We start from the raw sequence: 50,974 nt of genomic DNA, 5'->3' as shown, positions 1-50,974 counted from the left end.
TATGAGAGAGTAGAGAAAGGACATCCAACAATCGTAGATTACTTTTACCACGAAGAAGTAAGAGGAACTGCCAATAGTGGAAAGAGAAATGTAATTCATAATCCTTGATGGAAGAATAAACCGGAAGATAATCTTACAAAAGACAGACAAAGATTTAATGAGTAGAAAGTAAAATCAGAGTATTTTTTTTGATCGCGGTTATTAAAGTTGCCACCAGCAGCATACAGTAGCCCTGAGCTTTCTACCGTACGCAGCAGGTAAACAGCAACTCGCCCTAGAAATGCCACAAACACAGCGCTTAGGACATTGAAAAAGTTCTCAAAGAGATAATCGATCTGCTGTTGCAGAATGTTGTTTCTTTGGAAATATTCAAAGATCTATTACCGGAAGCCCATGTGGCTTCCGGTTTTCTATTTAAGTCGTTCCTATTCGGAAATTAAAAATTTCACTTTACGATTCTATAAGATACTAGAAGATGCTTCAAAGACCCTATTTAGGCGTGTCTGTTTGCTTGTGGTTTGAGTGTTCTTGACTACAAATCTTGTTTTATACTGTTTGAGTCAATGATCGCAGAGTGTCAGATTGACTGCAATTCCAAGATTATTCTATATAAGTCAACCAGCTGCGGTTGAGGATTTGCATGCCGGTATATTATATCGCATACTGTAAATGTATGTAATAAAATGAGAGAACTGGTGGAGTGAATATGCTTTTATACCATTATTATGACAAGAAAATCGGCCCTTTTAAGAATTTATCAGATCTTAGCATAGAAGAAGCCAATAGAATCCTTTTGACTATCAAATCTGAGAAGCCTGAGACCATGTGTGCAAAAAGGCAAGGTAGCTATATTGCAGACAGAAGGCATTTCGAAAAAATATTAAGAAATGAGTTTATGAAAAAGGGCGGAAAGATTGAAAGAGAAATACCACATTATTTGGTGGTGGGAGAATGCCCATGGTTACAGAGCTGGTTCGAGGACTGCGATCATGTAGTGATAGATACGACCAACCTGGATCTAAATACGGTTTCTTTTACCTATGGAGATTCACATCCTACATTCAGCAATCGTGTTAATGATGGAAAAGAATATAGAAAAAAAAGCTATATACATATAATGAGATAATTGAAATAATAAAGAAGTATGGGCTTCCTCAGGATTGGAACCCTGATGGCCTATTTGGCCCTGAACGTTATGTCGAAGCTCATGTATGGAGTGATAGAGGAATAATTAAGAGATAAAAGTATGAGATGATTATTAAAGAAAATGTCGATTGAATGAAAACTATGTATTTGTAGGGTAATGCGTTTTGAAGTGATATTAGAAAAAGATTATGGAGAAAAAACAGAATGATAGAGCTGGTTGATAATATCCTAACCCCTGAAGATTTTGTAAGACTAAGAACTGCTACAGGCTTTGCGGATATTCCTTTAGAACATGCAAGAAAGGCACTGCAAAACGGACTTATAAATGTCTCAGCCATTAAAGATGGTGAACTTATAGGAATGGGAAGACTTGTTGGTGATGGAGCAATGTATTGGTATCTTCAGGAAATAGTAGTTCTTCCGGAGTATCAGCGACAAGGCATAGGAACCATGATTGTTAATCATCTTGTTGACTATGCTGTAAAGAATTCATCAACGGGCAAGTTTACTACCATCGGTGGAGTCTCCGCCAATGGTAAAGAGGGCTTTTACAAGAAACTTGGCTTCGAAGTGATTCCTAATGGCATTAGGAAAATGATTGAGATTTAAGGCGGATACAGAAACGTGATAAGAAAAGCAGAACCAAAAGATATATCTAGAATTGCCGAAATTCTGGTGTTTTCAAAAAGAATGAAGTACAGATCAATATTTCATAATGATGATTACTCTTTTAACGAGCTGCAGGTAGTAAAGGTCGCCAATGAATTCAATGATCCTGAACTTCTCAATAAAGTTTGGGTATATGATGATGGCATAGTTAAGGGAATGATACATCTGGAGGGAAAAGAAATTTCGGAATTATATGTAGATTACTTCTTTTGGAACCAAGGCATAGGAGCCCAATTGATAGAGTTCGCAAAAGAAAAATATGATAGCAGATTCCTATGGACGCTGGAGAAGAACAAAGAAGCTATTCATTTTTACAAGGCACATGGATTTAATCTCAACGGAAAAAGACAATTAGAAGAAGGCACACCTGAATATATCGTGATGCTAGAGCGAGACTGAAACTAGGATTATTTTTTAAAGAAATAACAAAGTTGCCACCAACCGCATACAGTAGCCCTGAGCTTCCGTCAAAGAGCAGAAAATCGTTATTGCTTATGACGAGCACGTGTCAACTGGTTATTTATGCGTTTTTTTTAGTTGTTCACGATATTCTGTAGGTGTTAGTCCATAATTTTTTTTGAATAGATAATAAAAATAAGATATGTTCTGAAAACCGCAAGCTTTGCTTATAATTGCAAATGAATTGTTTGAACAATCCATTTCATGTATCGCATGACGAAGACGGAGTTTGTTGATGTATTCTTTTACGGTCAGTGAAGTATTCTTTTTGATAATGCGATGGATATAGCTTTCTGATACGCCGCAGCATTCAGCAATTTGGCTGACATTTTGCAGAGTGGTATAGTTTGCGTCAATATAGTTTATGATTCTTTGGGCGCTGGATGTTTTGACATCACTAACAAATAAGCTGCTATCAGCGCAGTATTTCTTTTGAAATTTAGAGAGATCTATCAGTATTTGTGCAAGAAGCAAGTAGGATGACTCAGAAGTATGGCTCATAGCCTTATTCCAAGTAAGAAGTTTTTTTCTGTAATCTGCAGGAATGAAGATTATTGGTGTTTTAAAGCATGTTAAGTATGTGGAAACAATGTTTGGCTGAAAATATCTATCCAAATACTGCTTTGAAAAATGAATGCAGAGACCTGAGTAATCAGTATTTCCTTCACTGCGATGAGAAATATTGCTTTCAAATAGACATGCAAATCCTTCTTTCACAAGATGTGTGGTATTGCCAATAGTAACAGTTCTTTCTCCGGAAAGCAGTATATATATTTCATAATGGGTATGGTGATGCGAATAAGGCATAGACCATCCTTTTTTTGTTTCTTCATAGGACATTTCAAAGTTTTCATATACAAATGTTCGTTTATCTGCCATGGTATCTTTCTCCTTGTATTCATTGTATTCATTGTAGCAATGAGTTCAGAATAGCTCAATCAATAAAATAATAGGTTCAGAATAGTGTATTTCATCATGAAAAGTAAAAGACTTATGATATAGCCAGAATATTTAAGATGGAGGCTATTTCGATGCGAAAAGAATTAATTAACGCAGCAGATAAATATCAAATGAATTGGATAGAGGGAGCTACCGAATGGGGAACAGTAAAGATACCATCACAGATTTCAGTTGATGTATGCTGTCAGGATGAAGAGGATATTATTACAGAGAAATATCTTTTTACTAATATCAGTGATAAGCCGCTTTTTACATCTCTTACGGATATTGGTATTTACACACCTTTTAATGATGATTATTGTGGTTCTGATATTTGTACAAAAATGCGTTGCCACACACATATATATTGTGGAGGAGAGATGTCTTATGTAATGGCTCTTCGCATGGGAGGTGAACCCCCTCACTTGGGGTTGGTACTGACAAAAGGCAGTCTTGCCGGATATAGTGTGGAGAGAGACCTTTCTCGTATCAGTAATGACAGGGGCGATTTTATTATGCATCCAACACCTCAGGTACTGAATCCGGGGGAGTCCTTTGAAATCGAATGGAAACTTTTCTGGCATCAGGGGAAAGAGGATTTTTATCAAAAGATTAATCAGATAAATCCCGGATATGTGGATGTACAGGCAGATCAATATGTTGTATTTGAAGGGGAAGATATAAAGATTTATGTGGATGGTGAAGAAAAACTTTATCAGAAATCTGAAAAACAAGGAGTACATACATTTTGCTTTGAAAAAAATGGGGTAAATGCTAAGTGTGCAGTTAATGTATTACCTGCGTTTCAGGAGCTTATAAAAAATCGAGTAACATATATTGCGGAAAAACAACAGCTTCATAAAGAAAATTGTCCTTTGGATGGTGCATATTTAATCTATGATACAAAAGAAAAACATATCTATTACCGGGCAGAGAATGATTACAACGGGGGACGTGAACGTGTCGGAATGGGTGTGCTGATGGCGGCCTATTTGCAAAGATTTTACGATGAAAAACTGATGGATAGTTTGAATCGGTATCTAGCATATGTGGAAAGGGAATTATATGATGATGAACATTCTTTAGTAGCCAATGATTACGGATATGACAATCATTTTCAGAGATTATATAACTATCCGTGGATGAGTTTGCTTTTCATAGAAGTATATCAATTGAAAAAAGATATAGACTACCTATACAAGGCATATAAGGTGATGAAATCATTCTATGAGCAGGGTGGTGATCATTTTTATGCAATTGCAATTCCGTTGGAGAAGCTTATGAAAAATCTATGGGTAGAAAAGATGTATGCGGAATATGAGGAACTACTTCAATATTTTCGTAATCATTGTGATACTTTCATGAAAAATGACATTTTGTATCCTGCTCATGAAGTTAATTATGAGCAAAGCATTGTTGCACCGGCGGCAAATCTATTATTGGAAATGTATTTGCTTACAGGAGAAGAAAAATACAAAGAAGCCGGAAAGCGTCAATTGGAAATTTTAGAGTTGTTTAATGCTCGTCAACCGCATTATCTTCAGTATGAGGTTGCAATTCGTCATTGGGATGGTTATTGGTTCGGTAAAAAGAGGCAGTATGGTGATACGTATCCGCATTACTGGAGTGCTCTTACAGGAAATGCTTATAGATTGTGGTATCGCATTAGCAAGGATGAACAGTATGATAAGATGTCGGAAGCTTCTTTGAGAGGTGTGCTCAGTTTGTTTTTTGCGGATGGCAGTGCCAGCTGTGCGTATGTATTTCCGGTAACAGTAAATGGTGAGCCGGGGCAGCGATATGATGATTACGCGAATGATCAGGATTGGGGAATGTATTTTTATTTGGTTTCGCAGTGCCATTCATTTCAATAGCTACAGGAATGATGAACCAGACAATCAATTAATGAAACGTTGAGAGTGGTTTATATTTCAGTATAAACGGTTAAGCAAATCGCAGCTTGCGGAGGCAATGATGATAATTCCTGTAAACGAACAGAATATAATGGATGCGGCAATTATTCATTCCATATCCTGGAGAGAATCACACAGAGATTTTTGCACTCCGGAATTCATAGAGATCCATTCACCCGAACGACAGCTAAGGTATATACACGATAAGATGGATAAAGGAACCAGGTTCTTTACGCTTGTGGATGAAGCTCCTGTGGGTGTCGTTTCGGTGACAGAAAACCTGATCGAGGATCTTTATGTCCTTCCGGAAAAACAAAATATGGGATATGGAACGGAATTGCTGCAGTTTGCAGTCGGTCAATGTCCGGATACTCCTTCGTTATGGATCCTTGAGAACAATGTTAACGCGGAAAGGCTATATCGCCGTATGGGCTTCACGAAAACCGGAAGGATCAACGCGATTACAGATGAACTCGCAGAGATCGAGATGGCATTGGAACAGACAGATTCAAGTTTGTAGAGATAATGTGTTAGCGCGTTATATCGGAATACAATGTGGGATGACAAAATCTTTAACTTTTTATCTACGAACCGTTTCTGCTCAACAAAAAAAAGGAGAACTGATGAATACAGCTGAGAACATAAATATAATAGGCGCCTTCTGTGGGGTGCGCGATGTCGAGGAACTTACAGAGGAGGCACTTTACAGAAAATACAATATCCATCAGGCTGATGTGATGGCGCTGTTTGGAGGTACCATCCTGTGCGGTGGTGATGTAATGGCTGAGGCGATGAGGGAGAATGTCGCTAAGACATATATAATCGTCGGAGGCTTTGGACATACCACTTCTACCCTGCAGGAAACAATGAAAGCTCTTTTTCCGGATGTTGATGCATACAATATGCAGGAAGCGGAATTATTCAATATCTATCTGATTAGAAAATTCGGACTTAGCGCAGATTATCTGGAAACTGCGTCAACCAACTGTGGTAATAATATCGCTAATCTGCTGGAGCTTCTCGAAAAAAACAATATACCATGCAAGAGCATTATCCTTTCGCAGGATGCGACCATGCAGCGGAGGATGTCTGCCGTGATGAGAAAGTACAGACCGGAGCTTCAGATCATCAATTACGCAACCTACCGGGCGGAGGTGGTCCGGAAAAATGGAGATATTTCTTTTTCATCGGACATAAAAGGCATGTGGGATATGGATCGGTATATCAGCCTTATCATGGGAGAGATTCCGAGGCTTATGGATGATGAAAAAGGTTATGGCCCCAGAGGAAAGGGATATATTGCACATGAGGACATCCCGCCCGATGTACGAAAGGCCTTTGACGAGCTTCTTGAGCAATACGAGGTACGTAAAGCAAATCCGGAATTTTCATCGTAGATACGCACAAATTCAGAAGTGTTGAGTTTTAATTCTCCTTATACTGTACGTCAGTGAAGGAGGATGAGAGATGAATACTGAACAAATCAAAGAAAACAAACTCAAGATGATTCTTGGTTTTTCGATCCCGAGCATTATCGCGATGCTTCTGGAAACGGTTATAACCATGACGGATGGTTATTTCACTGGAAACTATGTGGGGGAGAAAGCCTTGGCGGCTATCAACCTTGGACTTCCGATCTTGTATTTTTACTTAGGGATCGGGCTTTGCGTGGGTGTCGGAGGAACTGTTATATGTGGCCGGCTTCTTGGAGCAGAAGATGGGAAAAGAGCCAACGAAGTGCTTTCACAGACTATCGTTACTTCGCTTGTGGCCTGTGTTGTAATATCTGCGTTTTTGGCAGTTCTTTTCGCGCCAGTTAGGAACCTGCTTGGGGCAGATGCGGCCCTGGCGGGATTTTTTAATGAATACTACAAAGTCATGCTGCTAAACTACCCCTTAATGGTGCTGACAACAGTGCTTGGGATGTTCATAAGGGTGGATGGCAAGCCGCAGGTATGTATGATCATAACCATCACGGGATGCGTGCTTAACGCAGTTTTGGACTATGCGCTGGTTGCCGGCTTAGGTCTTGGCGTGTTTGGAAGTGCTATAGGATCGCTTACAGTCCAGGCGATCACAGCGCTGGTTATGACTGGATATTTCTTATCCAGAGCGTCAGGCTTGTCCTATACCAGATTTGCATTTGACAGGGCACTCAACAAGGAGATCATGTTTAACGGATTTTCCGAATTTATCGGAGAGATGGCCAGTGCGATATCAATGTTTGTCTTCAACTTCGTACTGATGAAGTACGCAGGGCCTGAAGGAGTGGCGGCGTTTACCATCCTTGGTTATGTCGTATATGGATTTAGCATGATCTGCATAGGCTTTGGGCAGGGGCTCACGCCACTTGTAAGTTTCATGTTTGGCGCAAAAGAGTTTGAGACAGCAATAGAATTAAGGAAGATCACAAACAAGATACTCTTTGGAATCGGAGTAGCAATCGCGGCGATTTTCTTACTTATGGGAAGATCATACGCCGGACTCTTTGGATGCAGCGATATCGTGGTGGACATGGTGGTGACAGGATTTAGGTTCTACTTGGCTACTTTCCTGGTTATGGGTTATGATGTAATCAATTCAATGTACTTTACAAGCTGTGGTGATGCCAAGTCTTCGGCTCTGATATCATCACTGAGAGGAATTGTTCTGCTTCTTGCATTTACGTTCATTCTTCCTATGATCTTTGGGATGAAGGGAATATGGATGGCAGGACCAGGGGCGGAGATTTTGACTGCAGTAGTTTCGTTTTGCCTTATAAACAGGCAAAGGCTTGCGCTAGAGGAAGGAAAACCGGCGTGGAAACCAGAGAAAGCTCTACAATAAGGAGCGAAGTGATCAATAAGGCAATCACATATATCTTTGACCACATAGATGATGACATTACTGTTGATGATGTGGCAAGACATTGCGCTTATTCCAGATACCACCTCACCCGTATGTTCAAGGAAGATACGGATGAGGCGCTGTATCAGTTCATCAAAAGGATTCGCCTTGAGAGAAGCGCATGGCGCCTGAAGGTTGAAAAAGAGAAGAGCATTACGCAGATTGGCGAGGATTATGGATATTCCTCGTCTAATTTTGCTATTGCCTTCAAAAAGCATCTTGGAGTATCGCCGGCAAGCTTTCGGAAAAACAGTGAGCAGATGGTAGAAGAAAGCTCTTTTTCTCATGGACTTACGTTGGACGATCTGGATAAGGCAGAAAAGCAGATCACCGTGGAATACCTAGCGGATTTTACTGTTATTTATGAAAGGAAGCGGGGGAATTATCACGATCTTCCTAATGCGTGGTGCGAGTTCATTGATAAGTATCGGCATCTGGCAGATGAGAGTACAACGTATATAGAATGCACCATAGATGATCCCTCTATAACCGATGAGAATAACTGCATGTATGAGCTTTGTCAGACTGTTTCTGCTGACAACCCTCTGGTAAAAGAGAATCCGGATATCCTTACTCATTCAGTTGATGGCGGAAAATACGCAGTTTATCATTTTAAGGGATTTCCAAAGTTTCTCTATATGGTGTACCAGGAGATATTCTGCCGATGGCTTTCAAGGACCGGTAACGAGCTTGATGAGAGGCCTATCTTTGATGTGTATAGGGATATAATGGAAGATGGATACATGGAGATAGATATCTGTTTTCCGCTGAAATCAGGAACATGACATACTGTTCTCAGCTTGGATGATATTGTAACTATGTCACAGTGATGGAGTTTAATGAAAAAGCACTCTCACTTCCAACAGAGTGAGAAATCAAGAAATATAATATCAGTGATTTTTAGGTCGTTATCCGTGTAGATGACGACCTTATTTTTATTGTGTGATAGGCTTGTTTATGCAGATGATACGAATCGTGTCATACATGTCACCAAGCGTTTCTTTAGTTTTTTCATGATTCTTGTTACGGTTCATATAGCTGATTATGTTCAGGCAGGAAGACTGAAGTGTATGCTCTACTGGGCTGTTTCTGATGATTGTGGCAAAGGGAATTGTGATCTACAAAATGAGATAAATCATGTGTTTCAGGAGGGATTATGTCAAAGCATTTAGTAAGGAATACAGTTTTAGCAACAGTTACGGTTCTTTTGTTCTACTTTGCCCAGGGGGCTGCGGTGGTCATGGGACAGCTTGAGGGTCTTAAGGCTATTACAGCACAGGCGGCTATTATATGGAGCTGTGCATTAGTAGCAATTGCATTTTTTCTTGTCAAGGATCACAGTCTTAGAGGGCTTGGCTTTCAGAAGCCCGTGAGTGGTATGGCTACAAGGTTTTTGTATTACGTTCCACTTATAATTGTGGCCCTGGCTGCTTTTGCCGGTGGAATCATGTCTGATGACAGCGGACTGTTTATTCCTAATCTTATATTTACACTGGGGATAGGACTGACAGAGGAACTATACTTCAGGGGCATCATTTGCAATATGTGGAAAGAAAAGGAGACAAAGGCCATCATTATTTCATCAGTTCTTTTTGGAATGAGTCATCTGCTGAATGTAATGGGTGGGGCTGGACTTGCAGAAACACTTTTGCAGATGGCGTTTGCATTTACCTACGGAGTTGTAATGGCTTTTGTGATCCTCAGGACAAAGAGTATCTGGCCATGCATTTTGCTACATGCATTTCATGATTTCTGCGGTTTCATCACGAATGAAGCTGTTTGATTGATGACAGAGGGAAGGGAGTCTTATGTTTGAAACAGGTCATGGAGAAGCATGTAGCGTTAATGGAGTCAGCTATAAAATTAAGAAGCTCCTTGGCAAGGGAAAGGGAGGATATTCATACCTGGCAGTAAAGGATGGTAAGGAGTATGTCTTAAAACAGATACACCACGAGCCTTGTGCATATTACCAGTTTGGTGACAAGATCCAGTCTGAAATAAATGATTACAGAAGACTGACGGCGATTGGAATCAGAATGCCCAAAATGATTGATGCTGACATTGATAAAGAACGCATTGTGAAGGAATACATAGACGGTGAGACTATCTATGAGCTTGTTGCCAGAGATCAGATGGACCCTGATTATATAAGACAGGTAAAAGCAATGTGTGAACTCCTATATCCTGCAAAGACCAATATTGATTATTTCCCGACGAATTTTGTTGTTCATGATGGAGAGCTTTTCTATATTGATTATGAGTGCAATGATTATATGGAAGAGTGGAACTTCGAGAACTGGGGAATAAAATACTGGTCAAAAACTCCGGAGTTTTTGGAATACTATAAGGAGCATATGTAGATTGAAAAAACATCTGTTGACATGAAGTATTCTGAGGTATAATATATATCAAAATGATATATCTAATTGATATATGCGAAGGAGTGTTCAATGAAGCGTCAGACAATAAGAAGAACGATTATTTTCATATCATTCCTGCTGTTTCCAATAACAGCGTGGTACTTTTCACCATACCTGATAATCATGGCAGCATCAGAACATATCATGAACGGAAGCTTTATAGTCTTTATGAGCTTGCTTATTTTTTCGGTGTTCTTTGGACGTGCCTTTTGCGGATATCTCTGTCCTGCAGGAGGGCTACAGGAATGTGTAGCAAGATGCAATGATAAGTCCGCGAAGCAGGGCTGGAGGAATAAGATTAAATACGTTATCTGGATACTGTGGATCTCCGCTATAGTTGTGACTTTCATCCTCGGGAAAAACCATGTAACCATAGATCCGTTTTTCATGACAGATCACGGTATTTCAGTGACAGAAATACATAACTATATTATCTATTACGGAGTACTTCTGATATTGGTTCTTCCGTCACTGATACATGGAAGGAGAGCAACATGCCATTATCTTTGCTGGATGGCGCCATTTATGGTGATTGGGAGCTGCATAGGTCGTTTTCTTCATGTCCCCCAGCTTCATGTTGAAGCATCTGCAGCGGACTGTATTTCATGTAACAGGTGTTCAAGGGCTTGTCCAATGGGGCTTGACGTCGCACATATGGCAAAGGAAGGCAGCAATTCAAAGTGCACCGAGTGCATATTGTGCGGAGCTTGTGTTGATGAATGTCCGAAAAAAGTTCTAAAATACTGTTGGAGGTGGAAATAATGGCCAAAGACAGAAAGATAGACATGGTGATTCTGGGCTTGTTATCCCATGATGATCTGACCGGATATGATATAAAAAAACAGATCGACGGAAGTATAAGGTTCTTCTGGAAGGGAAGCTTTGGTAGCATTTATCCCGCTCTTGCGGAACTGGAAAAACAGGGCAGCGTAAGGCGTCTTAAGGGTAATGACAGTGGCGGCCGGGAGAAGATCATTTATAGCATTACCGGTCAGGGAAAAGAGATACTCAGAGCATGGGTAAGAGACGAGAAGGCAAGCAACGATCTTAAATATGAGACTTTGATGAAACTGTTTTTCGGAGGGGTTGAAAGTAAAGAGACAGCACTTAGGAATATAGAAGTCTTTGAAGAACAGATAAAGGCTGACCTTAAGGTATTACAGGTATATAAGGCTAATATTGAAAAAGCACTTGATGAAGAAGATCATGTTTATTTCTATCTTACGATACTGTTTGGAATAGAAACCTATGAGGCATATTTGAAATGGTGCAACAAAGCAAGAAAGGTACTGGCATGAAAAGGATTATAATTTATTTCTCATTAGAAGGTAACACAGAGTATATAGCAGATGAACTGGCAAAGGTACTTCCAGCAGATAAATTAAAACTTGTTCCAAAGAAAGCGTATTCGACCAGTGGATTCTCAAAGTTTTTCTGGGGTGGGAAGAGTGCTGTTATGGCAGAAAAGCCCGAGCTTGAGGCATACGATCTGGACGTGTCAGCTTATGATGAGATTATTTTTGGATTTCCTGTTTGGGCAGGAACGTTCACGCCTCCGCTTCGGACGTTTATTTTGGAGAATAAAGAGAACTTGAAAAATAAGACTATAGCTGCATTTGCCTGCCAAAGCGGTTCCGGGGCAGAGAGAGCTTTTTCTAAGCTAAAGGACTGCATTGGAATCACCAGCTTTGCCGCGACTGCGATTTTCATTGATCCGAAAGATAAACCTTCAGAAGATAATACGCATAGACTCAGCGAGTTTTGTCAGATGCTATAGCAGAATTATAAGTAGTGTAAAACAGACCTATATCCGTGTAAAGGTAGGTCTGTTTTTGGTTTTAAGATAATATGAAATCAGGAGAAATAAGGAGTAGGAATAATGTATTTCAAGAAATATGCAGATAATGATTATGAGGCAGTATGTGATTTTCTTATAGAACTAAATGCTCGGGATACAAGCCATATTAATTGGAACTGGGCGAGATTTGAATGGATGTATGAGCATCCAGAATTCAATAAGGAATTGATTGAGTCCATTGGGCTTTGGCTTGATGATGGTAACGTTGTTGGTGCAGCAATCTATGATATGTATTTCGGTGAGGGATTTTGTGGAGTCTTATCTGATTATAAGCAGTTATATCCTGAAATATTAGATTATGCCTGCACCAATCTCATGGATGATTCTGGATTTTCCCTTGCAGTCTGCGATGACAACACAGATGAAATAGATTTGGTCTTAAACAAGGGCTTTATCAGGAATGAGCAAACAGAAAATATCATGGAGCTGGACCTGGAAAGGGAATTTGGAGCTCCTTTGCCAGAGGGCCTTAAGTTTGTGAACCCGAATCCTGTTAAGGATATTTATGAGCTATCATGGCTTTTTTGGCAAGGTTTTGATCACGGAGAAGATAAACAAAAGTTTGAAAAAGAAGAGATCGCTACCCCAAGGGCGCGTAGGCACTTTAACAGGGACCTCTGTGTGGCTGCATGCAATGAGGAGGGAGAACTCATTTCAATATGCGGTCTATGGTATAACCCCAAGACGGACTACGTGTATGTAGAGCCTGTCTGTACTATCCCAAGCTATAGGGGAAGAGGAGTAGCTAAGGCTGCAATTCATGAAGCGCTGAGTAGGGCAAAGAGGTTAGGTGCTAAGAGAGCTTTTGTAATATCAGACATGGATTTTTATTCCAGACTCGGTTTCAGAAATAAATACCACTACAGTTTTTATCAAAAACAAGGGGATTGATGACAGGGAAAAATCATACGATGATACGCAGGAAAGACGCGAACTGGAAAAGACAGCGGATATGCTATTCTCGCGGAATTAGTGAATGCAGTGTAAAACAGGCCTAATGCGGTGTACGCTAAGGCCTGTTTTTCTTTGCGTGTTAGAGTAGGCATATGAAGAAATGACTGTTTTCGCAGAGAAAGGAAGGAACAAAATGAGAAGTTATCTGGAAACAAAAAATCTGACTAAACAATACGGTTCCTTTGAGGCTGTTAAGGATATGAATATTCACATTGACAGAGGTGAGATTTACGGTCTCATTGGTCCCAACGGAGCAGGAAAAACAACACTTATGAAGATGCTGGTCGGATTCGCAACTCCGACCAGTGGAGAGATTGAAGTTGCTGCAGGCGATAATTACCTTACAAAGGTCGGATGTCTTATTGAGAGTCCGGGAATATACGGGTATCTCAATGCTTTTGACAACATGAAACTTAGAGCAATTTCAATGGGATTACATGACCAGAAAGAGATACTGGACATTCTTGATTTTGTAGGATTGTCAAGAGAACCCAAAAAGAAGGCGGGAAAGTTTTCCCTGGGCATGAAGCAGAGGCTTGGAATTGGCATGGCTCTACTGGGAAGCCCTGAGTTTCTCATACTGGATGAACCCATTAATGGACTTGACCCCCAGGGAATAATCGAGATGAGAGAGCTTATAAAGAGGCTTAATGAAGAAAAGAACATGACGATTATGATATCAAGCCATATACTTGGAGAACTTCAGAAGGTTGCGACGGTATTTGGCATCATTTCAGAAGGAAAGCTTTTAACAGAGGTAACTGCTGAGGAGTTAAAGAACAGCTATATTGGCGAGGCTGATTCTCTCGAAGAATTCTATTTGGATATTATCAGGAAAGGACAGAAGGCATGCTAAATCTTATAAAAATGAACCTATACAGATTATTTAAAACAAGAGTTTTTTATGTGATGCTTTTAACCACTGTAATTTTGACCGGACTTCTGGCAGGAATGGAAACCGAGTCTGCTTCAACCTTCGGAGAGTTCTATGCAAGCTTTGCATCTTCCGGATACGTTCTGATCATGGTAGGTGTATTCGCAATTGTTTTTTCGGAAGAAGAGAGAAAGAGCGGATTTTTGAAAAACCTTCTGACGACCCGCAGCGGGAAGAAGAACATTTTTTTTGCTAAGATCCCGGTGGTGTTTCTGTACTCCCTTTTTATGTTTCTGGGGGAACTTGTTGCATCATGGTTTGGAAGTCTTTTCTGGGCACCGAGTATTTACTTTGGCCGTATTGGTTCACTTATAAGCTTCATAACATTCGAAGTGATGCTTCATACAGTATTTGGCATCGCTATGATGGCTCTTTATGAAATTACCAGAAATACCATCATACCAACCATTATTACTATCTTTGGTTCAGCAAATCTTCACGGAATGCTTATTAGTTTTCTTGAAACAAAGCTCGTGTCCAGGATCCCGGCCCTTGCGGGCTTTATGGATAAATATGGTCTTTCAAGGAACTTTATTGTGACTAAGACTGAAGACCTTGGAATTAGCGGAGTATCTGTTTCCTATGTGAATATAATCGTGGTTATTGTGATAGGGCTGATATTATACTCTGTCATGGGAATGTTCATATTCACAAAGATAGATACGATATAAGGGGAAAAAATTGAGACGAAAACAAATACTAAAAAGAATAAGCTGCCAATTATCATAATTACAGCCTTTATAGTGACTGTAATCGAACCGGAGTCTATCAGGGAAAAGCTTTATGAAATCGCCTGTGATATGGCGAAAAAATATGAAAGGAAGGGAAAGAAACATGGTAAACAAAGGTGGATATGGAATCTGTTCCAAAACCATGATGATGCTGTATCCGTTGATGGAGGCTGTTCGAAGCGGAACGGAGAGAGTAGGAGGAGAGGGCTATGGAGTATATCAGGGTTACAAAAGAGAATCTGGAAGAGGAGCATATCTGCTGCGCCATATCCAACAATAAAGATGTACAGGTATCTTCAAAGAAGGCGTGGCTTGCGGACAGATTTGATGAGGGGCTTGTATTCTTAAAAAGTGTGGAGCGTGGGAAATGCTTCATAGAATATATTCCGGCAGAGCATGCATGGAATCCAATCGAAGCACCTGGGTATATGTATATAGACTGCCTATGGGTTTCCGGTTCTTTCAAAGGTCATGGATATTCAAGTGACCTACTTTCCGAATGCATCAAAGACAGCAAGGAGAAGGGAAAGAAAGGACTTTGCATTCTTGCTGCAGCAAAGAAAAAGCCGTTTCTGGCTGATCCGAAATTCCTGAAATATAAAGGCTTTGAAGTGTGTGATGAAGCGGATAACGGCATACAGTTATGGTATCTGCCATTTGAGAAAGGGGCCAAGAAGCCGATGTTCAAAGAGTGTGCTAAGCATCCGCACATAGATGAGGAAGGATATGTTCTTTACTATACGAACCAGTGTCCGTTCAATGCGAAGTATGTACCTGTGCTGGAAGAGACAGCCAAGAACAATGGCATTCCATTCAGAGCTATGAAGATCGAGAGTAGGAATGATGCTCAGAATGCACCGACGCCGATCACAACTTATTCGCTATTCTGTGATGGGAAGTATATTACGAATGAACAGATGAATGACAAGAAGTTCTTAAAACTGGCACAGTAGGGGGATGGATTGTGGGGAATAAAACAGGCCAAAATCAGTGTAAAACAGACCTGTATCAGTGTATCTGATGGTCTATTTTTATTTGACGGTATAGTTAGTATAGAAATTTGGATTATAGGCTGTAAGAACCTAGCGAAGTACTTTTGAGCTTGGTTCGCGCGTCTTCCGGCGAGCGAATGCGAGAGCGGAAGTTCATTATGAGGAGTTATAAGAAATGGATAATAAATCAAACAATTACGATATTCCCAAGAGAGACGGAAGTGTGTGGCCAGAAGATATCTGCCCTGCATACACCCCAAGAGAGGATGCAATTCCAAGCTTGAAAGGCTGCTGGTACTGTAAATATGCGGATTTTCATCTGAAGGAAGAAAGAGCTCTTGAAGTGGGGATCTGCAAATGGCCAAAAACAATAATTGATTAGTATGAATGATTTAAGGATGTTGCAATGAGAATAGGGATAATTCAAGCGAGCTCTCAGGCTGGAAAAAATGAGCTGATTTTTAATACTGTAAAAAAATATGCCCCTAAAGATGCAGAGGTCATCAACTTTGGATGTACTTTAGAAGAACAGGAAAAGTATTCATATATAGACGTTTCGGTTCTTGTTGGTATATTACTTGCAAGTGGAGCAGTTGATTTTGTTGTTACTGGTTGTTCATCCGGACAGGGAATGATGCTGGCGTGTAACAGTATGCCTGGAGTAATTTGTGGATATGCTCCTACTCCAAAGGACGCTTATCTGTTTGCACAGATCAATAATGGTAATGCTATTTCACTTCCATTGGGCGAAGATTATACCTGGGCAGGCGTTGAAAACTTTGATAAAACAATAAAAGCGCTCTTTTCTGAACCGTTTGGGCAGGGATATCCAAAGAGCGAAGCGGAAAGGAAGCTGAAAGACACTGAGGAACTCAAGGAAATAAGAAGAAAGTCGCAGATTCAGTTTGAAGATTTTTTTACTTTTTTGGACACGTCAATAATTGAGAAAATTAATAAAAAGAATGATGTGATCAAGTTTGTGAAAGAACGTGGGAAATTAGGGGAAGCTTTATATGAGATGCGTAAAACCTTCAGGAAGTGTAAGAATGTTGATTAGTTAAGGAGAGACTACAATGAATGAGAATAAGAAATCCCTTGTGATTTACGTTCATGGCAAGGGTGGAAATGCAAATGAAATTGAAAACTACCATAAGTTTTTCTCAGGGCATGAGTTTTATGGGTTTGACTACAAGGCTGATAATCCATGGGATGCAAAGAAAGAATTTAAAGCGAAAATAGAGGAATTGGCAAATTGCTATGAGAATATTACATTAATCGCCAATAGCATAGGTGCATACTTTTCCATGGTTGCAAATTGTGATGAATACATTAGTCATGCATATTTTGTATCTCCAATAGTTGATATGGAAAAACTGATTTTAAACATGATTGCCTGGGCTGGCACAACAGAAACAGAACTTCAGGAAAAGAAAATTATTCCTGTAGATTTTGGTGATGATTTGTCTTGGGAATATTTGCAGTATGCAAGGTCGAATCCTGTTAAATGGAATGTGTCGACAGACATTTTATATGGTAGCCTTGATAATTTGCAGGAGTTGGATACTATAACAACATTTGCTAATAGGATTAATGCAACGCTTACTGTTATGGAGGGCGGAGAGCATTGGTTTCATACGGACGAGCAAATTCATTTTTTGAATGATTGGATGCAATCTCGCAGAGGGTAAAAATGCTCAGATTAAGAAAACCACTATCTCAAAATGAGATAGTGGTTCAACATGTATGTTCAGAAAAATAAGTGTAAAACAAGATTAGATAAAGAGACTTTTGAACAATGGATAGAATAAGTGGCAGGCTGATCGTGTATTTTGAAGACCCATTCTGGGTGGGCATATTCGAGAGGGTTATAGATAAAAAACTATCAGCAGCTAAAGTGACTTTTGGTGCTGAACCTAAGGACATAGAGGTGCTGGAACTTATTAATCGGAACTATTATTATCTGCATTTTAGTCCGGAGATTGAAACAACTGTAAAGGAAACTAAGAAAAATCCCAAGAGGGCACAGCGCGATGCGAAAAAGCAGACACTGGAGACCGGCATAGGTACAAAATCGCAACAGGCTCTCAAATTACAACAGGAGCAGAATAAATTGGAACGGAAATTCAGAAGCCGTGAACAAAAGGAAGCAGAGAATCAACGTTTGTTTGAATTAAAACAGATGAAGAAAAGAGAAAAACATAAAGGGCGTTGACGGGAATTTTGTCGTAATCAAAGAAGGTGAAAAATCCTAAGTTTGCATCAAAGTAAATGGATTAATAGAGCAAAATCCGTGTAAAAAGACTCCAAATAAGTGCGAGGAGTCTTTTTTATTTTGAAAAGTGTATAGTAACTAAACAGTATAGCAGCTATACAAAAAGGAGGAAAAATGAATAGTAAAATTGATTTTATTAATGGAGAAACAAATAAGTCACTTATCAAGATGTTTGCGCCACTTATGGTTGGGATGATCATGCTAATGATCTATAACATGGTGGATGGTCTGTGGGTTGGAAACCTGCTTGGAGAGCTGGGGATGTCGGCACTAACCGCTGGAACGGCGATTGTTTTATTTTTAAATTCCATTTCAATGGGTGTTGGTAATGGTATTTCAGTTATGATAGCTAATCTTGTAGGAGCAGACGACAGGAAACATATTCCGGGGGCAGTAGCGACCGTTATAGCAATGTCCACCTTTTTTTCAGTTGTACTTTTCATCTTAGGCGAAGTACTTGTTGATCCGATACTGGCTCTTATGGGAACACCGGAAATTATTTTCTCTGATGCTGCAACATATCTGAAAATTTACTTGTTGGGAAATGCAGCGTTATTTATTTACATGGTGTTTACATCAATCTTTAGGGCATTTGGGGATCCAATGTTTCAGATGAAAGGTATGATGCTCACAGCAGTGTTTAATGCAGTTGCTGATCCTTTTGCAATAAAAGTTTATGGATTAGCCGGTGCAGCAATTGTTACAGTGGCTTCTGAAGTTCTATGCCTGGTTTATGCCATTATTTATCACAAAAAGAAAAAGATGTTTTCTATGGATTTAAAAAAGATCAATATGAATGATGCCATAACCATGGTCTGTTTATCTGTGCCAACTACAGTACAGTCAATCATGCCGCCGCTTAGTTCTGCTTTTATGATTTCTTTCATCTCTTCATTTGGAATGAACACTATAGCAGGCTTTGGAGTCGCCAGAAATCTTGAACTTATAATGTTTATGCCTACTACAGGAATGTGTATGGCAGTGACATCCATAGTGGGACAATGTGTTGGAGCAAAAAGGCATGACAGGGCAATGGATTATCTGAAATCAAGCATGATCATAGGAGGCTCTCTCATTGCAATTACAAGCGTGCTAGTGATTCTTTTTTCAGGGCAGCTCACAGCAGTTTTTGGACAGGGGGTTGAAGTCGCACAGGTAGTATCAAGGTTCTTTTCTATAATCAGTATTGGCTATGTTCTGTACATGCTCACAAGTTGTATGCAGGGATATATTACGGGAGTTGGTAAGCCGGGAATGGCGATGGTTCTTTTGATTCTTTATTACATTATGTTCAGAATTCCAAATGCCTATATTTTTAAACAGCTCTTTGGCTTAAACGGAGTATGGTTTGCATTTTTGATAAGCCATATTTTATCTGTGATAGTGGCTTTTGCAATGGTATCCTATATACAAAAGACATATTCAGCAGAGTATCGTATTTGTCACAAATTAGGAGCGTAAGATATGAAACACTACAAGGAACTTGCCTGGTTAATGGAGCGAATCATCCATAAATACATGCAGTATGAAAAAAAGCCTCAGGTTTACTGCAAGGATATAATCCTTACTCAGCCTGAGATCCATACAATAGCCATAGTTGGTGATAGTGAGGGGATCAACATCACACAGCTTGCCAAGGTGCGCGGAATTACTAAGGGCGCTGTATCACAGATGGTCAACAAGCTCGTGGACAGGGATCTTATGGAGAAGAGAGTGTCTCCCGATTCAGATGCTGCGATTTGCCTGTATCTTACTAAAAAAGGTAAAGCGGCAAGGGATGATCACCGCAAGATGCATGAAAACATGGGAACTATGTATGAAGCTATGCTTGACCAAATACCTGAAAGTACTTTGGATAGCATGAGGCAGTTCCTTGAAGCTTTTGACAAGGCGCTTGATGATCTGGATAAATCAGTGTAAAAAGCAAAATAATTAGTGTAATTCATGTTTTATTTTCTCCAAAGGGTATAGTTACTATACAGTTTATGTTTTACACATTTGGAGGATATTGAATGAAAACTTTGTATTTCAGCTCAACTGGAAATTGCTTGTATGTTGCCAAGTGCTTGGGAGGAGAGTGTTTATCTATTCCCAAGCTGATCAAACAGGGAATCTATGAGATAAAAGATGATGTTGTGGGTATAGTATTTCCGGTTTACGGGCTTTGTATACCACCATATATTGAGGAGTTTTTGCAGCAACTGAAGGTGGAGTGCAACTATCTTTTCGCCATAGCAACTTATGGATGTTTTGCCGGATCTGTTTGCAACGAGTTAAACAATATTACTCTGGCAAACGGAAGGAAATTTGACTATGTTAATTCAATTCAAATGGCGGAGAATTGCATTACCTTTGCCGATATGGAAAAACAGGAAGGCGATAATAAAAAGCAGCAGGGTGTAATTGACCAGATAATGGGTGATATAGTTGAAAAGAAAAGGTACGTTAAAAGAAATTCGCTTTTCAGCAAACTAATTACGCGTGATCACAAGAAAAAATATGAGTTTCCTACAGGAATTGGTATTACAGAAGAAGTTACTGTAAACGAAGCTTGTACGGGATGCGGTACGTGCTCAAGACTTTGCCCAATGGGAAATATACATATTGAAAATGGTCGCCCACTCTTTTCAAAGAATTGTATAAGCTGCGGAGCTTGTATTCAGAACTGCCCTAAGAATGCTATCCACCATAATAGAGAGAAGAGTTCCGCCAGATATAGGAATCCACATATAGAAATTGGTGAGCTTTTAATTTCTTAACGATGAAAAATGGAGAAAAAATATGAGTAATTATACAATTAGATTAGAAGAAAAGAAAGATTATAGAGAAGTTGAAAATTTAGTAAGGGAATCATTTTGGAACGTTTATCGTCCTGGATGCAGTGAACACTATGTAATTCATGTGCTCAGAGATGATCCGGCATTTATTCCTGAACTTGACTTTGTTATGGAGCAGGATGGGAAGCTGATCGGACAGAACATGTTCATGAAAACTTTCATTGAGGCTGATGATGGAAGGACTATTGATGTGCTTACCATGGGTCCTATTGGAATTACACCTGAACTTAAGAGAAAAGGCTATGGAAAGGCAATTCTGGATTATTCTCTGGAAAAGGCTGCAGATATGGGATTTGGAGCAGTTCTTTTTGAGGGAAATATCGGATTCTATAGTCACTGCGGATTTGATTATGCAAGCAAGTTTGGAATCAGATACCATGATCTTACGGAGGGCGCAGATGCCTCATTTTTCCTATGTAGAGAACTGATTTCGGGATATCTTGATGGCGTCACAGGGGTATATCAGACCCCTAAGGGATACTATGTCGAAGATGTAGCTGTTGAGGAGTTTGATAAGAACTTTCCGCCAAAAGAGAAGCAAAAACTTCCAGGACAAATCTTTGAGTAACGTAAGTGTAAAACAGATCTGGATCAGTGTATCTGAGGGGACTGGGTTTAGGAAAAAATATCATTATTCATTTCACTGGAGGAATGAACATGGAGTATATTCAAGTGACAAAGGATAATTTGGAGAAGGAACATATTTGCTGTGCTATTTCTGGCAATAAGGATGTCCAAGTATCATCGAAGAAAGCCTGGCTTGCAGACAGATTTGATGAGGGACTTGTTTTTCTGAAAAGCGTAGAACGCGGTAAGTGCTTTATCGAATATATTCCGGCGGAAAACGCTTGGGTTCCAATTGAGGCAGATGGATATACGTACATCGATTGTCTGTGGGTGTCCGGGGCCTTTAAGGGGCACGGATACTCTTCGGATTTATTAAATGTTTGCATTCAGGAAAGTAAGAATAAGGGTAAGAAGGGGCTTTGTATTTTGTGCGCTGCAAAGAAAAAAACTTTTTTAGCTGATCCTAAATTTTTGAAACACAAAGGATTTATCGTAGGTGATGAAGCGGATAATGGTATCCAGCTCTGGTATCTGCCATTTGAAGAGAAGGCGGTTGCACCGCGATTCAAGGATTGTGCAAAGCATCCACATATAGAAGAGATGGGCTATGTTTTGTATTACACGAATCAGTGCCCGTTTAATGCAAAGTACGTGCCTGTTCTGGAGCAGACAGCTAGAGATAATGGAATTCCTTTCCGGGCAATCCATATTGAGAGTAAAGAAGAAGCGCAGAATGCACCTACTCCAGTAACGAATTATGCATTATTTCATGATGGTGAGTATGTCACAAATGAGCAGATGAACGACAAGAAATTCTTGAAACTTATATAAACAGGATAGTATGGCGAAAGAAAGGCATTGGATTATGTTTTGGGATATGGTTTCTCCTTTATATGATTTATTTGAAAATATCTATAATAGTAAAGTTTATACCGGTACAGGAAAGAAAGTTGCTGAACTTATTGAACCTTCGGATGAGGTCCTGGAATGTGCTTGCGGAACAGGAGCGATCAGCATATTTATTGCGCAGAAGTGTAAGAGGCTGGTAGCAACGGATTTTGCAACAGGAATGCTTAAAAAAGCCGCAAAGAAATGCCGCAATTATTCCAATACTACATTCAAGAAAGCGGACATAACAAATATAAAGTGCAAAGGGGGCTGTTTTGATAAGGCTGTTGCCGGTAATGTTATCCACTTGTTGTCGGAACCCGAAAAAGCACTTCATGAGCTGTGGAGAGTAGTTAAACCCGGTGGAAAGATCATTATCCCGACTTATATAAACATGTCTAAAGGTACTGGGACGGCTGCTGTTAAGTTCATTACGTTGCTAGGTGCGGATTTTAAGAGGCAGTTCGATTTGGATTCATACAAGAAGTTTTTTGCAGACAAGGGGTACTCCGATGTTGAATACCATGTTATTGATGGGCGTATGCCTTGTGCAATAGCGGTTATTACCAAGAAATCATAACTATGTGAATTAGGTAGAAAAGGTTATCTTGGATTATTCTCTTGAAAAAGTTACAGAAATCAGATGATGGGATGCAGTATAATCATATGGAAAAACGTGTAAAATTGTATGTAGTTTTAAGCTATTTTGTATTTTGGTTTATGGTGCTGGGACTATGCGGGACAGCAAGTATGGTATTCCATGGTCCGCCTATTGTGATGAGGATCTTGTCTAATGTTTGTGCGTGGGCACCGACTATTGTGTTGCTTATAGGTTTTAAGTATTTTTGCCCTGGCCGCAGCATTGCAGAATTTTACAGAAAAGCTTTTGGTGGAAAGATAAGCATAGTAACGCTGGTAGCTTCAGCTATACTTACGCTTGGAGCTACTATTATTACAGTATTTGTTTTGTCCTTGATTCAGGGGAAGGCCTTTGGTGAATACTGGAATCTTGGATCCTACCCGTTCTGGGCGTCATTTTTATTCTCGATCACAACGGGGCCAACAGGGGAAGAGTCAGGCTGGAGAGGTTATCTTCGCCCATACCTTAATGCAAAATACAGTTTTTTCAGTGCATCAGTGATACAGGGAGTTATATGGGCATTCTGGCATACCATACTCTGGTTTGTAGATTCAGATTATATGGGAATCCAGATGATACCATACGTTCTGTCCAACGTTATTGTAATGACGGGACTTTGCTTTATCATGAATCTTTTCATGGAAAAGAACGATAACCTGATCTATGGCATAGTGATACACTTTTGCTTTAACTTCCTGTATTGTTTCTTGCAGGTTGATATTTGGTTTTATGTGGTTTTGTCAGCTATATACATGGTTATAATTGCGCTGATATGTTGGAAAAAGAATGTGATGTCAAAAGAATGATATCCGTTTAAAATAACAAGAAGGAGGAAGGACATGATCAATTGCAGTGTATATGCTCCATGCAGATGAAAAATATTTGTATGGAGGTTAAATAATAATGAAAAACAGAATAAAGGAATTGGTTGGATACGGTTATTGCGGTAGATCTTCTGTCTTTTGCCATAGCATTTGTGGCATTATTGTTCTTTATAAAACTACCTGAGATCAAGGACGGAACAAGTAAGGACGAAAACGTGATCAAACTGGCTAAAGAGGGGCTAAAGTTCCTAAAAGAAACTCCGCTTATACTTACTGTAATACTGTTTATGGCGGGGGTTAACCTGACAGCTTCAGCCTTTGATGCTGTACTTCCGGCCCTTGTCATACCTCAAAAAGGTAACAATGTTTATGGCATTGAAAAGTAATGATCCGTTCTGGACTTTTCTTTTCGGAAGCGGTAAGGGTTCAGGTGCCGCAATGATGATGTTTATTCTTGGTGTGACAGGAACAGCCATATGTATAATCTCCGGTCAGATCATGAAAAAATATAAATATACTGAAGAATGATTTTTGACTTGAATATCAGTGTAAAACAGCCTCAAATGAGTGTAAATTTGAGGCTGTTTTTTGTTTTGTGATAAATATATGATTGTACTGAAATCGGTATGCTCATAAAGGAGTTATAAAGATTTTATGACTGTTTTTTTAAAAATGAAGGAGAGTTTTCAGTAGAACATAGCTACTGACTTTTAAATGTATGAGAGAAAAAAATACGATTTTCGGAAGTGGAAAGTTTTATAAAAATGTGCTGGCGATAGCAGTCCCTATAATGCTTCAGCAGCTTATACAGAGCATGGTGTCGCTGATAGATAATTTTATGGTATCAGGACTGGGCGATATATCAATGTCAGGTGTAAATATTGCCGGTCAGGTGCTTTTTGTGTTTATGGTTTTAATTAACACAATCTGCATGACTGGAGGGATATTCCTTACGCAGTTTTTTGGCGCAAAAGACAGTGGAGGAATGAAGCAGGCGTTTATGTTTAAACTGCTTGCAGGATTTGTGGCACTCATCCCATACCTCATGGTATGTTTAATATATCCAAGAGAAATCCTGTCGTTTATGGTTATGGGAAACACACAGGCAGCTCTTATTCTTGATGAGGCAGTTCCATATATACGAATCATGTCTGTTGTGGGAATCCCCATGATTATTTCTATGAGTATTGCCAGCTCACTTAGAGATATGGGAAAAGTTAAAACACCTTTGGTTGTAACAGTAATAGCAACTCTTACAAACACCGTATTCAATTATCTTCTTATTTACGGGAATTTTGGAATGCCTGCGCTTGGTGTCCGAGGAGCCGCTTATGCTACTGTCATAGCAAGAACAGTAGAGTTTGTAATATTTGCATTTATCTATTTCAAGAGCAAGCCTGATTTTGCAGTTCACTTTAGCAGAGAATTCATAATAGATGGAAAGTTGTTCAGGGAAATATTAAAGAAAGGTGCTCTGATGCTTTTCTGTGAGATGACCTGGGTTCTTTCAGAAACCTTAACGACGGCTATCTATAACGGAAGAGGCGGAGCAGATGTAGTTTCAGGTATGGCATCGAGCTTTGCCATAGCTAACCTGTTTTTTGTAGCATTTGGTGGAATCTACTCAGCAACAACCGTAATAATTGGAAAAACCCTTGGTGAGGGAAATCTTGAAAAAGCCCGCAGAGAAAAGACTTGGCTTTTATCAGGAGCTATCGTATTTGGTGTTGCCATGACTTTTGTCGGATTTGTTACAACACTTATCATTCCTGTTGTGTTTGGAAAGCTAAGTCCAAGTGCTATTGCAATTTCAAGGAGCATGGTAATACTTATGGCATTTTTTATGCCTGTATGGGTGCTTGTAAATGCACAGCAGGCAATCGCAAGATCTGGCGGCGACACGAAGATGGGTGCATATGCAGATGCTGGAATAACAATAGTGGTCATGCTTCCTATGCTTTTCCTGCTTGCTAGATATACCGACATCGGGCCAGTACAGATGTACCTTTGCGTAAAACTTCTGGACATTGTCAGGACCCTTATATTCCATTTTTGGCTGAAAAAAGAGCGCTGGCTAAATAATCTTGCATGTGAGCATCAGTCAGAGCCACGTGTCCAGGAGGCTTTGTGAAGTTTTCGGGAGGAAAAGAAAGATGAATACTCTATTAGCAGTAATTGGAATTATTGGTGGCTTACTATGTGCTACAGCAGATCTTTTGTTGGATTTAAAAGGGCCGCAGAATAAGAAACTTGGAAAGATGGGCGTAATTGACAGCGAATGGAAAAAAATGGCGCACTGGAGGTTTGTGTGGTCTGACATCCTCGCGATGTTTGCAGTGCCTATGTACTCCTGCGGATTTATTGCGCTCATGATGACACTTCGTGCTGAGCATCCGGTTATTTCAACAACGCTTTCTGTAATATTCCTGATCGGAGCTATGGGAGGATTCATGATCCATACTTTCCTTTGCCAACAGCCGATAATATACAGAAAGATCATTTCAAAAGCTGACCAGGAACTCGCCGAAGACGTGATCCAGTCAGCCTTTAAACAGATTTATGTACCATTTTTTGCACTGTATTCAATGCTGGTCATTATTCCTGCGATAGCGGTCATAGTGCTTATTATTGCCGGTATTATCCATGCTCCAATATGGTGCGTGCTATTAAATCCAGTAGTATTCCAGCTCGTTGGTTTTTTGTTCAGGGCGACTAAACTGGATATCTTTATTGATGCACCAAGCTGTTGCGCAGCAAGTCTGGGACTTGCTTCATATGGATTATTAGCACTACTCTGCTTATAATCTTTATATATAGATGAACAAGGAGCACATGAAATGAAGCTGTTTTTACTTGAAGACGATGACGCAATTGGAATGGGGCTTAAGTACTCTCTGGAAAAAGAGGGGTATGAGGTCGTTCATGTTAAGACCAAGGCAGATGCAGAAGATGCCTTTAGCATAAATACATTTGATATATGCATCCTGGATATCAATCTTCCGGATGGAAATGGCTATGATGTCTGTAAATACATCAAGGAAAAAGAGGATGTTCCGGTAATCTTTCTGACTGCAAGCGATGCAGAAGTCAATGTGGTCATGGGCCTTGAGATGGGGGCAGATGATTACGTGTGCAAGCCCTTCAGGATCAATGAGCTTATGGCCAGGATCAAGACTGTTCTTAGGAGAAGTGGCAAAGGGTTGACTAATTCCGGAGCGGAGAGAAGCGGGATCCTTGAAATAAAAAACGTCCGCATTCATACTGGCGAAGCCAAAGTTGGCTTATTGGATGAGGCGACTGAAAAAGAAGAAATGGTTGAGCTGACTGCCCTTGAGTATAGATTGCTGCTAGCATTTTATAATAACAGGGGCGTTGTTATGTCAAGAAGCCAGCTTCTTGAAGAAATGTGGGATGTAAGCGGTGATTTTGTCAACGATAATACTCTTACTGTCTACATCAAAAGGCTAAGGGATAAGATAGAGAAAGACCCTGCTAACCCTCAGATAATTAAAACCGTCAGAGGACTTGGGTATATACTTGAAAAGTAACTCAACTAGCATGATTGGGGAATTGTAAAATGTTCAGAAATAAAGAATTCAAGTTTATGTTTATTACGGCAGCTGTCTTTACAGCTGCTCTTTCTGTATGTGGATATGCTATTTGTGGCGTAGCTGCAGCTGTTTTGGTATTGATCCTGGGAATAGGTATTACATCGGGGTTTGTGATGATCACAAGGCGAAGATATGCTGATATTGATGCCCTGAATTCTTATCTTGTAAGAGTTCTTGCCGGAGATGAAGCCCCTGGTATTCTTGATCAAGAAGAGGGCGAATTGTCGCTTCTTAAGACTAACATTTACAAGGCAACATCAACTCTTAATTATCAAAAAGATCTTTTAGCAAAAGATAAGCTGGCACTTTCAAATGCCATAGCAGATATCAGTCATCAGCTCAAGACTCCACTGACATCCATGATCGTCATGAATGATCTTTTAAAGAAAGAGGATGATCAAGGGAAACGAAAGGAATTTCTTACAACCCAGTCAAATCAGCTGGACAGGATGAGCTGGCTTATTCAGACGCTCCTTAAATTATCCAAGATCGATGCAGGGACCATAACCATGAAGCCTGAACAAGTACAGGCTGTGACGCTGGTTCAGGAAGTAGTAAAAGCCTTTGAAATTCAGATGGAACTTAAAAATATAAGTTGTAAAAAGCAAATTACTGATATTTCTTTTAACTGTGACAGAAACTGGACTATAGAAGCGCTTCAAAATATAGTGAAAAACTGCGTTGAGCATATGGACAGTGGGAATCTGCTATCGATTAGTACCTCAGACACCAATATCTACAAGGAGATCACAATAGAAGATACAGGCTGCGGAATAGCAGAAGAAGACCTTCCACATATTTTTGAAAGGTTCTATAAAGGAAAAAATGCCAGCAAGGATAGCGTTGGTATAGGGCTGGCTCTTTCAAAGACGATCATTACCAGTCAGCATGGCGACATCATTGTTGAAAGCACCGAAGGAGTGGGGACAAAGTTCTCTGTGCGGTTTTATAAGACGATAATTTAGGGGCAAAATTAAAATTGGGTAATATTACAGAATTGTTATGAAAAAGTCACGGGATTGTAAGCATTTAAAACTAAACTTTTCTTAGACAATGAAAAAATGTTTAAGAAGGGAGACAGAATAGAAAATGAACATTTTGGAGATCAAAAACCTTTGCAAAGTATATGGAACAGGAGAGACAAGAGTTGATGCTCTTAAAGATGTCTCTTTTGATATAGAACAGGGAGAGTTTGTGGCAATAGTAGGACCCTCAGGGTCTGGCAAGTCTACACTGCTCCATATACTTGGCGGGGTTGACGTTCCTACATCGGGAAGCTGCAATATAGCAGGAACGGACATCGGAAAACTTGATGAGACCAAGCTTGCGATCTTTCGAAGAAGAAACATCGGACTTATTTATCAGTTTTACAACCTTATTCCGATCCTGAACGTGGAAGAGAATATGACACTTCCGATTTTGCTGGATGGGAAAAAGCCTGATAAAAAACTCCTTAATGACCTTGTGGAAAAGCTTGGATTAAAAGAGAGATTATCACATCTTCCAAATCAGCTCTCCGGAGGTCAGCAGCAGAGGGTATCAATAGGTAGGGCGCTTATGAATCATCCAGCTCTGCTTCTTGCAGACGAGCCCACAGGTAACCTGGATTCTGAGAACAGTAAGGAGATCATTTCGCTACTTCGAAAGTTCAACAAGGAAAACAACCAGACGGTCATCATCATCACCCATGATGAAAAGATAGCTCTTTCTGCTGACAGAGTTATCACCATCGAGGATGGCCAGATAACAAGAGATTCGAGGAAAGAAGGGGTGATGGCATCATGAACATTGTATCAACCCTGACACTTAGACACCTTCTTGGAAACAAGAAAAGATCGGTGGTAACAATACTTGGAATTGTGGCATCGACGGCACTTATAAGCGCCATTATTTTGGGTGTATTTTCTTTCTTTAAGTTCTTTGGTTATCTGTCAATACAGTCTGACGGAAACGTACATGCTCAGTTCAGTGAGATCACGTATAAGCAGTACGTATCACTGTCAGAGGATGACAGGATTGAAAGCGTTGGCCTGTGCGATACAACAGAGCAGAAAACCGGTGTAAGACTTAATGGCGGCAAAGAAGAGCGCTTTAGCATTGGAAATATTGAGCAGGCAGATCCTGTATATATGTCAATGAGGGTAATATCAGACTATGATGGAGTCCTTCCAAAGAATTCCTCCGAGGTAGCAGTTGAAGAGCAGTTCCTTATTGATAATGGCCTGGAGGATCTTAAGGTCGGAGATACCCTTACCTTTGAGCAGGGCTACAGATATATGTACGATGAGCAGGGTGAATTAGTATACCTGGGAGGAAACTACAGGTCAGATGAACAGTTCAAGGCGCTGTCCACTGAGACCTGCACAGTGACAGCAATTCTTCACGGCAACAAACCTACCGGAAGCTGGGATATTATAAGATGCCTGGATGAAGGCTATTTTCCTGACTCTGAAAAGGCCCAGGTGGTAATTTTGCTTAAAAACTGTGACCATACAGCGCTTAAGCAGATCAAGCACATCATCGCAGATCATGAGATCCAAAAGTACGATCTTAATACAGAGTATCTGCTTAGCTGCTTTGCTTTTGAGGGAAGCGGAGGCTCTTACAGGTCATTTTTCGTAATGATGGCAGTTGCACTTGCGATCGTGATCGTTACATCTGTCATTTTGATCTTCAATTCCATAGGTATGTCTCTTACAGAGAGAATGCGCTATCTGGGAATGCTTGCCAGCGTCGGAGCCACAGCAAGACAAAAGAGATCCTCAATTTATTTTGAAGGACTCATTCTTGGAATCATCGGTATTCCTTTGGGATTATTGTGTGGCTACATTGGAACCAGGATCACCCTGGCATTTCTTGGAAGGAGGATCCTTGAAGCTGACATTTTTGTAGGCGCAGAGGGGATGAGGGGCAGTATACCTGTAGTATGCGAGCCTCCTGTAATTGCAGCGATAGTGTTTTTTGCAGCGCTTACAATACTTATTTCAACCTTTGTTCCAGCCATCAGGGCAGCCAAGGTTATGCCTATTGATGCGCTCAGGCAGAGCAACGTGGTAAAAGTAAAAGCAAAGGGGCTTCGTGTGAATCCTCTAATCCGCAAGATCTTTGGATATGAAGGGGAGCTTGCTTACAAGAATATAAAAAGAAATGGTGTAAAGGGAAAGGTTATTACCGCTACTATCGCGGTTTCGGTGATCTTGTTCCTTACGATCAACTTTTTCTGTAATTCAATTGCAAGAGCCAATCAGTATGAGGTTGATTTTCCATATCAGGTTGTAGCATCCTGCCTGCTTTCGGAAAGTGACAAACTTAGGAGCGAAATAGAGCAGATAGAAGGCGTTAATGATGTTTACAGCGCCGGTATGATACAGTTTTTGTTTAGAAAGTCCCCTGAGTCACGTTACGAGCTGGCAAACACAGATATCGCTGATAAAAAGTTCCTTTCGCGTGGATTTGCTGATCTGAAATTAGATGGCATGGATGTGGTCATAGCTGATGATGAGGATTTTGATAAGATCCTTACAGATAATGGGCTTGAAAGGGACGAATACTATGGCGATACCTTAAAAGGTGTTTTGCTCAATGACTATTTCCGTGAAAATAAGCCCAGCGAGGTATTCAATGATAAGATTCTGGGACAGGTTCTTCACTATGATAAGGTGCAGGGAAATCCACCAGCTATAGAGATTGCAGCACTGGTAAAATATGACGGAAATAACAAGATTTATAACATGACACCTAAGACCAATATTGCTGTCTATGTGCCTGCCTCCATGTATTTTGAAAAAGCAAAAAAAGTTCTTCCCGAAGATATGCTCGTTCTGGATATGGGAGTTGAAACCTCACGTCCAGAAGAAGTCCTTGAAAGGATATATTCAATTTTGGAAGAGGGCGGATACCACAATTATTACGGTTCTAACATTTACTCTACAATAAAGGCTATGGATACTATCACGCTGATGCTTAAGACAGCCATGTATGGGTTCACTATTCTTCTTACTCTTATAGCCATTGCAAATATCGTTAACACGATCTCAACGGGAGTGCTCCTTAGGAGAAAAGAGTTCGCCATGTATAAATCTGTGGGCCTTGACAATACAGGGTTTAAAAAGATGATAAGGCTTGAAACGCTTCTTTATGGCATAAAGGCGCTTATTTGGGGCTTTTCAATATCTCTTTTGCTCAGCTACATCATGTACTCGACCTTCGATATGAAGCTGCTTACCTTCGATCCTGACTTGCTCATGTACGGTGTGACAGTGATAGCAGTGTTCGGAATTCTTGGAATCAGCATGGCGCTTAGCATAAGCAAGATCAAGGATGACAACATCATTGAAGCCCTTAAGGAAGACGCGGTATAACAAAACTAAATAAAACAGTGTAAAACGGACCCAAATCAGTGTATGATTGGGTCTGTTTTTTCTCGAATGATAGAGTATTATGGAATGGAGGGTAATGAACTGCATGCATGTGTATGGAATGAAGGATAAACAGAAATGACTATGAGGGAATTTCTTTTAGGCGCAATAATACTTAGCATATTTGCTATGCTTTTTGAGGGGGTTGTTGTATTTAGAAACCTCAAGAACAAGCTTCATGCATATCTTTTTCTCAACTGCATCACAATGCTGGTCAACAATACCGGATATCTTCTGGAACTTCTTTCAAAAACTGAAGATGGCTATATTGCTGCTCTAAAGTTCTCGTATGCAGGTAGAGCGTTTATTTTATTTTCCATTATTATGATTTCTGCTGAGCTGTGTCACATTTCGATTCCGAAGCTCCTTGTAAGAGCATTACTTCTAATTGATGTGTTTGTTTATGCCATCATTTTTACATTTCAGAACCATAATCTATACTATTCCAAAATCTGGTACGACAAGACCGGTATGTTTCCGGTTCTTTTGAAGAGAGCCGGTATTGTACATAAGGCGTTTATGCAGTATCAGGCTGTTGTCATTGTGATCGTTTTAGCAATGCTGTTCAGATCCATAAAATATCACAAGGGTAAAATCGCCAAAAGGCGTGTCTTTATCATTATCGGTGGATTCCTCATTGCGTCAATTCTTTATCTGTTCCAGATTGTACATGTTTTCTTTATTACATATTACTTTGACTTAACTGTTTTTGGAAATGTTGCAATCACTATTTCCATGTTCATAGCCATATTCAGATATAACCTTCTTGGGGTCATTGATATGGCCAGAGATTATATTGTGGACAGGTTATCAGAGGGAGTTATTGCTCTTGATGTTGACGACAAGCTTCAGTACTACAATGAGCATGCAAAAGAGCTGTATCCTGAGATCACTAAAGATCCAATGAATGTCGTTAATACCTTAAGAGAGGCTATCATAAGAGGCGATACCATTGAGATTGGCGATAAGTATTACACACCAGAGGAAAAAGAGCTTTCGGCAGATGGGGAAGTTATAGGAAAGCTCTATGCGTTGGTTGACTCAACTGTACTTAAACAGAGGGAGTACCAACTAAAATCAGATGCGGCTATTTTGGAAATGGCCGCAAACAGTATGAAAGAGCGTTTGAATGCCACAGAAGAGATTCTTAGTCAGGACAGGGCAATGCGCCATGACAGGAGACACTTCGAAGCACTCATCTTATCGCTGATTCAGAATGGAAAATTGGATGAAGCCCAAAAATGCCTTGAGGAACGAATGTCACAGGAGCCGCGAGGAAGCAGGACCTTTTGTGAGAATACAACTGTCAATGCTGCGCTTATGCACTATGTGGCCATAGCTGAGAGGAATAATATAAGAATAAAGGTATCGGCCAACATTCCCCATAATGTTGGTGTTGATGAGATGCAACTGGCTATTGCTATAAGCAATTTGCTAGAAAATGCGATTCACGCTTGTGAAAAGGTTCCGGAGAATGAACGATTCATTGAAGTTACCAGTAAATTTAAGCAGCAGCTTCTTTTAGAGATATCAAATTCCTGTCAGGGGCAGGTAAAGCTTGATGAAGATGGGCATCCTGTAACTTCAAAAGAAGGACATGGAATCGGAACCAGAAGCGTTCTTGACTTTGTGAAAAAGACCTGCAGTGAGATCAGATACATTACAGGGGACAATACATTTAAAGTACAAATGTTAATAGGATAGTATGAGGGTAAGCTTTTATGAAAAGAAGTGTTTTGTATTTTTTATTCTTAGCCTTTTGTCTGGGACTACTTAGCGGTTGTGGAGCCAAAGTTCAGGAAGGTAAAACAACCATAACCTTTCAGACCTGGAATCCTGCTGACTACGGGCCAGATAGCCCAATTTATCAGATTATTGATTCTTTTGAAAAAGAGAATCCGGATATACATGTAGAATATGTCTTTACCAAATCAGTCGCATATCAGGAGCATATGAGGGTAGAGCTGATAGATGGTGATGGGCCTGACATATATGGAATAAGTACCGGTTCAGCTTTTGATACATTTCGGATTTTTGAAGAAGACCTGACTCCCTTTTGTGAAAGAGAATGGGGGGAGGATTGGAAGGAGAAATTTCTTGATTCATGTCTGGATAGCGTAAGTGGCGCTGATGGTAGGATTTATGGACTTCCCCTGGGGCAAACCTATGCAGGGTATATGTGGGCAGACGTAGATATGCTAAAACACTATGGGTGCGAAGTTCCAGCTGATTATCAGGATATGAAGAAAACCTGTCAGACACTTCGTGAGAATGATCAGATGCCTTTGGCAATTGGAGCCAAGGATTCATGGATGAATCTTGATATGTGGATGTCAATTGCTGCAGACTGCGACAAGGATGCCTTATACGATGCGATAGAAGGAAAGGTGAGTTTCGAGTCAGAGCCTATAATAGAATCCTTCAGAATATGGCAGGATTGCTTTGTTAGCGGAGTATTTCAGGATAAAGCAGTGAAGATGCCCATTTATGATACTATAAATGACATGTTCCAGCGAGATGGCAAGATACCTATGATTACCAATGGTTCCTGGGCTATGAACATGTACACATTAAGCGATGAGAGAACCAGGGGTGTTGTTGACAGAGAGGGCGCAGACCATGATGTTTTTCTTATTGACTGGAATGGCGATGGGAAAATAGCCCCTGTAACTGCAAATCCTGATGTGGTCCTTTGCATGAATCCTGAATCAACGCAAAAAGAAGCGGCTTTCCGATTTATGGACTATCTGGTAAACGAAGGTCAGGATCTTTTGGTCAATCAATATCTTGAGTATATGCCATCCAGAGCAGATATGGAGCTAAACGTTCAGAGGCTTAGCGAGGATGGTCAGAAAAATCTTAATGTGATAATAGAAAACGGCAAAAACAATGTAGCGGGACCAAGAGGAATCAAGTATGAGGACTTAAGTCTTGCTGTTTGTAATGAACTAAAAGAACTTGCGATAGGTAAAATTACGCCGGAGGAAGCCGCCAGTCAGATTGAGAGAGTATCTAAAGAAACAATACGATAAATATGGCTTACGGGGCAGTCTGATGCGACAGCCCCTTCAAACCGCGGAAAAAGCTTGTAATGCCCGCCAGTATTCCTATTGTGCCCAGGCTGAACATAACGATGGGAAATGCTTTGGAAGAAGCTATGATCTTGGTTGGATCATCAGGATTATAATAAATGTTTATTTCTTTTCCCTCATACATTGAGGCATTGTATTCTCCCATAACGGTTTCAATTTCCCTACCATCCGCATTGAACTTTACGGAAACCTTATAATCATAATCTTCGGTGGCAGAATCATATGTTTCCTCAATATGCGTAATTACACCGGTTGTTTCCGTAAAAACTGCACGGTTTCTGATATTTGTGATTCCTGTAAAGATTGTGAAGCATCCGGCTGCAAAGAAGAGGATAGGCATTACAAATCTCGTAAATACTCCGTTCATTTTATGCACCTCCTTCAGATTTATACATAAATTATACCATTTTGCGCATATTAATTTTGCAAAAAAAGTAAACAATAAACTGCATCCATGCGACGAACTGTTGAAAAATGCACTTCCCAAAAGTAAAATAATATTTAGCGACGTTGACTTTTTTCCTAGGAGGTGCTTATGCGATACTCTATTGAAGGCGAACCATTACCTGTTGTTATATGTGACGTTGAAAACGGGGAAATGCTGAAATGCGAAAGCGGTTCTATGGCCTGGATGACTCCGAATATGAAAATGGAGACAAAGGGTGGTGGAATGGGAAAGATTCTGGGACGGGCTTTTTCAGGAGAATCTATTTTTCTCAATAACTTCACAGCAGAAGGCGGCCCCGGAACAATTGCTTTAGCTTCCAATGTACCCGGTTCCATAAGAGCCTTCGAGATTAGCCCCGGGCATGATATAGTTGCGCAGAAAAATGCGTTTCTTGCCTGCGAAGCGGGAGTTGATCTGGATATCTTTTTTCAAAAGAAATTTGGCACCGGAATCTTCGGTGGAGAAGGCTTTATAATGCAGAGGCTTTCAGGGCAGGGAATAGCTTTTGTTGAATTTGACGGCCATTGCAAGGAATATGATCTTGCAGCAGGGCAAAGTATGATTGTAGATACTGGATATCTAGCAGCTATGGACTCTACTTGCTCCATTGATGTAAGGACTGTACCCGGAATTAAAAATGCGCTGTTTGGAGGGGAGGGGCTGTTCAACACAGTAATCACAGGCCCCGGACATATATGGCTTCATACCATGCCTGTTTCACATCTTGCAGGTGCATTACTGCCTTATATTCCATCAAAGAGCTGAAAATTTATCTGCTGATATATTTTGAAATATATGATATATATCATATATATTTGATATGAGATTTTTTTACTAAATTAGATCATCTCAACCACGTTTAAAAATATTTATTCATGAATTCGGAACTCACTTCGATACTCTTTACCGGATCATTGTCAATCCAGTTCATGTGAGTTTCCAAAATAACTGCCATAACACCCTTTTCCTTTATGACTTCAGAAAGGCCCTTAAGATTCATATTGCCTTTTCCAAGCTCTGTGGCCTTTTCTTTAAGGATGGGTGTCATATATGGTCCTTTTTGAGTGTTTCCTCTGTCATTAATATGCCAGTACTTAAGACGTGAACCGAGCTTTTCTATTATTGGATAGACGTCAGCTCCTCCGTCAGTCATCCAATATGTGTCCAGCTCAAAATTCACATATTCATCGTCAGTGTTTTCTATAATCACATCATAAGCTGTCTTATCCGTTGAAACCTTCTGCAATTCACAGTTGTGATTATGATATAAAAGCTTTACGCCGTGTTCTTTCAGAGCTTTTCCTGCAGTATTTAACCGCTCTGCCAGACTCTCAACCTCGTTTAAATCGCTATAATCAAACCTGTACATTCCTGTTATAACAACTACGTCTGTGCCATAGCTTTTTGCAAGATTCGCAACTTTCTCAGGATCTGCTTCTATTGCACCGAGATTTGAATGCATACTGCTTACCTTGAGCCCGCTCTCATAAATAAGCGTATGCCAATCCTGATTACCGCTGTTTCCTATGTCCATTCCACCAAATTTTGTCAAAAGCTTTACTATAAAAGAAGATTTTTCTATCATGAAATCATTTATCTCTATATAATCATATCCGGCAGCCTTAACATGTTTCAAAGCGTCAAGCGTAGTGTCGTAATTATCTGATACTGTACCGAGCATAATCTGCTGCACACCTTTTTTTACAGTATTCTCCTGAGTATTAAGCTGTGCACTGAAATAATCAGCTATTTCTTTTCTTGTAACTTCATAAGGTCCTGCTGTGGCATTTAGATATATATTTCTTATCAAGAAGGCAATAATCATGCACAACACGGCAATTAAGACGGTGAAAATTAGCGGCTTTTTTTCCTTTAACTTTCTCATTTTAGATACTTATATTTCCTTTCAGTTTATTTTTGCTTATAATATAATCATCATGTGTTGATTTCAACCGACAAATATTTTACTTCTGTTGATTTCAGAAAAGGAGTATCAATGACTGCCTCCGGAGAGACCAAGATTTTACATACAAAAGAGCGTATAAGAAATTCCCTTATACAAATGCTTGGAAATATCACTATAGAAAAGATAACTATAAAGGAATTATGTATGACAGCCGGCATAAACAGGACAACTTTTTATAAATATTATGGCAGTCAATATGACGTGTTAAACGAAATTGCTTCAATATATATATCTAAAACAACCGCTCTGCTTATGGAGAATTTAGCCGAGGATCGGAAAATAGCTGATGATTTGGTAAATGCACTTCAGTTCATAAAAGACAATGCGAATTTTTTTATCTTATTTCTGGGAAAAGATAACTTAAATCCTATATCAGATATAAGCTCATTACTACCGGATTTTAATAAATTTGTGCTGGCATCTATGCGTAATTCATCTATCACAGAATATGAAAAAAAATATCTGTCCTCCTTTGTTTTACACGGAAGTGTCAAAATGATAAGTGACTGGATATCTGACGGATGCAGCCTTAGCTGTCAGAAAATGTGCAGTTTAATATTAAATACATCCGGAAGAGTAATAGGAATATGAATTGTAGTAAATGAAAGGAGCTATGGAAAACTTTACTTTTTACTCACCAACTTTTTTTGCCTTTGGAAAAGACACAGAGGAATACACTTATTTCACTAGATTTTACACCGAAGTTAAATTACTAAAGAGATTGACGTATTAGGCAAATATAGATACACTATAATTATGGATATAGTGTATCTATATTTGTCAAGGAGATTATATATGGGAGCAATCTACACAGAAGCACAGAAAGAAGCCACGAAAAGATATGTTAATTCCACTGATCAAATCAGGGTTCGAACAGATAAGGGGAATCTTGATTTTATCAAAGAACATGCTAAGACTATGGGTGAAACCATGGGAGAGTTCGTTAACAGGGCAATCATGGAGGCTATCTACCGTGATAGGGGAGAAATCCTTATCGAGATGGTGCACAGCGATGAGTATGACATTTCAGGACGACTTCTTTTATCCAGCGATGATCACTACGAAATAGACTATATTGTAGGTGGTGTCCGAAAGATTAAGAAACTGGATGAGCAGAAAGATGTACCAAGTAGTTTTGTATCTGACTATGCATGGATGTCTCTCGAGAATGAATATGAGAATGAACTGTTAGGCGGTGAATGAAATGGCAATGTTTACTTTGATGCGTAAAAATGAAGAAGTGATGATACTTCAGATAGGTGAAGACGGAAATATAGTTAAGCTTGGTAAAAAGGAGAATACAGCTCTTTTACCATTGCAAAACAGGACTAGTTCCAGGGGAGTTATTGAGTGGTGGCGTGACAGAGCTATTCCGATAAAACAGGGAAAGATAGAAAAGATGTTAAGGGACAATGGCATTGAAACAACAGGTCTTTTCCTGACGCAAAACCTTGGACTCAGCCTTACTGATTATTATTGGATCAGGCCTTTGGGATCAGACCTTACCTGGGAAAAGGTAAATCTGTTTGACAATGACTTTAAAGAGAATCTGTTGTTGGGAAAGATCAAGATGGGGGATGATGAAGTTGAGGAATATCACCCCAATTCATCGCTCCAGGGTAATCTGGAAAAGACATGGATCATTGACCGGGGAACTCGGAAACTTGTGAAGGGAAACCATGATATATATTCAAGTGAAAGTATCAATGAGGTTATCGTAAGCGAAGCAATAAAGGCACAGGGAAGGGATGCAGTACAATACTCACTTTTGCACATTGATGGCAAGGAATATGATTACGGATGCGTTTCAGATCTTTTTACAACACAAAAAAAAGAACTGGTTTCTGCTTATGCTGTTATGACGAGTGAGCAAAGGCCAAATAATCTTTCCAGATATGAGCATTTTATAAATGTATGCGATAAAAATGGTCTTGATAGAAATACGGTCAGAGAGTATCTGGAATTCGAGATCCTTATAGATTTTATCTTTAGTAACCGTGACAGACATCTGACTAATATAGCTGTCCTGCGAGATGCAGATACTCTAAAGTTCATATCCATGGCGCCTATTTATGATAGTGGAAAGAGTATGTTGGTTGGCAGGGATATTGTTCCGGTAACAGATAAGTATGTACTCTCTCAGGATGCTCAGGGCTTTAAGGAAAAGGAACTGGAACTTTTAAAGTATGTCCAGAACAAAAAGCTTATTGATATCGGGCTGCTTCCAAGCCAGGAACACATTAGGGAGATGTATCATAAGGATTCGCAGGTGAGTGAAGACAGGATTTCTTTTGTACTTGAAATGTACAAGAGAAAAATCGATATGTACGAGAGATTTGCCTCGGGTGAGAATTTGAGCAGCATAAGATTCTGAAAATAATTTTTGGATAGTAAATCAGTGTAAAAAGACTCCAAATAAGTGCAAGGAGTCTTTTTTATTTTGCAAAGTGTATAGGCATCAATATGATCAGAAACAGCGGCCAGCAGCCAGCAGACTATTAAGGAGGATAGATCGGAAGAATAAAAGAACTATTGTTCTGCAAACGTTTGTTTGTTATAATCTGAATATGCATTCTTGAATCAACAATTCAAGAATGCATCAACCAAGCCAATTTAAATCGACTTCGTCGATGAGGCTTGGTTGACTCTTCACTCATATTCTCACGAAATCCGCAGTATATGCGGATTTCTGGAATTTAGTTCAAGATGTCATACTTTTTTAGGAGAGATACTTATGTTGGAATTATTAGAGAATCTCAACGAAGCCCAAAAAGAGGCTGTAATCACTACAGAAGGTTATGTTCGGGTTGTAGCAGGTGCGGGAAGTGGCAAGACAAGAGCCATTTCATATAGATTTGCTTATCTGGTTAATGCCCTGGGAATTCTTCCGGGGCATATTCTTTGTGTTACTTTCACCAACAAATCAGCAGCTGAGATGAGGCAGAGAATACATCTTTTGACAGGGGACAATGATACAGGATATATCAATACATTTCATGGATTCTGTGTTTCTGTCCTGCAGGAGGACTCTCATGCCATTCAGTATCCCAAGAGCTTTCTGGTTCTTGATAATTCCGATATTGACGATATTCTTTCAATTATATATGAGGAGCGAGGACTAACACTTCGCGACAAGACTTTTAGCGCAGCAAGGGATATGTTTGAGACGAGAAAGTGCGTTACAGAGCCCAAGTATTACAGGGATATGCTGAATATGTCCATTGATGCGTTAAAAGAGAAATATGACAGCGCTGACAATGTGGATGATATTCTCTTTTACGGATATCTTTATCAGGAGAAAAAGTGCTTTGGCCTTGATTATAATGACCTTATTAACTTTACACTCCACATTTTCCGTGAGCATGAGGATATCAAGATTAAATGGCAAAAGCGCCTTGAGTACATCATGATAGATGAGTTTCAGGATATTGATGCTCTGCAGTATGAACTTATGGAAGTGCTGTCATCCTACCACAAGAATCTCTTTATCGTGGGAGATCCTGACCAGACCATATATACCTGGCGTGGAGCAAGTGTGGGATTTTTGCTTAACTTTGATGAACACTTTAGAAATGTTAAGACCATATATATGAACGACAACTATAGATCAACACCGCAGGTAATAGCTGCTTGTAACAGCCTCATTGATAAAAATGTCCATAGACTTAAAAAGGAGCTGGTGTCTATGAATGAAGGCGGGGACAGTGTATTGTGCCATCTTGCGCCTGACACTGCAGATGAAGCAGACTGGATAACCGGACAGATGCTGGTTCTAAAGGGAATGGGCGTGCCATACAGGGATATGGCTGTGCTTTACAGAGCTCACTACGTCACCCGTACTATTGAAACAGGACTTATCAAAGAGAAGATACCTTACACTATTTATTCCGGAGTCCAGTTTTATGGACGAATGGAGATAAAAGACGCACTTTGTTACCTTCGTATGATCCTGTACAAGGATGATGTATCATTCAGGCGAATAGTTAATGTTCCAAAGAGAAATCTTGGTAAAAGACGAATGGCATTTCTGGAAGAATACGCAAGAAATAACAATTGCAGTCTTTACATGGCTCTTTATGAGAATCTTGAGCATGAGACTATTAAGGGTACCAGGGCAAAAGAGTTCATTGATATAATTGAGAGATTTTCAGAAAATTATGAGGATGTGCCGGTATCAGAGCTTTTGACAAAAGTCCTTCAGGATAGCAGATATGAGGAAATGCTTAGGACTGAAGGTGCGCAGGATAGACTTGATAACCTGGCAGAACTTAAACAGTCCATTTTTGAATATGAGACTACCTGCGGAGAAGAAACCAATTTAGAGAGCTATCTTCGTCACATAGCTCTTTTCACCAATGCTGATTCTGATGTCCAGGGCGAGGACAAAGTAAGGCTCATGACAGTGCATGCTGCCAAGGGACTGGAGTTTCCTTATGTATTCCTGTGCGGTATGAATGAAGGTATATTCCCATCAAGGAAGGTTCATACTCTTGAGGGCATGGAAGAGGAGAGACGCCTTGCCTTCGTTGCCATGACCAGAGCGCAAAAGCGCCTTTTTATCAGTGAAGCAGGAGGCAAGACTTTTGAAGGAATACCAAGATATCCATCACGTTTTATCATGGATATAGACAGAGAGCTTCTGGAATTTACACAGGAGCCCGACGAGAACATGATGGCGGCTGTTCGCAAGTTCATAGATAACGATTCAAGGCATCTTAAAGGTGCATCAAAGCTCAACTTACTAGAGCTCGGCACCCGCGTTTCACATGCCATCCTTGGAGAAGGAACTATTCTTTCGCTGAATATGGACGATGAGACCTATAGCATCAAGTTTGACGAGATGGAAACACCTAGGGAAATATCATTTAAAATGAGGCTGACAGTTGTGTGATTTAAATAGTTTATAGAAGCGCTGTGAAGGGGCTTGTGTTATTTGAATCCTATCGATAAGAGAATCATTGCAAAGTGGGTATGCGTAAATTACAATATTTACAGGAAGATAGCATGATAATGGAGTAATGTAATATGGGACAATACCTTAATCCTGGAAATACTGCATATGAAGAAGCAGTAAATTCTCAGATTTTTATTGATAAGTCTGAAATAATTTTATTTCTGAACTCAATTACACGAACAAACCAAAAATATGTCAGTGTTTCCAGACCGCGTAGGTTTGGTAAAACAATGGCTGCGGATATGGTTTGTGCATATTATGATAGAAGTGTAGATAACAGAGAGCTATTTGGAAAACTAAAACTTGCTTCTGCTGATCAAGCTGAAAAGAAAGCTGAATGGGATAAGTACCTTGGTAAATTTGATGTTATACGTATAGTTATGACCAAGTTTTTTAATGGTAAAAGTTCTGCTGATGAATCACTTGATAAGATGCAGCGAATAATTTCGAGAGAAATAATAAAGGCATATCCTGATGTAGATTATTTTGATGAATCAGATCTTATACAGACAATAGATGATGCATATTCAGACAATGAAAATCAGGTTGTATTTGTAATAGATGAGTGGGATGCGGTTTTTAGAGAATGCAAGGAAGATAAAGAAGGACAGATTCATTACCTTGATTTTTTGAGGGATATGCTAAAAGATAAAGACTATATAGCACTTGCTTATATGACAGGTATTTTGCCAATAAAGAAATATGGTAAACATTCGGCTCTTAACATGTTTACAGAGTATTCTATGACTTATCCAAAGCAGTTTGCTCCTTATACTGGATTTACTGTGGAAGAAGTAAGGAATTTATGCAATAAATATGGCATGGATTATCATGAAGTTGAAAATTGGTATGACGGATATGAAGTAAGTGACATTATTCCTATAGATAAAAGAGAAGAATACCGCCAAGGGAAATACGAAGGTCATAAAGTTTCTATATACAGCCCCCTGTCTGTTGTTGAGGCAATGGTTAATGGAGAAATAAAAAATTACTGGAATAAAACCGAATCTTATGAAGCATTGGCGGAATATATAAAAAAAGATTACGATGGGTTAAAGGAAGTTGTTACATTACTCATGGATGGAGCGAGGGTAACTGTTGATACAGCAACGTATCAGAATGATATGACTACATTTACCTGCCGTGATGATGTATTATCTTTGCTCATTCATCTTGGATATCTTGGATATGATGATGGAACTAGTGAAGTTTATATTCCAAATCGTGAAATACTGGAGGAATTCAAGGCATCCACAAAAGGAACAGAATGGGTAGATAGTTTTAAGTCCTTCGAAATATCACAGGAATTATTATCTGCCACTTTGGAAAGAAACGCTACAAAAGTAGCAGAGCTTCTTGAGCAGGCTCACGACCGTGCAGGCAACAAAACATACAATGATGAAGCTGCTCTTAGCTATGCTATTCAGTATGCGTACTATGCTGCACAGAAGTATTATACGACCATTCTTGAATTGGATACCGGTAAAGGTTATGCAGATATTGTATATATTCCATCACCCAAGCATCCTGAAAAACCTGCTATGGTGATAGAACTTAAATATAACAAGGATGCAGAGACTGCGCTTTCTCAGATAAAAAAGCAGAATTATCCTTCAAGACTTGAACATTATAAAGGCAATATCTTACTTGTAGGGATTGATTATGATAAAGATGTTTCTAATACAAGTGGAGAGTTTAAAAGACATAAATGTGTGATTGAAATGGCATAATAAAAATGCTGTAAATTGCGATTGAGATTTAGTATCTTAATCGCTCTCAACCCTTGATTTTTCCTACGTTTTTTTATAAAATACATACGTGTGTGAGTGCATAAATAATTATGCTTTTTGAACAGTATGTGGGAAACAAGGATGTTGACTATTTATGATAAATGGGAAGGAATTTGTAGAGCAGAGCAGTAGCTGTGCTCCTCTTGATGAATATAAAAAGCCCAAGGGCGGATTCTGAATACAATCAGAGTGTGCCTTTGGGCTTTTTGTTGTATTCATAAATACAAAACATAACTGAAAGGTGATCATATATGATCAGATTATTCCAAAACAAGAGTACGACAAAAGGATTTGCGTATATTGATGCATGGATTAGTAAATACCTTATGGAAAGCATTCTTAGAAAATTTGAAAATAGAATGGAATTTAGCTTATGAAAAGAAAAGTATTATATAGACTTTTGACGTTTATAACCATTATGGCGACGTTGACTGCATGTGGTAAGAAAAACGACAAAATCGTACAAAACACGGAAACACCCGTGAATTCTGGTGGTGAAGCAAGCAGTCTTACAGACATGGATGTTGATAATAAAACAGGCAGTGCGGTAGATGCTTCATCTGTTGAAGATAATAATATTGACAGTACTGTTAATATTGATAAATTGCAGGAAAAATTTGCTAAGGATGTGCGCGATGGAAAGGCATGTTCAGCTGTACAGACAGCCATTGCACGCAAGCAGAATGAGCTTGTTGCATCAGGTAAGCCTTACAGTGAGATACAGGAAGAATATAATGCTTTGACAGACCAGTTCTTTCTGAATGAGATAGCGTACGCTTATAGATTGCCTTTAGAAAATCTGAGTATGGACCAGTTTGTTGATGATGAGACAGGTGCATTCTATAATCCTATGGCAGAGGATGGAACCTTTGGAACAGGTATGTTTATTATTCCTGATGAAGAAGAAAACGAATCTGTTGATGATTATTCATATGATCCAGATTTTTTCTTTCTTACCTATGAAGAATTTGAAGCTTTAATGAAATGGAAACATGATGATTGGAAGGGGGATGTATACCAGTTCCTCGGAGATAATCCATATATTAAACGAGTGGTATGGAAACCTCTAATATCCGGCGAGGAGTTCACGTTACTAGCAGATGAGATTACTCCGGGAGATGAGGGTTCACCTTTTTTCTATCTGAATGGTAAAAAATGTGTATTCTGGGATTTGGATAGATCGACAACAGGGGATAATTATATTGTGATTAATGGAGTAAAAGTGAAAACTATCGGTAAGTATGATATATATGACGACACTGATAGTATAACATCGCTGGAGCGGCTCCAAGAAGAACAGATTGAGATACTTGAGATAGATGAGCTGAGAATGCATCAGTATAGAGGGTTCCCATACGATACAGAACCAGTATCAACTTATCATTATGTAACAGTAAATTGTGCAGTTAGCGATGGACAGCACTATATTAACCGAGTGTACGAAAGTCGCATTAAAAAGCTTCATGAAGAAGGTTATTCCTGGGAAGAGTTGACGTATCAGAATTATCAGACAGCCATGCTTGAGAGCATAATGAAACAATGCGAGGAAGCTGTCAAAAAACTCAAAGAAGGTTTCAGCCAGAATGTTCGTAACAATCAGCTTCCACCGTTTTCTGATGACGGACAGACAGATAATAATGCGGATAGACAGGTAGAAGCAGATAATAACGAGAACAATGCTGATGCTTCAGTTACAGAGACCTCTCAAGAAACAAAGCAGGAAGGAAATAATTCGGGTTATACTATGCCGGAAGGCTATTATTATCAGGAGCTTGTAGGTGATACTATCCCTATTAACGGCGCGGTTCCAACAAGCGTTATGACATTCCAAGATAATAATGGAATAAGCGTTACGCTATATGACGCAAACCATCAGATAGTGGCTTCCTATATGGGCACTTCCATGGATCATGTTAAATATAAATATGCATATTTGACAGACCTCTATGTTAACGGAGTTGGTGGATGTGTGTTCTTTGTAGCCGGAACGGATTCACCTGTTTCAGGAAATTTAAATCACAGTAACACTGGTGAAGTGGAGACTGATAAAGGGATGACTACCGGAACAGCCTATGGCAACGATGGTTATTAACATTCAGATCTTCGCATTATCTGAACGTTTGTGTAAATTATAAAAAGTGAAGTAAGTGATTAAAAAAGTATATGAAAAGAAATAGTTTTATTAAAGCACTGTGTTTGTGTCTTTCAATTAGCACATTAAGCGGGTGCTCATTCGCAAAAAAAGAAGAAGATTCATCTGAAAAGGAAACTACAGTAACTGAGATGTCAGGTAACTTAGAAGATTCTGCTGTGACAGATGCATCTGAAGATGAAAAAATCGACTTAGTTACAGCACAGCAGGAATTTGCTGAAAATCCCAAGGACATCAATTCTTATATTAAAGTCAGAAAAGCTATCAGTCAGGAAAAAGAAGAACTGCTTTCCTCAGATAAAGATGATGATACAAAAATCTCTGAGCTTAACGTTTTAAATCAGAAAGAGTATATTGATCAGATTTCTCTTTTGTATGGAATTCCTGCTGATGATCTTGACATATCAATGTTTTGGAATTCTTCTCAGGGTGTGTTCTATGATCCAAGGATGAAAGGCGGCCTGGGAGATGGAGAAATTGAAACCAATACAATAACAGCAGAAGACGGTACTATATGTGAATGGGTAAATGATGAGGAAATCTACGATATATATCCTGTTGATATAGTGGATGCAGTAAATAAATATCGTATGAATATTTTGTTGTTAGAAGCAGAGAATCGTGGTACTGCTCCTGATGGTATAAGACCAAAAGGTATGGATGTTATTTATCCAAATGCCAACATTAATCTTCCTACTAATGATGTAAAGTCTTTGGGAGATGATTTAATCCCCGGCTATAATCTGATTTCGTGTAATGGATCCAAGGCAATCGTACTTAGTTTTGAATCCTTCTATGGTGAAACAAAGACAATCACTATAAATGGCCAGGAAGTTACAGTATACAACTATAACGATACTATTGATGAGGATTCGCCGGTATATAATCAAAAATTAAGAGACATGGATGTTTGGGAACTTTGGGAAGAAGATATTGTTAGGCTGTATGATAAACCATATCCATTTAATACCGGTCTTTTAAGAATGTGGATGTATGATGAGAATGCTTTTGAAATTTTATGGCTCGATCCTGAGAGTCCGATTAAGGTTTCAATGTTTTCTGATAATCGTCAGGAATATCTTAATAACGTTCATCAGTATCTTGCAGAAACATTCCATGAATATGGTTATTCATGGGATGAACTGACTTATCAGAATTACAGGGATACCATGGCTAAATACTATGCTAAGCAAAAAAGAGATTACCAAGAGTTGGTTCAAAGATCTCGTGCAGAATTCAAAAAAGCTATGGAACAGTTTGCTAAATCCTCTTCTTTAATTGAAAATATGGATTTTGATGACAACAATGATTCAAGTGAGAGTGCGGCAGCTACGGAAGTAACGCAGGTAGAAGAAGCACAGCCGGAATCAAATGTGATCACTGACGGCGATAGCTGGAATCAGATAATTGTTGGAGACATAGTACCGGTAGCAGGAAAAGTGCCTGTCACTTGTTATACGCATATATCTAATGGGCATATACTTGCACAATTATATGATGAAAATTATGGTATAGTATCTAGTGCTGACTTAACTCCATATGGAATGGATCATACCAACTACAAGTATGTATACTTTACTATGGTTGCAAATATTGGAAATGGTACTGCAATATGGCAAATTGCCGGAACAGATGATGCTTCTATGAGCGGAAATCTTGGTTACCATGACCAGGGAACTATTGAAACCGAGCAGGGAGAATCTTCAATAGAACAGTACGACGGTAACTGACGATAACTTGATTTTATGAGGGAGCAATCAGACTTGGTTGCTTCCTTTTTTAGACTATATATTCTTGAACATAAAGTTCAAGAATATATCAACCATGCCAAATTGAATCGACTACGTTGATGAGGCATGGTTGACCCTTGTATCACCTTCTCACGAACCCCGCAGCAAGTGCGGGGTTCTGTAATTTCATTTAATAAGTCATACATTTTCAAAAATAGAAGTCTATAACTATTTGGATTTAAGTATTAAATATAGTAATATTTTTTGCATAAGATTTTTTTAATTCTAGTTATTGCACTATCCCTTTATAGAAACAACGAAAGAGGACTTAATAGGATGAAATTAGACAGCAAGTTAATTGCAGATAGAATTGTAATAAGAAATTATGAAATAGATGATAAAGAGTTTTGTACCGGCATGTGGTTTGACAAAGAAAATGGAAAGTATCTAAGTGATCCTACTGAAGAATACGTTGATGAAGTTTTTCAAAATGCTGTAGATACTATGCAAGACAGCAAGTATGGTTATTATTTAGTAATTGAAAAAATTGCAGATGGTGAAAGAATAGGCTCTTGCTGTGCATTTCCTAATGATGATGGAAGCATAATAGATGTTGGCTACTGTATAAATAAAAAGTTTTGGCGAAATGGCTATGCCTCAGAAGTAGTAGACAAGTTGATTAAGTGGGCTTCTGATCAGACATTTAAAGCCATAACAGCAGAAGTGGCAAAGGAGAATGTTGCATCATGTGGTCTTATGAAAAAGCTAGGATTTAATGTAAAAGAAGAAACATCCTTCAAGAAGTATAATATGGATATCACTTATGATAGTTATGTTTTTGAATATATAATCTAATAAACTACAATAAAGGCAGTACAGCCTTATTAAATCGACTGCTATTTTAACAAGTTCAAGAAAAGTGGCAGAAGCAGAATAAAATGCAATAGTCAGTTATATCAGAATAAAAACCATCGAATATCAGCATGATTGGTTTTTACGATCTTATTTGCACACAGTCGATAATGATTGTGTGCAAATTTTCTATTCAGTATAATGGTAGATAGCAGAGGCTACAAGGATAAAGAAAATGTTTTTTTCAAAAGTTGAATTCCTAACCATTGAGGAGGGACTGGGCGTTCAGTGTATGCATATCGGCTCCTATGATGACGAACCTGCAACGGTACAGATGATGCATGACTTCATGGAACAGCAGGGATACAAACTAGATATTACTGAAAAAAGACTTCATCATGAAATATACCTAAGTGATGCAAGGAAGCTAGCTCCGGAGAAACTTAAAACTGTGATAAGACATCCTATAAAGCAAAAAGATACAAGTAACTTCTAACTATGACTGACACAAAGAAATAACTAAATCTGGTAATGTAAATTGGAGGAATGATCATGGAATATATTAGAGTTACCAAGGACAATTTAGAGGAAGAGCACATTTGCTGCGCTATATCCAATAATAAAGACGTTCAGGTTTCATCAAAGAAAGCCTGGCTTGCAGATAGATTCGATGAGGGACTTGTCTTTTTAAAGAGCGCGGAGCGTGGCAAATGCTTTATTGAGTACATTCCTGCTGAGAGTGCATGGGTCCCTATTGAGGCTGATGGTTATATGTACATAGATTGCCTGTGGGTTTCTGGCTCTTTTAAAGGACATGGCTATTCCACAGAGCTTCTGGATGCCTGTATTGCTGACAGTAAGGAAAAGGGTAGGAAAGGACTTTGCATTCTTTCATCAGCCAAGAAAAAGCCATTTCTTGCGGATCCTAAGTTCTTGAAATATAAAGGCTTTGAAGTTTGTGATGAAGCTGATAATGGTATTCAACTTTGGTACCTGCCATTTGATGAGAAGGCTGTCAAGCCAGCTTTTAAGGAATGTGCCAAGCATCCACACATAGATGAAAAAGGCTATGTGCTTTATTACACAAACCAGTGTCCATTTAATGCTAAGTATGTTCCTGTCTTGGAAGAAACCGCCAAGAAGAACAACATTCCGTTCAAAGCAATCAAGATCCAAAGTATAGACGAAGCTCAGAACGCACCTACTCCTATCACAACATATTCTTTCTTCTGTGATGGCGAGTACGTGACCAACGAGCAGATGAATGATAAGAAATTCCTTAAGCTGATTGGGAAGTAATAATACATAGTTGATGCGTGATTCATGTCAGAAAAAGAGTCGCAGAGAGGTTTTTACGATAGTAATTCGTGAGAACCTCTTTTTTCTTGCGCTTCAATATAGTATCATCGAAGAAACATAGATGTGATGCGCATTCTTGGAAGATTAATGACTGGAGGACTAAATGACTAGAATATACTTCGTTAGGCACGCAGAACCAGACAAAACTGTGGAAGGATGACAGGACAAGACCGCTTTCTAAGAAAGGTCTTTCTGATACACAAATAGTTTTTGATAAAAGAGATGTCGTTGAGATAAACGAAATAGGGCATAAAGAAATAGTGCAGGGAATCGGAAGGCATAATCTGACTGACACGTTACCTGAGGATATGAGCGTATTCCAGACCACAATCAGAGACAGCGATGATATCGACAGATTCGATATTATCAGGATTGCAATGGCTATGGGGAGCTCTGTTCACGAAAAGACAAATGCCGAGATCATCGAATCCTGTCAAAAACAGATTGATATAGCTAGATGGTATATGACACTTCCAAGGGGAACTAAGACCGCCAAGGATATGATGGATAAAGAACTAACTCAGAGAATTGAACTTCTTGAACAGATCATAGCGCAGGCTAAGAAAGGCTTTGAATAAAACAATGAATGCTTTAATCATTAATTGCAGTCCTGTAAAAACGGGAGCTACAGCAGAAATTGTAAACATCATAGATAAAGAAATATCATCTAGAT

53 protein-coding genes and 2 pseudogenes are annotated in these 50,974 nt (G+C 39.3%); 52 read left to right on the top strand and 3 right to left on the bottom strand.

Going from position 1 to position 50,974, the window contains the following annotated elements; translation table 11 throughout:
* The 4 genes and pseudogenes from BM146_RS20430 to BM146_RS14685 all read left to right on the top strand — a co-directional run.
* Positions 1 to 108, top strand: a pseudogene (locus BM146_RS20430) (radical SAM mobile pair protein B); the annotation flags it as partial.
* A gap of 598 nt (positions 109 to 706) precedes the next feature.
* Positions 707 to 1,126, top strand: a complete 420-nt coding sequence (locus tag BM146_RS14695; protein WP_242949412.1) for a hypothetical protein — start codon at positions 707 to 709, stop codon at positions 1,124 to 1,126.
* Positions 1,127 to 1,350: 224 nt separating this feature from the next.
* Positions 1,351 to 1,755, top strand: coding sequence for a GNAT family N-acetyltransferase (locus BM146_RS14690; RefSeq protein WP_074890643.1), 405 nt, complete (start codon positions 1,351 to 1,353; stop codon positions 1,753 to 1,755).
* Between the two features lie 15 nt (positions 1,756 to 1,770).
* Positions 1,771 to 2,214: a GNAT family N-acetyltransferase gene (locus BM146_RS14685; protein WP_074890641.1), complete on the top strand. Its 444-nt coding sequence runs from the start codon at positions 1,771 to 1,773 to the stop codon at positions 2,212 to 2,214.
* Between the two features lie 117 nt (positions 2,215 to 2,331).
* Here BM146_RS14685 and BM146_RS14680 read toward each other — a convergent pair whose 3' ends face one another.
* Entirely contained in the window at positions 2,332 to 3,114 is a 783-nt protein-coding gene (locus BM146_RS14680) for an AraC family transcriptional regulator (RefSeq protein WP_177201688.1), read from the bottom strand.
* A gap of 191 nt (positions 3,115 to 3,305) precedes the next feature.
* Between BM146_RS14680 and BM146_RS14675 the strand changes: the two genes are divergently transcribed.
* The 36 genes from BM146_RS14675 to BM146_RS14505 all read left to right on the top strand — a co-directional run bounded on the left by BM146_RS14675 (position 3,306) and on the right by BM146_RS14505 (position 34,990).
* Positions 3,306 to 5,087, top strand: coding sequence for a hypothetical protein (locus tag BM146_RS14675; RefSeq protein ID WP_026518486.1), 1,782 nt, complete (start codon positions 3,306 to 3,308; stop codon positions 5,085 to 5,087).
* A 100-nt stretch (positions 5,088 to 5,187) separates the two neighbouring features.
* Positions 5,188 to 5,646 carry a GNAT family N-acetyltransferase gene (locus BM146_RS14670; protein ID WP_026528501.1) on the top strand — a complete coding sequence of 153 codons (459 nt, stop codon included), beginning with the start codon at positions 5,188 to 5,190 and terminating at the stop codon, positions 5,644 to 5,646.
* A gap of 103 nt (positions 5,647 to 5,749) precedes the next feature.
* Entirely contained in the window at positions 5,750 to 6,523 is a 774-nt protein-coding gene (locus tag BM146_RS14665) for an ElyC/SanA/YdcF family protein (protein WP_074890639.1), read from the top strand.
* A 70-nt stretch (positions 6,524 to 6,593) separates the two neighbouring features.
* Positions 6,594 to 7,952, top strand: coding sequence for an MATE family efflux transporter (locus BM146_RS14660; RefSeq protein ID WP_074890637.1), 1,359 nt, complete (start codon positions 6,594 to 6,596; stop codon positions 7,950 to 7,952).
* Complete coding sequence (locus tag BM146_RS14655; protein ID WP_177201687.1) at positions 7,925 to 8,797, top strand: AraC family transcriptional regulator; 873 nt, start codon at positions 7,925 to 7,927, stop codon at positions 8,795 to 8,797. Before BM146_RS14660 ends, BM146_RS14655 begins: the two co-directional genes overlap by 28 nt.
* A 371-nt stretch (positions 8,798 to 9,168) precedes the next feature.
* Positions 9,169 to 9,795: a CPBP family intramembrane glutamic endopeptidase gene (locus tag BM146_RS14650; RefSeq protein WP_074890635.1), complete on the top strand. Its 627-nt coding sequence runs from the start codon at positions 9,169 to 9,171 to the stop codon at positions 9,793 to 9,795.
* A 25-nt stretch (positions 9,796 to 9,820) separates the two neighbouring features.
* Positions 9,821 to 10,372: a BUD32 family EKC/KEOPS complex subunit gene (locus tag BM146_RS14645; protein WP_074890633.1), complete on the top strand. Its 552-nt coding sequence runs from the start codon at positions 9,821 to 9,823 to the stop codon at positions 10,370 to 10,372.
* 90 nt (positions 10,373 to 10,462) lie between these two features.
* Positions 10,463 to 11,194: a 4Fe-4S binding protein gene (locus BM146_RS14640; RefSeq protein WP_074890631.1), complete on the top strand. Its 732-nt coding sequence runs from the start codon at positions 10,463 to 10,465 to the stop codon at positions 11,192 to 11,194.
* A complete protein-coding gene (locus BM146_RS14635; RefSeq protein ID WP_022775675.1) occupies positions 11,194 to 11,730 on the top strand; it encodes a PadR family transcriptional regulator in 537 nt (178 codons plus the stop codon). Before BM146_RS14640 ends, BM146_RS14635 begins: the two co-directional genes overlap by 1 nt.
* Complete coding sequence (locus BM146_RS14630) at positions 11,727 to 12,209, top strand: flavodoxin family protein (RefSeq protein WP_026659941.1); 483 nt, start codon at positions 11,727 to 11,729, stop codon at positions 12,207 to 12,209. Before BM146_RS14635 ends, BM146_RS14630 begins: the two co-directional genes overlap by 4 nt.
* A gap of 102 nt (positions 12,210 to 12,311) precedes the next feature.
* Positions 12,312 to 13,181, top strand: coding sequence for a GNAT family N-acetyltransferase (locus tag BM146_RS14625; RefSeq protein WP_074890629.1), 870 nt, complete (start codon positions 12,312 to 12,314; stop codon positions 13,179 to 13,181).
* A gap of 196 nt (positions 13,182 to 13,377) precedes the next feature.
* On the top strand, positions 13,378 to 14,100 hold the full coding sequence (locus BM146_RS14620; RefSeq protein ID WP_074890627.1) for an ATP-binding cassette domain-containing protein: 723 nt from the start codon (positions 13,378 to 13,380) through the stop codon (positions 14,098 to 14,100).
* Positions 14,101 to 14,111: 11 nt separating this feature from the next.
* The gene (locus BM146_RS14615) at positions 14,112 to 14,849 is read left to right on the top strand and encodes an ABC transporter permease (protein ID WP_177201686.1); all 738 of its coding nucleotides are present in this window, start codon (positions 14,112 to 14,114) and stop codon (positions 14,847 to 14,849) included.
* Between the two features lie 142 nt (positions 14,850 to 14,991).
* Positions 14,992 to 15,189 (top strand): hypothetical protein, encoded by a 198-nt coding sequence (locus tag BM146_RS20320; protein ID WP_330391845.1) that lies wholly within the window; start codon positions 14,992 to 14,994, stop codon positions 15,187 to 15,189.
* Complete coding sequence (locus tag BM146_RS14605) at positions 15,119 to 15,862, top strand: N-acetyltransferase (RefSeq protein ID WP_074890622.1); 744 nt, start codon at positions 15,119 to 15,121, stop codon at positions 15,860 to 15,862. The genes BM146_RS20320 and BM146_RS14605 overlap by 71 nt, the downstream gene beginning before the upstream one ends.
* A gap of 214 nt (positions 15,863 to 16,076) precedes the next feature.
* Positions 16,077 to 16,283 carry a hypothetical protein gene (locus BM146_RS14600; protein WP_074890619.1) on the top strand — a complete coding sequence of 69 codons (207 nt, stop codon included), beginning with the start codon at positions 16,077 to 16,079 and terminating at the stop codon, positions 16,281 to 16,283.
* Between the two features lie 24 nt (positions 16,284 to 16,307).
* A complete protein-coding gene (locus BM146_RS14595; protein ID WP_074890617.1) occupies positions 16,308 to 16,958 on the top strand; it encodes an RpiB/LacA/LacB family sugar-phosphate isomerase in 651 nt (216 codons plus the stop codon).
* Between the two features lie 16 nt (positions 16,959 to 16,974).
* Positions 16,975 to 17,589, top strand: a complete 615-nt coding sequence (locus tag BM146_RS14590; protein WP_074890615.1) for an alpha/beta hydrolase — start codon at positions 16,975 to 16,977, stop codon at positions 17,587 to 17,589.
* 107 nt (positions 17,590 to 17,696) lie between these two features.
* Positions 17,697 to 18,113, top strand: a complete 417-nt coding sequence (locus BM146_RS14585; RefSeq protein ID WP_074890613.1) for a YjdF family protein — start codon at positions 17,697 to 17,699, stop codon at positions 18,111 to 18,113.
* A 174-nt stretch (positions 18,114 to 18,287) separates the two neighbouring features.
* Entirely contained in the window at positions 18,288 to 19,634 is a 1,347-nt protein-coding gene (locus BM146_RS14580) for an MATE family efflux transporter (RefSeq protein ID WP_074890610.1), read from the top strand.
* Positions 19,635 to 19,637: 3 nt separating this feature from the next.
* Positions 19,638 to 20,093 carry a MarR family winged helix-turn-helix transcriptional regulator gene (locus BM146_RS14575; RefSeq protein WP_074890608.1) on the top strand — a complete coding sequence of 152 codons (456 nt, stop codon included), beginning with the start codon at positions 19,638 to 19,640 and terminating at the stop codon, positions 20,091 to 20,093.
* 92 nt (positions 20,094 to 20,185) lie between these two features.
* Positions 20,186 to 20,932: an EFR1 family ferrodoxin gene (locus tag BM146_RS14570; protein WP_074890606.1), complete on the top strand. Its 747-nt coding sequence runs from the start codon at positions 20,186 to 20,188 to the stop codon at positions 20,930 to 20,932.
* Positions 20,933 to 20,954: 22 nt separating this feature from the next.
* Positions 20,955 to 21,578 carry a GNAT family N-acetyltransferase gene (locus tag BM146_RS14565; RefSeq protein ID WP_074890604.1) on the top strand — a complete coding sequence of 208 codons (624 nt, stop codon included), beginning with the start codon at positions 20,955 to 20,957 and terminating at the stop codon, positions 21,576 to 21,578.
* An 89-nt stretch (positions 21,579 to 21,667) separates the two neighbouring features.
* On the top strand, positions 21,668 to 22,408 hold the full coding sequence (locus BM146_RS14560; protein ID WP_074890602.1) for an N-acetyltransferase: 741 nt from the start codon (positions 21,668 to 21,670) through the stop codon (positions 22,406 to 22,408).
* Positions 22,409 to 22,418: 10 nt separating this feature from the next.
* Positions 22,419 to 23,045, top strand: a complete 627-nt coding sequence (locus tag BM146_RS14555; RefSeq protein WP_330391844.1) for a class I SAM-dependent methyltransferase — start codon at positions 22,419 to 22,421, stop codon at positions 23,043 to 23,045.
* Positions 23,046 to 23,086: 41 nt separating this feature from the next.
* Positions 23,087 to 23,911 carry a CPBP family intramembrane glutamic endopeptidase gene (locus tag BM146_RS14550; protein ID WP_143087499.1) on the top strand — a complete coding sequence of 275 codons (825 nt, stop codon included), beginning with the start codon at positions 23,087 to 23,089 and terminating at the stop codon, positions 23,909 to 23,911.
* A gap of 122 nt (positions 23,912 to 24,033) precedes the next feature.
* Positions 24,034 to 24,315 (top strand): MFS transporter, encoded by a 282-nt coding sequence (locus BM146_RS14545; protein WP_074890598.1) that lies wholly within the window; start codon positions 24,034 to 24,036, stop codon positions 24,313 to 24,315.
* Complete coding sequence (locus tag BM146_RS19595; protein WP_177201684.1) at positions 24,299 to 24,457, top strand: hypothetical protein; 159 nt, start codon at positions 24,299 to 24,301, stop codon at positions 24,455 to 24,457. The genes BM146_RS14545 and BM146_RS19595 overlap by 17 nt, the downstream gene beginning before the upstream one ends.
* A 190-nt stretch (positions 24,458 to 24,647) precedes the next feature.
* On the top strand, positions 24,648 to 26,060 hold the full coding sequence (locus BM146_RS14540; RefSeq protein ID WP_074890596.1) for an MATE family efflux transporter: 1,413 nt from the start codon (positions 24,648 to 24,650) through the stop codon (positions 26,058 to 26,060).
* Between the two features lie 22 nt (positions 26,061 to 26,082).
* A complete protein-coding gene (locus BM146_RS14535; protein WP_074890594.1) occupies positions 26,083 to 26,733 on the top strand; it encodes a DUF6796 family protein in 651 nt (216 codons plus the stop codon).
* A 33-nt stretch (positions 26,734 to 26,766) separates the two neighbouring features.
* Complete coding sequence (locus BM146_RS14530) at positions 26,767 to 27,477, top strand: response regulator transcription factor (RefSeq protein ID WP_074890591.1); 711 nt, start codon at positions 26,767 to 26,769, stop codon at positions 27,475 to 27,477.
* A gap of 29 nt (positions 27,478 to 27,506) precedes the next feature.
* Complete coding sequence (locus tag BM146_RS14525) at positions 27,507 to 28,505, top strand: sensor histidine kinase (protein WP_074890589.1); 999 nt, start codon at positions 27,507 to 27,509, stop codon at positions 28,503 to 28,505.
* A gap of 124 nt (positions 28,506 to 28,629) precedes the next feature.
* Positions 28,630 to 29,325: an ABC transporter ATP-binding protein gene (locus BM146_RS14520; RefSeq protein WP_074890587.1), complete on the top strand. Its 696-nt coding sequence runs from the start codon at positions 28,630 to 28,632 to the stop codon at positions 29,323 to 29,325.
* Complete coding sequence (locus tag BM146_RS14515; RefSeq protein ID WP_074890585.1) at positions 29,322 to 31,901, top strand: ABC transporter permease; 2,580 nt, start codon at positions 29,322 to 29,324, stop codon at positions 31,899 to 31,901. The genes BM146_RS14520 and BM146_RS14515 overlap by 4 nt, the downstream gene beginning before the upstream one ends.
* 135 nt (positions 31,902 to 32,036) lie before the next feature.
* Entirely contained in the window at positions 32,037 to 33,662 is a 1,626-nt protein-coding gene (locus BM146_RS14510) for a histidine kinase N-terminal 7TM domain-containing protein (protein WP_074890582.1), read from the top strand.
* 17 nt (positions 33,663 to 33,679) lie between these two features.
* Positions 33,680 to 34,990 carry an ABC transporter substrate-binding protein gene (locus tag BM146_RS14505; protein ID WP_074890580.1) on the top strand — a complete coding sequence of 437 codons (1,311 nt, stop codon included), beginning with the start codon at positions 33,680 to 33,682 and terminating at the stop codon, positions 34,988 to 34,990.
* 7 nt (positions 34,991 to 34,997) lie between these two features.
* Here BM146_RS14505 and BM146_RS14500 read toward each other — a convergent pair whose 3' ends face one another.
* Positions 34,998 to 35,417 (bottom strand): DUF3592 domain-containing protein, encoded by a 420-nt coding sequence (locus BM146_RS14500; RefSeq protein WP_074890577.1) that lies wholly within the window; start codon positions 35,415 to 35,417, stop codon positions 34,998 to 35,000.
* Between the two features lie 168 nt (positions 35,418 to 35,585).
* Here BM146_RS14500 and BM146_RS14495 point away from each other — a divergent pair, with 168 nt between their 5' ends.
* Positions 35,586 to 36,263 carry a TIGR00266 family protein gene (locus tag BM146_RS14495; RefSeq protein ID WP_074890575.1) on the top strand — a complete coding sequence of 226 codons (678 nt, stop codon included), beginning with the start codon at positions 35,586 to 35,588 and terminating at the stop codon, positions 36,261 to 36,263.
* Between the two features lie 94 nt (positions 36,264 to 36,357).
* On the opposite strand, the gene BM146_RS14490 is transcribed toward BM146_RS14495, so the two are convergent.
* The gene (locus BM146_RS14490; RefSeq protein ID WP_143087501.1) at positions 36,358 to 37,323 is read right to left on the bottom strand and encodes a sugar phosphate isomerase/epimerase family protein; all 966 of its coding nucleotides are present in this window, start codon (positions 37,321 to 37,323) and stop codon (positions 36,358 to 36,360) included.
* Positions 37,324 to 37,494: 171 nt separating this feature from the next.
* Here BM146_RS14490 and BM146_RS14485 point away from each other — a divergent pair, with 171 nt between their 5' ends.
* The 11 genes and pseudogenes from BM146_RS14485 to BM146_RS14435 all read left to right on the top strand — a co-directional run bounded on the left by BM146_RS14485 (position 37,495) and on the right by BM146_RS14435 (position 50,879).
* Positions 37,495 to 38,055 carry a TetR/AcrR family transcriptional regulator gene (locus BM146_RS14485; protein ID WP_074890573.1) on the top strand — a complete coding sequence of 187 codons (561 nt, stop codon included), beginning with the start codon at positions 37,495 to 37,497 and terminating at the stop codon, positions 38,053 to 38,055.
* A gap of 204 nt (positions 38,056 to 38,259) precedes the next feature.
* The gene (locus tag BM146_RS14480; RefSeq protein WP_074890570.1) at positions 38,260 to 38,667 is read left to right on the top strand and encodes a hypothetical protein; all 408 of its coding nucleotides are present in this window, start codon (positions 38,260 to 38,262) and stop codon (positions 38,665 to 38,667) included.
* A 1-nt stretch (position 38,668) separates the two neighbouring features.
* Complete coding sequence (locus BM146_RS14475; protein ID WP_074890569.1) at positions 38,669 to 39,838, top strand: HipA domain-containing protein; 1,170 nt, start codon at positions 38,669 to 38,671, stop codon at positions 39,836 to 39,838.
* Between the two features lie 360 nt (positions 39,839 to 40,198).
* Positions 40,199 to 42,355: an ATP-dependent helicase gene (locus tag BM146_RS14470; RefSeq protein ID WP_074890566.1), complete on the top strand. Its 2,157-nt coding sequence runs from the start codon at positions 40,199 to 40,201 to the stop codon at positions 42,353 to 42,355.
* 134 nt (positions 42,356 to 42,489) lie between these two features.
* Positions 42,490 to 44,148: an AAA family ATPase gene (locus tag BM146_RS14465; protein WP_074890563.1), complete on the top strand. Its 1,659-nt coding sequence runs from the start codon at positions 42,490 to 42,492 to the stop codon at positions 44,146 to 44,148.
* A 433-nt stretch (positions 44,149 to 44,581) separates the two neighbouring features.
* Positions 44,582 to 46,300: a hypothetical protein gene (locus BM146_RS14460; protein ID WP_074890561.1), complete on the top strand. Its 1,719-nt coding sequence runs from the start codon at positions 44,582 to 44,584 to the stop codon at positions 46,298 to 46,300.
* A gap of 71 nt (positions 46,301 to 46,371) precedes the next feature.
* Complete coding sequence (locus tag BM146_RS14455; RefSeq protein WP_074890559.1) at positions 46,372 to 48,090, top strand: hypothetical protein; 1,719 nt, start codon at positions 46,372 to 46,374, stop codon at positions 48,088 to 48,090.
* Between the two features lie 336 nt (positions 48,091 to 48,426).
* The gene (locus BM146_RS14450; protein ID WP_074890556.1) at positions 48,427 to 48,945 is read left to right on the top strand and encodes a GNAT family N-acetyltransferase; all 519 of its coding nucleotides are present in this window, start codon (positions 48,427 to 48,429) and stop codon (positions 48,943 to 48,945) included.
* 205 nt (positions 48,946 to 49,150) lie between these two features.
* Positions 49,151 to 49,438 (top strand): annotated as a pseudogene (locus BM146_RS14445) (GyrI-like domain-containing protein); the annotation flags it as partial.
* 56 nt (positions 49,439 to 49,494) lie between these two features.
* Positions 49,495 to 50,241: a GNAT family N-acetyltransferase gene (locus BM146_RS14440; protein WP_074890554.1), complete on the top strand. Its 747-nt coding sequence runs from the start codon at positions 49,495 to 49,497 to the stop codon at positions 50,239 to 50,241.
* 320 nt (positions 50,242 to 50,561) lie between these two features.
* Complete coding sequence (locus BM146_RS14435) at positions 50,562 to 50,879, top strand: phospholipase D-like domain-containing protein (protein WP_143087498.1); 318 nt, start codon at positions 50,562 to 50,564, stop codon at positions 50,877 to 50,879.
* Positions 50,880 to 50,974: the final 95 nt, after the last annotated feature.

Source organism: Butyrivibrio proteoclasticus, assembly GCF_900115735.1.
Classification (GTDB): Bacteria; Bacillota; Clostridia; order Lachnospirales; family Lachnospiraceae; genus Butyrivibrio; species Butyrivibrio proteoclasticus_B.
This window is presented reverse-complemented; position numbering and strand designations above follow the sequence as displayed.

Coding starts and splice junctions, on each gene's coding strand:
- BM146_RS14470 (WP_074890566.1), top strand. CDS start 40,199: ATGTTGGAATTATTAGAGAATCTCAACGAAGCCCAAAAAGAGGCTGTA.
- BM146_RS14690 (WP_074890643.1), top strand. CDS start 1,351: ATGATAGAGCTGGTTGATAATATCCTAACCCCTGAAGATTTTGTAAGA.
- BM146_RS14675 (WP_026518486.1), top strand. CDS start 3,306: ATGCGAAAAGAATTAATTAACGCAGCAGATAAATATCAAATGAATTGG.
- BM146_RS14555 (WP_330391844.1), top strand. CDS start 22,419: ATGGCGAAAGAAAGGCATTGGATTATGTTTTGGGATATGGTTTCTCCT.
- BM146_RS14515 (WP_074890585.1), top strand. CDS start 29,322: ATGAACATTGTATCAACCCTGACACTTAGACACCTTCTTGGAAACAAG.
- BM146_RS14580 (WP_074890610.1), top strand. CDS start 18,288: ATGAATAGTAAAATTGATTTTATTAATGGAGAAACAAATAAGTCACTT.
- BM146_RS14605 (WP_074890622.1), top strand. CDS start 15,119: ATGGAGTATATCAGGGTTACAAAAGAGAATCTGGAAGAGGAGCATATC.
- BM146_RS14455 (WP_074890559.1), top strand. CDS start 46,372: ATGAAAAGAAATAGTTTTATTAAAGCACTGTGTTTGTGTCTTTCAATT.
- BM146_RS14565 (WP_074890604.1), top strand. CDS start 20,955: ATGAGTAATTATACAATTAGATTAGAAGAAAAGAAAGATTATAGAGAA.
- BM146_RS19595 (WP_177201684.1), top strand. CDS start 24,299: ATGGCATTGAAAAGTAATGATCCGTTCTGGACTTTTCTTTTCGGAAGC.
- BM146_RS14440 (WP_074890554.1), top strand. CDS start 49,495: ATGGAATATATTAGAGTTACCAAGGACAATTTAGAGGAAGAGCACATT.
- BM146_RS20320 (WP_330391845.1), top strand. CDS start 14,992: ATGAAAGGAAGGGAAAGAAACATGGTAAACAAAGGTGGATATGGAATC.
- BM146_RS14510 (WP_074890582.1), top strand. CDS start 32,037: ATGACTATGAGGGAATTTCTTTTAGGCGCAATAATACTTAGCATATTT.
- BM146_RS14625 (WP_074890629.1), top strand. CDS start 12,312: ATGTATTTCAAGAAATATGCAGATAATGATTATGAGGCAGTATGTGAT.
- BM146_RS14695 (WP_242949412.1), top strand. CDS start 707: ATGCTTTTATACCATTATTATGACAAGAAAATCGGCCCTTTTAAGAAT.
- BM146_RS14640 (WP_074890631.1), top strand. CDS start 10,463: ATGAAGCGTCAGACAATAAGAAGAACGATTATTTTCATATCATTCCTG.
- BM146_RS14560 (WP_074890602.1), top strand. CDS start 21,668: ATGGAGTATATTCAAGTGACAAAGGATAATTTGGAGAAGGAACATATT.
- BM146_RS14500 (WP_074890577.1), bottom strand. CDS start 35,417: ATGAACGGAGTATTTACGAGATTTGTAATGCCTATCCTCTTCTTTGCA.
- BM146_RS14490 (WP_143087501.1), bottom strand. CDS start 37,323: ATGATTATTGCCTTCTTGATAAGAAATATATATCTAAATGCCACAGCA.
- BM146_RS14575 (WP_074890608.1), top strand. CDS start 19,638: ATGAAACACTACAAGGAACTTGCCTGGTTAATGGAGCGAATCATCCAT.
- BM146_RS14620 (WP_074890627.1), top strand. CDS start 13,378: ATGAGAAGTTATCTGGAAACAAAAAATCTGACTAAACAATACGGTTCC.
- BM146_RS14590 (WP_074890615.1), top strand. CDS start 16,975: ATGAATGAGAATAAGAAATCCCTTGTGATTTACGTTCATGGCAAGGGT.
- BM146_RS14540 (WP_074890596.1), top strand. CDS start 24,648: ATGAGAGAAAAAAATACGATTTTCGGAAGTGGAAAGTTTTATAAAAAT.
- BM146_RS14485 (WP_074890573.1), top strand. CDS start 37,495: ATGACTGCCTCCGGAGAGACCAAGATTTTACATACAAAAGAGCGTATA.
- BM146_RS14660 (WP_074890637.1), top strand. CDS start 6,594: ATGAATACTGAACAAATCAAAGAAAACAAACTCAAGATGATTCTTGGT.
- BM146_RS14650 (WP_074890635.1), top strand. CDS start 9,169: ATGTCAAAGCATTTAGTAAGGAATACAGTTTTAGCAACAGTTACGGTT.
- BM146_RS14450 (WP_074890556.1), top strand. CDS start 48,427: ATGAAATTAGACAGCAAGTTAATTGCAGATAGAATTGTAATAAGAAAT.
- BM146_RS14630 (WP_026659941.1), top strand. CDS start 11,727: ATGAAAAGGATTATAATTTATTTCTCATTAGAAGGTAACACAGAGTAT.
- BM146_RS14670 (WP_026528501.1), top strand. CDS start 5,188: ATGATAATTCCTGTAAACGAACAGAATATAATGGATGCGGCAATTATT.
- BM146_RS14615 (WP_177201686.1), top strand. CDS start 14,112: ATGAACCTATACAGATTATTTAAAACAAGAGTTTTTTATGTGATGCTT.
- BM146_RS14595 (WP_074890617.1), top strand. CDS start 16,308: ATGAGAATAGGGATAATTCAAGCGAGCTCTCAGGCTGGAAAAAATGAG.
- BM146_RS14665 (WP_074890639.1), top strand. CDS start 5,750: ATGAATACAGCTGAGAACATAAATATAATAGGCGCCTTCTGTGGGGTG.
- BM146_RS14600 (WP_074890619.1), top strand. CDS start 16,077: ATGGATAATAAATCAAACAATTACGATATTCCCAAGAGAGACGGAAGT.
- BM146_RS14585 (WP_074890613.1), top strand. CDS start 17,697: ATGGATAGAATAAGTGGCAGGCTGATCGTGTATTTTGAAGACCCATTC.
- BM146_RS14570 (WP_074890606.1), top strand. CDS start 20,186: ATGAAAACTTTGTATTTCAGCTCAACTGGAAATTGCTTGTATGTTGCC.
- BM146_RS14495 (WP_074890575.1), top strand. CDS start 35,586: ATGCGATACTCTATTGAAGGCGAACCATTACCTGTTGTTATATGTGAC.
- BM146_RS14465 (WP_074890563.1), top strand. CDS start 42,490: ATGGGACAATACCTTAATCCTGGAAATACTGCATATGAAGAAGCAGTA.
- BM146_RS14530 (WP_074890591.1), top strand. CDS start 26,767: ATGAAGCTGTTTTTACTTGAAGACGATGACGCAATTGGAATGGGGCTT.
- BM146_RS14535 (WP_074890594.1), top strand. CDS start 26,083: ATGAATACTCTATTAGCAGTAATTGGAATTATTGGTGGCTTACTATGT.
- BM146_RS14480 (WP_074890570.1), top strand. CDS start 38,260: ATGGGAGCAATCTACACAGAAGCACAGAAAGAAGCCACGAAAAGATAT.
- BM146_RS14525 (WP_074890589.1), top strand. CDS start 27,507: ATGTTCAGAAATAAAGAATTCAAGTTTATGTTTATTACGGCAGCTGTC.
- BM146_RS14475 (WP_074890569.1), top strand. CDS start 38,669: ATGGCAATGTTTACTTTGATGCGTAAAAATGAAGAAGTGATGATACTT.
- BM146_RS14520 (WP_074890587.1), top strand. CDS start 28,630: ATGAACATTTTGGAGATCAAAAACCTTTGCAAAGTATATGGAACAGGA.
- BM146_RS14460 (WP_074890561.1), top strand. CDS start 44,582: ATGAAAAGAAAAGTATTATATAGACTTTTGACGTTTATAACCATTATG.
- BM146_RS14680 (WP_177201688.1), bottom strand. CDS start 3,114: ATGTCCTATGAAGAAACAAAAAAAGGATGGTCTATGCCTTATTCGCAT.
- BM146_RS14505 (WP_074890580.1), top strand. CDS start 33,680: ATGAAAAGAAGTGTTTTGTATTTTTTATTCTTAGCCTTTTGTCTGGGA.
- BM146_RS14645 (WP_074890633.1), top strand. CDS start 9,821: ATGTTTGAAACAGGTCATGGAGAAGCATGTAGCGTTAATGGAGTCAGC.
- BM146_RS14635 (WP_022775675.1), top strand. CDS start 11,194: ATGGCCAAAGACAGAAAGATAGACATGGTGATTCTGGGCTTGTTATCC.